The organism is Tannerella forsythia, from assembly GCF_003860135.1.
GTDB classification, from domain to species: domain Bacteria; phylum Bacteroidota; class Bacteroidia; order Bacteroidales; family Tannerellaceae; genus Tannerella; species Tannerella forsythia_A.
The window spans coordinates 1-53,413 of the sequence record NZ_RQYN01000017.1; the positions used below are offsets into that span (position 1 = coordinate 1).

Consider the following 53,413-nt stretch of genomic DNA (forward strand, 5'->3'; position numbering starts at 1 on the left):
TGACGTAATCATTGTCGTATATTCGTACGTCCATGATTAATGGTAAATGCCGAACAGTGTATCGCGTAATTTGGGGTAAAGAATTCAGCTAAGATTACCGGTTTAAAAACAAACAAACCTACGAATGCAAGCGCTCCCTTCTGCGTCAAAATGGTGTTCAGGCATCCTCATTCAATACTCTAATTGGCAAACACAAAAACATACTAACAACCCCTATTTCTCAATACCGTTATAACAAAGTCAGGCAACAGTCAGCGACAATAAATAGCTTTACACGGGGTAGTTTCGAAAGTCAATCATTTATCGCCCTCGGTTCTTTTTTAACACTTAAATATTGTTATCTTCTTAGGGATTGTTTATTTTTGACGCCGGTTTATCATGTATAAAAATACCATGAATGAAGGTTATGAGGAAGAAATAGCGACTTTACTTTAGTATACAGATAATTGTTAAATCTTTTTGCCTATGCACATGGAATAAATGCAATTCTCTTCGGACTCTGCCAGTCGTGGCCGCAGAGAAAAAAACGGCCTGCAAACAGAACAATAATTACAACCTTATAAGAAGGAAAACATGAAAAAGATTTTTAAGAAACAAACTAAATTTTATCGAAGCAAGCGCTTCACAGCTTTCGGGGCGATATTACTCATCCTGTTATGTTCGTCTACCGCTGTGTTTGCACAAGTTGCGATCAGGGGAACCGTGACGGATATCAATGGCGATCCGCTGATCGGTGTCAACGTCTCCATCAAGGGAACGACCATCGGAAATATCACGGACATGGAAGGTAACTATACGATGGAAGCGCCAAACAAGAATTCGGTTGTCGTATTCTCTTTTATCGGCTTCCGATCGCAAGAGATTACGATCGGGAATCAGTCCGTTATCAACGTTCAGTTAATAGAAGATACGCAAAAACTCGAAGAAGTTGTTGTCGTAGGGTACGGAACGCAGAAGAAGGTGACGGTTACCGGTGCCGTAGCCAGTGTGACGGGCGAAGAGCTCCGAACTTCACCGACGACGAACCTTTCCAACGGTATGCTCGGACGTATGCCCGGAGTGATCGGCTTTCAGCGATCGGACGAGCCCGGAGGCGGAGCGACGACGATCCGTATCCGCGGAACCAACTCAATCGGAAACAAAGAACCGCTCGTTGTAATCGACGGTATCCCCGACCGTTCGGGAGGACTGAACCGCATCAATCCCGATGAGATTGAAAGCATGTCCGTTTTGAAAGACGCCGCAGGAGCGATTTACGGTTCGCGGTCGGCCAACGGAGTCATCCTGATCACCACCAAACGAGGCAAAGAAGGCAAGCCGATCGTCACGTTCAACGGGAGCTACGGCTACTCCTCCCCCACGCAACTTCCGCAAATGTGTAACGCATTCGAATATGCCACGATGTTGAACGAAATTACCGCCGGAACGTATTCCGACGACGAGCTGCGCAAATTCAAAGACGGAAGCGATCCGTGGGGATTCCCGAATACCGACTGGTACAAAACGGTGATCAAATCCGTTTCGCCGATCTACCGAAGCGATGTTGGCATCAGCGGCGGCACAGACAAGGTGAAGTATTATGTCAATTTCGCTGCCAACGGCGAAGACGGCATTTACAAACACTCGGCCAACCGTTACGACCAGTTTAGTATCCGCGCCAACCTCGATTTCAAACTGAGCAAATACGTTTCTTTAACGTATGGAAACACCTCGCGTTACGAATACACGCAATATCCCGCCAAATCGGCCGGAAGTATCTTCTCGGCTATCCGCCGAAGCAAACCGACGCTGAACGCCTACTGGCCCAGCGGGGAGATTGGCCCCGATATCGAATATGGTGACAATCCCGCCGCGACATCGACCGATGCTGCCGGATATAACCGACAGAAGAACTACTACATTCAGAACAACGCGACGCTGACCATTCAGTTTCCGTGGGTCGAAGGGCTGAAACTGACGGCTTCCGGCGCTTACGACAAACATTTCTACAGCGAAAAGAATTTCCGCAAACCGGTGCGCCTCTATTCGTGGGACGGGGTGACTAAAAGCAGCGAAGGCCTGAAACCGTACAACGCGTGGATCAGCGACCCGCAGCTCAATCAGATTCACCGGGATTACACCGACTGGCTGACGAACGCGGTATTGAGCTACGACCGCACGTTCGGCGATCATACGATCGGTCTGACCGTCGGTGTGGAAGGACAAAGCAAAGAGATGGATCAGCTACGGGCTTACCGGAGGTACTTCTTGTCTACTACGCTCGAAGAAATCAATGCCGGCAGTGTAAAGGATCAGGAAACGGAAGGGTTTTCGTGGAAAGAGACTCGTCTGAATTATTTCGGACGTGTGTCGTACAATTATCTGGAACGTTACCTGTTCGAGTTCGTTTGGCGGTATGACGGCTCATACCGTTTCCCTAAGGACAAACGCTACGGGTTTTTCCCCGGTGCCATGGTGGCTTGGCGCATCTCCGAAGAGCCTTGGTGGAAAGAGCGGGTCACATTTATGGATTACCTCAAGCTCCGCGCTTCCGTCTCGCAGACAGGGAACGATGTCCTGACCGACAATGACGGTAATACCGACCGGTCCATCCAATACCTTAACTCGTTCGGATTTCAGGGTAGCGGCGTTATCTTCGACGGAAACGAAGAGCGACAGCTCTATCCCATCCGCACGCCCAACAAGAATATTACTTGGGAACGCGGTACGACGTGGGACATCGGAGCTGAAATGAAGTTCCTGAACAACCGTCTGAGTATCGAAGGCGACTTGTTCTACCACAAACGCACCGATATGTTGATTCCCCGTAACGCGTCGCTGCCCGAAACGGCCGGCATCACCTTGCCGCTCGAGAATCTTGGCGAAATGGAGAACAAAGGATTCGACGCTTTGATCAGTTGGAACGATAAAATCGGCGAAGTGGAATACGAACTGGGGCTGAACATGTCGTACGCCCGCAACAAAATCCTTTTCTGGGACGAGACACCGGGCATTCCCGAATACCAGAAATCGACCGGGAAACCTGTACCCACCAGCGGGACATTAGCCAACCTGATCGATCGTGCCGGATTGTATTACAAGACCGACGGCGTATTCAACACGCAAGAAGAACTCGATAATTACCCGCATTGGGCCGGAGCGCAAGTGGGAGACCTCAAATTCGTCGATTACAATCGAGACGGTAAAATCAACGCCGACGACCGCGTCCGTTCCGATAAGAATCAGACGCCGCGTTTGGTGACCGGTTTCAACGTCGGACTGAATTGGAACCATTTCGATTTGACGATGCTCTTTCAGGCCGCCTTCGGTGCCGAGACCTATGTACAAACCTGGTCGGGGACAGTCGGGAACTTCCTCAAAGAATATTATGATCAACGATGGACTCCCGAAAACTCGACTTCCGAACATCCGCGTACCTACGAACGCGAACGGCAGTACTGGATTTCGAACGCGAACGATTACTTCCTTCGTTCGAGCGATTACCTTCGTCTGAAAAACATGGAGATCGGATATACCATCCCCACGGATATGAGGCGTTACGGCATCTCGAAGATCCGCATCTTCGCCAACGGACAAAATCTCTTTACCATCGACGGACTGCCCGGAGACCCGGAAAACACAAGGTCCAGTTTTGATTACTATCCGCAGCGAAAGTATTTCAACTGCGGCATTTCTGCAACTTTTTAAAACATGATTATTTATGAAGACAAGAAAGAATATCATCCTTATCATCGCTGCATCGGCGTTATTCGCGCTGCCTTCATGCTCCGATTTTATGGACCTCAAACCGACCACGGAGTATCTGGAAGAGCAGGTATTCGAAGACGCGGCAACGACGCAGTCGCTGATCAATACGATTTATGACTACGTGATCGACGCAGCCAGAGAGCATACGACCAACGGCTTGACGGACGATGCTTATTTTACGCATAACTACGGACAAATCGCGGTGAACGAGGCGACATGCTCCGCCAGCGATCTGCAATGGTACGGCAGAAGCAATTGTCCGTTCAATTGGTCACAGACGTACAAGGGCATTTATTACGCCAACCTCGTGTTGGAGAATATCGACAAAGTTCCGGAGAAGCCGGGTTTCGATCTGAAGCAAATGAAAGGCGAGACGCGTTTCCTGCGCGCATACATGTACACGAACCTCGTACGGGGGATAGGCGGAGTGCCGATTGTCGATAAAACCGTCGGCGATTACACGAAGACGGAAGAGATGCAGATAGCCCGCAGCAGCGTCGGCGATTGCCTCGACTTTATCCTCAAAGACTTGGACGAAGCCATTGCGTCGCTGCCGGCTACGGCTCCGCTCGGACGCGCCACGAAATGGGCGGCGGTCGGTCTCAAAGCGCGCGTCTGCCTCCATATCGCCAGCCCACTCTACGCCGACCGCGTCATCAACAAGCTTGACGTGAACCGGTATCACGGAGATCGAGAAGCGCTCTACCGGAAGGCGCTGGAAGCAGCGAAAAAGGTGATAGACAGCAAAGCGTTCAAACTAATCGACTGTAACGCCCCGACTGTAGCCGAGATCGCGAACAAATATCACAAAATAGCGACGACAAATAACGACGAGTTGATTTTCACGAAACAATTCGCTTCGTCGAAAATAACAAATCAAGTGAATTTACAACACGGTCCTAACGGTTATCATAACTGGTCGGGGACAACACCGACGCAGGATTTCGTGATGCATTTCGAGATGGAAGACGGATCGCTTAATAACGCGCTGACGAAGGTGGGCGACCATCAGACAGGCAATCCGTACAACGGACGCGAACCGCGCTTCTATGCCTGCATCGGGTACGACGGAGCCGTTTGGGGACGAAAGCGCGCGGCCGATGGCTACGCCCTCGATCCCACGCCTCTGGGAAATCTGCAATGCGGAACGTACGAGCTAAGCGACGGCACAGACGTTACGGTCAACCTGCCCGACGGAAAAGAAGTGAAGTTCAAAGGAATCTACGGCTGTGACACGCGTCAGGGACCGATCGAAGACTGGAACGGATCGTGGACGTCGTATTACGAAAAGAAAATGATCGATACTTCGATCGATGCCGCCAACTATCCGCAGCTCTGTCCTTATCCCTACATTCGTCTGGCCGAGATGTATCTCATTGCCGCCGAAGCCTGCGTCGAGCTGAACAAACTCGACGAAGCGGCCGCCTTCCTCGACGTGCTCCGCGCCCGTATAGGACGCCCCGACACCAAAGCGACGCTTAACGTACGCAAAAAAGCCTTCGATCAAGCAGCCATGCGCGAGTTTGTGCGCCACGAACGACGCACGGAGCTTTTCATGGAAGACTCGCGATACTATGATATCCGTCGCTGGATGATCGGCGAAGAGTGCGGCAACAAAACCTTGTGCGGCATGATCGTGTTCGCGCGTCTGAAAGACGGCCAAACGGCCAAGCGCCCGTATATCTACAACGAAAATACGTGGGATTACCACTATTACGTGCGCGATCTCTCGTTCCGCGAGAAACGCAAATGGGATAACAAGATGTATTTCGCTCCCATCAAACGAGACGAAATAAACCGAAACACCAAGCTGGTGCAAAACCCCGGACAAGGGTAACTCTCTGACTGAAACGCACGTTCTTCTTCCTTCCACGCGAGGGGGAGACGTGCGTTTCTCCTATCAAATAATAAAAGGGCGTAAATTCAAATAGCAATTGCTTGCAGATGCAAAAAAAATCACTATCTTTGCAGCGCATTTTAAACATGCAATACAAATGGTGAATGTAGCTCAGCTGGTTAGAGCATCGGATTGTGGTTCCGGGGGTCGTGGGTTCGAGTCCCATCTTTCACCCATCAAGAAATAAAAAAGAGGTTTTCGGAAAATCCGAAAATCTCTTTTTTTGTTTGTAATGCCTTTCGTTAAATATATCCACGCCCTCAAAACTTTGATCCAATCCCACTAAAACATAAAAAAGAAGTATCCAATCGTCTTCCATCCCTTAGGATTTAATTCTCCGCTACTTGCAGTAAGAAGTAAAAACTATTCCTCTATATACTCCAATGGTCTGCGGCGTAGATATTCATTATCGTCTCTTTATAGAATTCATCACGGTGGGGCGAAATAGACTCATAGGCTGTTTCTTTCAAAAATGAACGTTATTCCAACACGTTCTCCGGATGGGTAGCATAAGAGTCACATTTTTTGTGTAAGTTTGCAGGCCTATTGAAGGTGTCCGACGATGGAAGATGAGTTTGACATACATAAGGCCGGAAATAAAGTACCGGAGACAGAGCGTGAGTACGAGAACGCTCTGCGTCCGCTGTCGTTCGAGAGTTTCAGCGGTCAGCCCGAAGTAGTCGAGAACTTAAAGGTTTTCGTAGCGGCTGCCCGTATGCGTCAGGAGGCGCTGGATCATGTACTGTTACACGGCCCCCCCGGATTAGGTAAAACGACGCTGTCGAATATCATCTCCAACGAGCTGGATGTAGGTTTTAAAGTAACATCCGGCCCGGTACTCGACAAGCCGGGCGATTTGGCCGGCCTTCTTACTTCCCTCGAAAAAAACGATGTGCTTTTCATTGACGAGATTCACCGGCTCAGCCCTATCGTAGAGGAATATCTTTATTCAGCGATGGAAGATTACCGGATTGATATCTTGATCGACAAAGGGCCAAGCGCCCGCTCGATTCAGATCGACCTTGCTCCGTTCACGCTTATCGGAGCAACGACACGCAGCGGTCTGCTGACAGGGCCGCTTCGCGCTCGTTTCGGCATTAATCTGCACCTCGAATATTACGATACAGAGACTCTCACAAAGATTATCCTTCGCAGTGCCAACATCCTGAACATCGGCTGTGCCGTTGATGCCGCACGGGAGATCGCGAGTCGCAGCCGCGGCACGCCTCGTATCGCCAATGCCTTGCTGCGACGCGTACGCGACTTTGCTCAGGTAAAAGGTACCGGAAAGATCGACAAAGCCATCGCGTGTTATGCCTTGGAAGCTTTGCATATCGACCGTTACGGACTTGATCAGATCGACAATAAAATACTCCACCTCCTGATCGAAAAGTTTCATGGTGGCCCGGTCGGTTTAACCACTATCGCTACGGCGTTGAGCGAAGATCCGGGCACACTCGAAGAAGTTTACGAACCATTCCTCATTCAGGAAGGATTCCTCAAACGTACGCCTCGGGGTCGCGAAGTGACGGCACTCGCCTACGAACATCTGGGAAAAACGATCGCCGGACGTTCCGGTGATTTATTTCAATAAACGGCATGGCGGGAGGGATGAAGCGTCTGGCGAAAGAAACCGCCATCTATGGGCTGAGCAGCATGATCGGAAGATTCCTGAACTGGATGCTTGTGCCCATGTACACGCGAGTATTGACCGACACGGGCGAATACGGCATCATCACGAATCTCTACGGATGGACTGCCCTGCTTCTCATCATCCTTACCGGAGGGATGGAAACAGGATTTTTTCGTTTCATCAATAAAGCCGACGAACGTGAGCCGATGCGTGTCTATGCATCGACGCTTAGTTTCGTCGGGCTCACGTCGCTCCTATTCGCTCTCGCCATGTGGGTGTTTTTGATGCCTGTAAGCGGTGCGCTGGGCTACTCCGCACATCCGGAATACATCGGTATGATGGCGGGAATCGTAGCCGTCGATGCTTTTTGCTGCATTCCGTTCGCCTACCTGCGTTACCGAAATAAAGCGATCCGGTTTGCAACGATCAAGCTGCTGAGTATCTTTCTGAACATTTTTCTGAATATCTTCTTCCTCGTCCTCTGTCCTCTTATCGACGTCTCGCATCCCGAATGGATCAGGTGGTTTTATCGTCCCGACTATGGGGTGGGTTACATCATCATCGCCAACGTTTTTACGACGTTTTTTACCTTTTTGATGCTGTGGCCCGATATGATGCCCGGCCTGCGTGCCAAGCCGGATATGCAACGCCTGAGGAAGATGATAGGCTATTCGTTTCCGATACTTATCCTCGGTATCGCGGGGATATTTAACCAGACCGCCGATAAAATTCTGTTTCCGTTCCTGTTCGATGACAAAGCCTACGCCGATTCACAGCTCGGTATTTACGGCGCATGTTTCCGGATAGCGGTAGTAATGGTTATGTTCATTCAAGCGTTTCGTTATGCTTACGAACCGTTTATTTTCGCGAAACACAAAGATGCCGATAACAAAAAATCGTATGTTGAGGCCATGAAATACTTTATCATCTTCGCACTCTTTATTTTCCTCGGAGTGATGTTCTACCTTGATTTACTGAAACATTTCGTGGATGCGAAGTACTACGACGGGCTTCGTGTCATTCCCATCGTGATGCTCGGCGAACTCTTCTTCGGTATCTATTTCAACCTCTCGATATGGTACAAACTTACCGACCGCACGCAGTGGGGGGCCGGCTTTTCTTTGACGGGCTGCGCAATGACAGTGGCCATCATCGTGCTGTTCGTTCCTCAATATGGATTTATGGCCTGCGCATGGGCTTCGTTCGCCAGTAATTTACTGATGATGTTACTTTCCTATGCGGTCGGACAGAAATATTATCCCGTCGCTTACGACCTTCGCTCGGCATTTACGTATGGAGCTATCGCGGCCGTATGTTATATCGTTGCCATGCTGCCACAGATCGATTCGGTCGTATTACGACTGGTGTATCGGACAGCATGGTTATTGATTTTTACAGGAATCATTATCAAAAGAGACTTGTCCTTAACGGAACTTCCTTATCTTAGTCGATATTTTAGTCACATAAAAAAAATCAAATAATGGAAAATACCTTATACCAACAGATCAAAACTTATCTGATTCGTCATTTCGATGTACGACAGGAAAAAGAAGATGAGATAGACACGATCGAGTCCCTGAAAAAAGGAGTCGAATTCCGAGGCACGAATCTATGGGTTTTAATTTTTGCCGTGTTTCTTGCTTCTTTGGGGCTAAACACCAACTCAACGGCCGTTATTATCGGTGCGATGCTTATCTCACCACTTATGGGGCCGATTATGGGATTCGGATTAGGGTTGGGTATCACCGACTTCGATCTGGTCAAGCGTTCGCTTCGTCATTACTTGACAGCTACGGCTTTCAGTGTCGCAACGTCGACGGTTTTCTTCCTGATTTCCCCTATCAGCGAAGCGCAAAGCGAATTGCTGGCACGTACTTCCCCGAGCATCTACGATGTGTTGATTGCGTTTTTCGGAGGGCTTGCCGGTATTGTAGCCAGCTCCACGAAATCGAAAGGCAACGTCATTCCCGGCGTAGCGATTGCAACGGCATTGATGCCCCCTCTTTGTACAGCAGGGTTCGGATTGGCCAGCGGCAACTTGAGTTATTTCTTCGGCGCCTTTTATCTCTATTTCATCAATACGGTTTTCATCAGCGTCGCTACGTATATTGTTGTGCGTGTGCTGAAATACCCTCGCAAGTCGTTTGTCGATAAGAAGCGGGAAAAAACCGTACGACGGTATATGACGATCATTGTCATTTGTACCATTGTGCCAAGTATCTACCTAAGCTATCGCGTGTTTGAAGCGACGTTCTTCGATCAGCAGGTCCGCAAGTTCATCAATGAAGAGTTGCACTTTCCCAACACGCAGATTCTAAACCGCACGGTGACCAATACGGGCGATAAAAAAGAAATTAAGGTTGTGCTGATCGGTCAAACCGTACCTGATATTATGATTTCGGCAGCTCAGTTAAAAATGCCCGCTTACGGATTGAAGGACATTGATCTTGTCGTACAGCAGGGATTCGGGAATGAGGAGATCAATATTCATGAACTCAAAAGCATGTTGATGCAAGATCTTTACACCAACAGCGAAGATTTGCTTCAGGCACAGGCTAAAGAAATCGATTCGCTGAAACATCATTTGGAACATTACAGAAAAGCATCGGATCTGGCACGTACCATCGTTCCGGAAATGCGAGTGCTTTATCCTCATATCGAAAGACTTTCGTGTACACGAACCTACATCGTGGAGACGAACAAGGCGAAGCAGGATACGGTACTGCTCGTTTACCTGAGAACCCAGAAGGATATCGGATCTGAGGAACAGAAGCAGTTGCGGCAATGGCTCGCGGCTCGCACCAAAGAGAAAAATATCAAACTTATAATCGATAATAAATGAAACGAACAAACAAAATTTGGGTGGCAGTCGTACTGCTACTGGCAACAGTCGGACAAGCTTTTGCCGACGAGGGAATGTGGGTATTGAAAGAGTTGAACAAGGAAAACTTGGCACGTATGCAGGAGCTGGGGCTTACGGTCCCCCTCGAAACGTTATACAGCGAAACGAATCCTTGTGTAGCCAACGCAGTCGTTATCTTCGGAGGTGGCTGTACGGGCATTACGGTTTCGGATCAAGGACTCGTCTTTACGAATCATCATTGCGGCTACGGCGCGATTCAGAAGTTGAGTAGTGTAACGCACGATTACCTCAAAAACGGGTTCGTCTCGCAGAGCCTACAAGAGGAATTGCCCGTCGAAGGATTGAAGGTGCAATACCTGAAAGAAACGGTCGATGTAAGCGAACGCATTTTATCGCATATCAAAGGGATAGACGATGAATTCAAGCGCATCACCAAGGCCGATTCAATCGGACAGGCGATCTGCGACTCGATCGGAAAAGGCAACTCATCGTTAAATGCCAGAGTGATTCCGTTTTATAGCCGGAATAAATATTATCTGGTTGTTTATAACGTTTTCCGCGACGTGCGTTTAGCTTTTGCGCCGCCGTCTTCGCTCGGTAAGTTCGGAGGCGATACGGATAACTGGATGTATCCGCGTCATACGTGCGACTTTTCCGCTTTCCGTGTCTACGCCGACGCCAACAATCAACCGGCCGAATACAGCGCGAGCAACCGCCCTTACAAGCCGGATTATGTGGCTGAGGTCTCGTTGCAAGGTTATGACGAGAAAGATTATGCCATGACGATCGGTTTCCCCGGTCGCACCAATCGTTACCTTTGTTCATGGGGCGTACGGCAGCGTATCGAAGACAGCAACATGCCCCGTATCGAAGTGAGAGGCATCAAGCAAGATATTTGGAAGAAAGCCATGCTGGCCAGTGACGCCGTACGTATCAAATATGCCTCGAAATATGCGGGCAGCTCGAACTACTGGAAAAACTCGATCGGGATGAATCGCGGATTAGCCCGTCTCAATGTAATTGATCGCAAAAAGGCAGAGGAAGCTGCTTTTACGGCATGGGTGAATCAGACCCCGGAGCGCAAAGCGAAATACGGAGATGTACTCAGCCTATTGGAAAAAGGTTATACATCGTCGGCTGAATCTCAGAAATATGCGACGTATTTAATGGAAGCGTTTGCCGGAGGTACGGAAATTATTCGTCTGGCACGGATTATCAACAGTGTGGATGTGGAAAAGAGTACTCCCGAAGAAATCGAAGAACGATTGAATGACGATATCCGAGCATTCTATAAAGACTACGAACCAACACTTGACCAACACGTGTTGGCCGCCATGATGAAGATCGTGAAAGAGCGTGTACCCGCATCATTGCTGCCGGACATTTACCGGAAGGTAGATAAGAAATATAAGGGAGATTATGAGAAATATGCCGCCGATGTTTTCGGAAATACGGTATTGACTTCATTTGATAAAGTCTCCGCTTTGCTGAAGAACAAGAAGCTGTATGAAAAGACAATGAAAAAGGACCCGGCGGCCGAACTGTCTCTGTCGGCCACGCTTGCGATTTATGATGTGCAACAGCAACTGGCTGCGTGGGATAACGATATCGACAAAGGCGAACGTCTCTACCTGGCCGGATTGCAGGAGATGTATCCCGATAAAAGCTTCTACTCCGATGCGAATTTTACCATGCGTATGAGCTACGGTTCGATCGGTGGATATCAGCCGTATGATGCGGGGTGGTATAATTTCTATACGACCGATAAGGGAATCCTCGAAAAAGAAGACCCGAAAAGCAATGAATTCTGGGTACAACCTGAAATCTTAAATATGGTCAAAGCACGTGACTTTGGTCCGTACGCAAACGAACAAGGCGAATTACAATTATGCTTCATCTCGAACAACGACATTACCGGAGGCAACTCGGGAAGTCCCGTTTTCGACAAAAACGCGCGTGTTATCGGACTGGCTTTCGATGGCAACTGGGAAGCCATGAGTGGCGACATCGCTTTCGAGCCTGCTTTACAGCGCACCATTTGCGTCGATATCCGTTATATGCTCTGGATGATCGATAAATGGGGAAAATGCCCTCGCCTAATCGAAGAACTGAAATTAGTCAAATAACAGACGAACGGAATACATGTTTTTTTCGATCATTGTTCCTATATACAACCGCCCGGATGAAGCTCGGGAACTGCTGGAAAGCCTCGCCGAACAGACGTGCAACGACTTCGAACTGGTCTTGGTCGAAGACGGGTCTACTCGGCCCTGCACGGCCGAAGTCGAGGCTTTCCGGTCGAAACTGAGCATCAACTATATCGTCAAGGAAAACTCCGGACGTAGCGATACCCGCAATGTCGGGATGAGGCATGCGAAAGGCGATTATTTCATCTTTTTTGACTCGGACTGCATCATTCCTCCGGATTACTTCGAGACGGTTAAAAGTAACCTGACCGAAGATTATGCCGACTGTTTCGGCGGACCGGACAGGGAGCATCCGTCATTTACAACCACGCAGAAAGCGATCAGCTACGCCATGACTTCTTTCTGGACGACCGGCGGCATACGCGGCGGAAAAACGAATATGGAGAAATTCAAGCCGCGTACGTTCAACATGGGATTTTCGAGGGCAGTTTATGAAAAGGTCGGCGGTTTCAAGGATATGTATGGGGAAGACATCGACCTCAGCATACGTATTCACAAAGCCGGCTTCGTCACGAAGCTCTATCGTAACGCGTTTGTGTATCATAAACGTCGCGGCGATTTGAAGAAGTTCTACAAACAGGTGCATATCTTCGGACAGGCACGCATCAACCTCTACAAGTTATATCCCGATTCGCTCAAGCCGGTGCATACGTTGCCGGCGCTGTTCGTTATCGGGAGTATCATTCTTCTGCTGCTGGCCGTTTTTGTTTCGCCATGGCTCCTGTTGTTTCCCGCGGCTTACCTCGTGCTGCTATTTGCCGATGCGCTGCTAAAAACGAAAACTCTCGACATCGCGGGACTGTCGGTTGCCGCTTCGTTCATTCAGATATTCGGTTACGGACTCGGATTTATCCGGTCCTTTGTCGATAAGATTATACTAAAGCACGGACTGGAAGATTTGGAAACGTTGAAAAGGGTTTACAAATAAAACAGAGTATAAGGTAGAATCGCTCTTCCGAAAGCGCATATCCCATGAATGCAAAATCGTCATAAGAACTTCTGCTCTTATGACGATTTTTATCTTTCATCGGCTTCTGATATTATGAACCAAGACTCACATCCTTCATATTAATCACTTGCCTGTATATTTACTGGAAACAACAATCAACTTCATATGTTCCTCATCAATCGGGATTTTTATCCCCGAAAGCATTAGGTAATTATGGATTGCTCTGGTATAGTAGCCCGTTGGATTTCCGTATGAGTTGACTGTGGCTGCCACGTCTCTTTCCACGGGGACAACCAGAAGACGAAGATCTTCATCCGGTTTTTCTTTAATGTGTACATTCAGCAAGTTGATGATGTTCCGAAAATGATACGTCCGGGTAGTTGCGTTATAACCAAACTCTGTACTTTGATGTATATTGTCGGTCGAAAGAAATGTCGTCACATTATTTTCGAGGTTTCGATTTTCAAAGAAAGTCCGTAGGGAGTCTTCCGGCATAAGCATCAAATAGGGCGGGGGAGAGATGGCATACTTCCAGTTTTCCTGAGGCTCATACTTTAAGCTGAACATCAAACTGTTCGTGAAACGGTCTTTTATGATTTGGGCAATTTTCCGGCTCGGAATCACCAAGCGGGGATAAATGCCGGCAGGCGTTTTAATAAACGCGTATTGGTCGTTAGGCGCCAACAATTTTTCTTCATCCGTATTCTGGAAGCGGGTATGCTGTATCACTTCTTTCGTAACCTGAAACATCACGGAATCACGAACCAGCGTGTCGTTCTTACTGCTTTTCGGACGCTGGTAATAGAGATACAGCTGTGTATTAGATATATCTAAAATGTTGCCACTTCCGTAATCGGTCGTGATGTATAATCCGGGGAAAAAGCGGTTGAATGCTTCTTGTGTAGCAAACGATGACGGGTTGTTGACTGTTTCGTTATAAAATTTGGTTCCTAATTCTTTCGGCAGCGTGATGTTTAACGAGTACCTTGGTATTTTAATCTCTTTACGCGTTTCCGGGTCCGATTGTCCCGTTGAAAAAGAATCGCTAAAACAACCGAATGCCGTATACACCCGCGTTCCCAAGGCATTTTGCATGTCGGAATAATCCGCAGGATTCAGATTAGTGTAATAACTCTTTTCCAACGGCTTGTTGATGGCATACACCCGTGCCCGCATCAGCGCGTGCCCGTCTCCTTTCCAAAAAAAGAAGCGAACCTTCAATTTGACCGAATCGATTACTCCTTGATGCGGTTTATGAGGGAATCGATAATTTTCAGCACAATAAAACTGACACAAATAGTCCGACTTCAAATGTCCGTACAGCGGATCGTAGATATCGCCCAATAAGCTTTTGGTTGTTTTGGCGTAGAGCGAATCCCGCTTCACGGTCGAGGCCGTCATCCGAAACGTATCGGTATAAACCGTATTACGGTCGCCCTGCGGTTGAATGGTCGATCCCACGAGTGTCAGGTCGTCGTTACATCCGTTTAAAACGGAAATTCCTCCCAAAGCGATGAGGGCTACTACATATTTTATCTTCATTTTATCTCTTTAAAATCGTATTGTAAAATTCGTTATACGCCTGAACATAATGCTCTGCGTCTTGATAAGGGAGGAAACGCTTTTTACTCTGCGTGATAAACTCTCCTAATTTTTTATCCATTTTCGAGCTGCCCTGTATCACTCCATCCGAAAACTGCACGGCTAATTTCGACAAGGAAAGAAAATCGTTTTTCTCAAGTATTTTCAAGTCTCTTGTTGCGGCGCCGTCTTGTTTCAGCTTTTTAGTCAAATCTTTGTTGAGGGTGGGCTTAAACGATTTATCGTAGATGGAGTATACGACTTTGGTACGTGCAAAACAAGGGTCGTCCGAATACATTCGTTTCAGATAAAGAGGAGCCAGGGCCGTAAACCATCCGTGACAATGAATGATATCGGGTATCCAGCGAAGTTTTTTGATGGTCTCGAAGACTCCACGCACATAAAAAATAGCACGTTCGTCGTTGTCCTTAAATCCGTAACCTTTCTCGTCGGAAACCGTCGCTTTGCGTTGAAAAAAATCTTCGTTGTCAATGAAATAGACCTGCATGCGCGCTGACTGTATCGAAGCGACCTTGATGATCAGCGGATGATCGGTATCGTCAATGATCAGGTTCATTCCTGATAACCGGATGACTTCGTGCAGTTGATTACGACGTTCGTTAATGCATCCGTATTTGGGCATGAAAGTTCTGATTTCGCATCCTTGCTCCTGTACCCCTTGAGGCAGATGGCGACACACATTCGCGATCTCTGACTCCGGAAGATAAGGTGAGATTTCCTGAGCGATAAACAATATTTTCTTAGCGTCCATTTTTTTGACAAAATAAAATCGAGTACAAAGGTAGTAAAAAAAACGGTTAAACAGTGCTTTCGTTTTCAGAATGAATCCTAAAATAAGTGTATTTGTAGGCGAAGATGCGGTGTTATGTTCAAGTTATTTTGTTGCTTTGCAGTCGATTTTTGAGAACGTATGGTTCTGCTTTTCGAAAGTGATTATAGCTATTTAGAAATGAAGATAATAAATTGTATTTCAGCATTAAGATCCGCTTTGGACGCTGAACGCAGCGCCGGGAAGCGTGTGGGGCTGGTGCCTACGATGGGCGCATTGCACGCAGGTCATTTGAGCCTGGTAGAACGTTGTGTGAAGGAGAATGACGTATGTGTGGCCAGTTTGTTCGTCAATCCCACCCAGTTCAATGATAAACGTGATCTGGAGACGTATCCCCGTACCTTGGACGAGGATTGTGCGTTGCTCGAGAAAGCCGGATGCGGGTATGTCTTTGCTCCTTCGGACGAGGAGATGTATCCCGAACCGGACACCCGTGTGTTCGACCTTGGAGCGGTGGCTACGGTGATGGAAGGCGCTTTTCGTCCGGGACACTTCAACGGGGTAGCCCAGATTGTCAGCAAACTATTCATGATTGTCGAACCGGAACGGGCGTATTTCGGCGAGAAAGACTTTCAGCAGATCGCCGTGATCCGATCGATGACCCGTTTGTTGAAGTTGCCCGTAGAGATTGTGCCCTGCCCGATCGTGCGCGAAGCAGACGGACTGGCACTGAGCAGCCGCAACGTGCGTCTGACGCCCGAACAGCGCTGGATTGCTCCGATAATTGCGCGCACGTTGAAAGAAAGTTGTATCTTTGCGGCCTCGAAAACGGTAGAGGAAACGAAAGCGTGGGTGACGAAAACGCTGAACGAACATCCGCCGTTGCGTGTCGAATATTTTGAGATCGTCGATGCGACGAGTTTGCAGCCGATTCGTTCATGGGACGAAACCGCCGGGTCCGTTGGATGCGTGGCTGTTTTCTGCGGTGAAGTCCGGCTGATTGACAATATCAAATATTAAGGGAGAAAAAGAAGTATGCTTATCGAGGTATTAAAATCGAAAATTCATCGGGTGACGGTCACGGATGCCAACCTGAACTACATCGGCAGCATCACGATCGACCGGTCGTTGATGGAGGCCGCCAATCTGATCGAGAACGAGAAAGTACAGATATTAAACAACAACAACGGCGAGCGTTTCGAAACATACGTGATTGCCGGCGAGCGCGATTCGGGAATTATTTGCCTGAACGGAGCGGCTGCCCGGAGGGTACAACCCGGCGATATCGTGATCATCCTGTCGTATGCTACGATGGATTTCGAGGAGGCGAAAGCCTTCAAACCGGCTGTCATTTTCCCCGATACGGCGACGAATAAACTGAAATAGGAACATGAGTGAGAGTGTGTCAAAACGCCATGTTGTGACACACCGCCTTTAAAAAAAAGGAGAGGTTTGCCGGCACAAGACGACAAACCTTTTTTATCGATGTATACGAACAGACATATCTGGAACATAAGCTATCCGATCTTTCTCAGTTTGCTGGCGCAAAATGTGATTAACGTAACGGATACGGCGTTTTTGGGGCGCGTGGGCGAAGTGGAATTAGGAGCTTCGGCCATGGGCGGCCTGTACTATATCTGCGCCTTTACGATTGCATTCGGGTTCAGTACAGGCTCTCAGATTGTGATCGGTCGTCGGAACGGAGAACGGAACTTCTCGGCCATCGGCCCGGTGGTGATTCAGGGCATTCTGTTTCTCTCGGCATTAGCGGGGCTGCTGTTTCTGGCTTCGCGGATGTGGGCAGGTAATCTGATGCGGCTGATGATCTCGTCCGAAGAGATATGGAGCGCGACGATGGAATATCTCGACTGGCGACTGTTCGGATTCTTCTTTTCGTTCGTGAATGTCATGTTCCGCGCCTTGTTCGTCGGGGTGACGAGAACGAAAGTCTTAACGCTTAGCGCGGTGGTGATGGCGGTTGTCAATGTCTTGCTGGATTATCTGCTGATTTTCGGTCACGCCGGACTGCCGAAGATGGGTATTCAGGGAGCCGCCATCGCGTCGGTGGCGGCCGAAGCGTTTGCCGTCGTCTTTTTTATCGTCTACACCTTTTTCACGGTCGACCGCCGGAAGTACGGCTTGAACCGTTTCCGTTCGTTCGACCTGAAACTGCTCCGTCAAGTACTGAGCATCTCGGTCTTTATGATGCTGCAATATTTCGTGTCGATGAGCACCTTCTTTCTGTTTTTCATTGTCGTGGAACGGCTCGGACAACGTGAATTGGCCATTGCCAACATCGTCCGAAGCATCTACATCGTGATGTTCATTCCGGTCAATTCGTTATCTACAACGACCAACACGATGGTCAGCAACCTGATGGGAGCAGGCAAGTTCCCGATGGTGCTCCCGCTGATTCGCCGCATCGCCGGAATCTCGATGGGCATCATGCTCCTGTTCTCGACCATTCTCTCTTTGTTCCCGGAAACGATCCTTTCGATCTATACGAACGACGTATCGCTGATCGCATCGTCCGTGCCATCGGTTTATGTCATCGCTCTGGCCACGTTGTGCTGCTCGGTGGCGAGCATCGCGTTCAGCGGTGTGTCGGGCACGGGAAATACGCGTTCGGCGTTCGGGCTTGAGATGATCGTTCTGGTCGTCTACACCCTGTTTATTTATGTTTCGGGTATTTGGCTTCGACAGCCCGTGCACATCTGTTTTGTCGCGGAGATCGTCTACTTTTCAGGCTTATTGATCGTCAGTGCCGCCTATTTGCGCTGGTCGGCGTGGGACAAAAAGAAAATATAGGCAAGGTTCGCTTTTCTGCCAAGGAGGGGTACGGAAACCGGATTTTTATATGTACGTTTGTCGGGGAAAAAATATCGGATAACATACCAAAGAAGAGAAACGATGGCTACTTATATTGGAATAGACCTGGGAGGTACTCAAATACGAGGCGGACGAATCGTTGACGATGCGCTGGTGGCACACACCCGCAGACAGACCCCTCGCGACACGAAAGACGAATATGCGGTAATCGACGCGATCAAAGAGGTCGTCGAGACGGTGACGGAAGGGCAGCCTGTCGAGGCGATCGGTATCGGTGTGCCCGGCATGGTGGACAGGGAACGGGGAATCGTCTATCATGTGATGAATATCCCGCATTGGGAGGAGAAAGTGGAACTCAAGAAAATCCTTGAAGCAACGTACCGGATTCCTGTATATATAGACAATGACGCGAACTGCTTCGCTTTGGGCGAACGCTATTTCGGAGCAGGACGGGATTTCGAGCACTTTGTCGGGCTGACGGTCGGAACGGGACTGGGCGGAGGGATCATCCAGCAGGGACGTCTGCTTTCGGATGCCAATTGCGGTTCGGGCGAGTTCGGGATGTTACCTTACAAGGATCAGGTGCTCGAATACTATGCCAGCGGCTCGTTCTTCCAAAACGTGTATGGAGTAGACGGGAAAGAAATGTATCGGCGCGCGTGCGACCGCGATGCCGAAGCGTTGCGAGCCTACCGGGAGCTTGGGAAGCATCTGGCCGAAGCCGTCATGATGGTCGTATTGACCATCGACCCGCAGATGATCGTTTTCGGCGGTTCCGTCGCGGAAGCGCACGAACTGTATGAGGTAGCGATGTACGCTCATCTGAAAACGTTTGCATACAGCCACTCGATGGAACGTTTGCAGCTGTTCTTTTCGGAACTCGAACATCCGGGCATCTTGGGAGCGGCCTCCCTTTGTTACTAAAAACACCGGATATAGGCTAACGAATAGCTGTCGTACAGATTGTCGTACATGCCGTGCTTAAAGCGTACGGAGATGATGTTCTTTTTGATCTCGTATTCGAACTTGGTGCGCAAAGTAACCGGATGATCGCCGTTGTTTTTATAGCCATAGAATCCCGAATAATCGGCCGAGAGCGATACGTGGTGTAATTTCGCGCTCATCCCGAAGCCGTAGAGCAAGGCGTCGTTCTGGCGATGCACGAGGTCGTTCGTCATCCAGCAATAGAAGCCGAGCAAGCCTTGCACGCGCAACGCTGCCGATCCGTCCGCATTTTGAAGCAGGTTGCGGCCCGCCGTCAGATCGAACCAGTACGACGCCGCGTCCGTATAACGGGCATCGGCCAGACGGCTCCCACTGGCCGTTTTCAGGTTGGCGCTCACCATCAAGTCGCACCAGCGATTGCTGCGAAGCACCTGATAGAACGAATGAATCAGCACGTCGCCATAACAGCGGAAAGGGGGCTTCGTTTCCGCGGCACGACGCTCGAATTTCGTAGCCTCCGTCGTCTCGTAATTTTCCGTGATGACGCCGGCTATTTCCACCCCCGCCTTGCCATGAGCAATCGGTATAAAGAGCCGGGCGAAGAGATCGCTCGTCTTATCGCCCGGATAGTAATGATACTCTCCTCTCAGTTCCAACTCCCAGCGCGTACCGATGCGACCGCTCCGCAACTCCGAAATCGGGAAGGCATTCGGCCCGAAATAACGCGGAGTATAAGTCAGCAACTTCATCCGCTCGCGCCAATCTTCGTCTTCGCCTTGCGCAAAGAGCAGGAAGGGAATAGAAGAAAGTAATATGATGACAAGTCCTTTCGTTCTTGAAGAAATATTCATTCGTTTACGTTTTTGGGGTGCAAACTTACAAAAAAATGTCTTTTATGGGCCCTGCGGACGCAAATTCCGCATTGGGCCGGTTACAGCGGTCGGTCGTCGTCGGTCAGCACGCGGTCGTTCGGATGTTTTGGGTTTGTCGATCAGTCGTCGGTCCACCATTCAACGATTCCCCACAGGTACGTATGCGCCTCTCACATAGGTACGTATGGGGCACCCCCATAGGCACGTATGCGGTATCCCCATAGGCACGTATGCGGTATCCGTATAAACACGTATGCGCCGGCTTATGACGTTCGGCACCCGTAACAACGTGAAAAACAACAGAGGCTGCCCCTCCTCGATAAACGAGTCGAAGCAGCCTCTGCTTTTTTCGATATTCCCTCGGCCGATTATCGCTCGGCCGGTTCGGCTCCCATGGTAAACTCCAGCACTCCGCCGGCCGTTATCGCGGCGAAGTCGATGTACGATTTATCATACGGAGCGCCGTTCAGCGTAACCGATCGGATGTATTTGTTCGCCGCGCTGTTGTTCTTGGCGACGATCCGGAACGTCTTGCCGTCGGCTACTTGCAGCGTGGCTTCGTTCACCACGGGGCTGCCGAAGTAGTAACGTCCGCCGGCAGGTTCCACCTGATACATGCCGAGCGCCGACAGGACGTACCAGGCCGACATCTGACCGACATCCTCGTTGCCGCAAAGCCCCGCGGGACGGTCGGAATAAAGACTGTCGAGCACAAAACGCACTTTCTCGGCCGTTTTTTCGGGCTTACCGATGCACGAATAAAGGTATAGCACGTGGTGGCTCGGCTCGTTGCCGTGCGCATACTGGCCGATCAGTCCGCTGATGTCGGGCGAGGCGTCCGCGCCCATATCGCCGGAGACGATGAAGAGCGAATCGAGCTTCTGCTCAAAGGCTTCGCGACTGCCGAACAGCGCGACCAGTCCTTCCACATCGTGCGGTACGAGCCACGTGTATTGCCATGCCGTTCCTTCGGTGTAATCGTTCTCGCGATGCACGGAATGGAACGGATCGAACGGCGTGCGGAAGTTTCCTTTCGAATCTTTCCCGCGCATAAACCCGGTCGACGGGTCGAAATAATGCGTATAAGCCTTGCTCAGCTTCGTGAAATACTCGGCATCTTCTTCCTTCCCCATCTGTTTGGCTACTTGCACCACGCTCCAGTTCGCAATCGCGTATTCCATCGTTTTGGCCACCGACTCCACTTCCTTATCGAAGGGGATGTAACCGTATTCTTTCATATAGCCCTGGCCTCTTTCATCGAGCATCGCCGAAGTCTTCATCGCCTCGAACGCCAGCTCCTTATCGAATCCGCCAAACCCTTTCAGCACGGCATCGGCCACCACGCAGATCCCCGGATTACCGACCATGCAATCCGTTTCGTTCGCCATCAGATGCCAGACGGGCAGTTTGCCCTGCTCCTGATAAATCGCCAGCATGGTGCGGACGATATCCGGCATTTTCTCGGGGTGAATCAGCGTCATCAGCGGATGTGCCGCACGGTATGTATCCCACAGCGAGAAGGTCGTATAGTTCGTAAATCCGGCCTGATGGTGCACGGTCTTGTCCGTCCCGAAATAATCCTTGTTGACATCGCAGAACTCCGACGGGGCAATCATCGTATGATAGAGCGCGGTGTAGAAGATGCGCTTCGTGCGTTCGTCGGCATCGACCACCACCTTGTTCAGCTCCTCGTTCCATGCTTTGTCGGCCTGAGCCACTGTCCCTTCGAAGTCCCAGCCCGGCAGCTCGGCCTGCAGGTTCATCTTCGCATTCTCGGCGCTCACGGGCGAGAGGGCTACTTTTACGTAGACCGTCTCGTTATCTTCCGTCTCGAAGAACGCCAGTCCGTAGGCCGCCGATGCACCCTCTTTCAACTCTTTCCGCTCCTGCCGGAAGCTTTTGATCGGCTTCGAGAACACGGCCGTGAAATAGATACGCTGGTCGTGAGCCCATCCCTGCGAGCAACGATAACCCGATACGGTCGTATCATTTTCTTGCATGACGACCCCATCGACCGGGCGATCCCACCCGATGCCGTGCTCAAGGTCGAAAATCACGTTGGCATCGGCCGCTTTCGGGAAGGTGAACTTATGAAACGCGACGCGCTTCGTGGCCGTCAGTTCCACATCGATGCCGAAGCGATCGAGACGCACGGCGTAATAACCGGGGCGCACCTTCTCCGTCGATCGGCTGAAGAGCGAATAAATCCCCGAAGCGGGATCGCTCAGGTCGCCGCGTGTCAGTTTTACCTCGCCGACGGCCGGCATCAACGAAATATCGCCGAGGTCGCCGATCCCCGTCCCGCTCAGGTGCATCTGTCCGAACCCGATGATCGTCGAGTCCGTGATATGATAACCGGAACACCAGTCCCACCCCTGACTGTAATTCGTCGGACCTACCTGTACGAGCCCGAACGGAACGTTAGCCCCGACGAACACATGCCCATGATCGCCCGTCCCGATGTACGGATCGACATACTGTGTGAGATTTTGTATGGATGAAGGCTGACCGCCCTCCTGTCCGCCGCTACGCTTGCAGGCCGTTGCCACGATGGCGAGCATCAGGAAGCCCCACGCGCCGGCCGCTTTCATTCTTTGCAGAATCTTTGTTTGTCTCATTTTAATCATTATTATTCTTAACTAATTCTTCCGTCTGTTCTTTCTTGATAAGTTCCCCATTTCTGAAAACGAAAAAAGTGCTTACCATGTGCTCATTCCGGTGCGCATAAAGACCTTCTTTGTAGCACAACACTTCAATCGTATCACCATCTTCCATGTACAGTTCTTCCTTAAAAGGCTTACCGTATTTTTCCAAAATAAACGCTTTGCTAACCCCCAGCTTGATGTCTTCGTTCCGGAATCGGGTCGAAGTCCTGAAATAAGTGGAACACCCCGACAGCATCAGGAAGAACAGCGCTGTCAGAGCCATCGTTTTCATCCGGCTGATGGTGCTGGCTGTAAAATTCATTTTCATATCAAACTATTTATAAATAAAACATTGCTATCTAATTCTACTCATTCTCCATCCCCAATTCAATCCCGATAGAGATCGTTCCACCATGAAGCGTCTCCCTTCAACCATTTCTCGAACCACGCAAAGATCGATTCGTTCCATTTCAGGCGTTTCTCGTAATCGAGGATCTGGTGATTCTCTCCTTCAACCTGAAGGAGTTCGGCCGGCTTGCCCAAAATCTTCAGGGCGGTGTACATCTGAATACTTTCTCCGGGCGGTACATTCGTATCGGCCGTGCCATGAACCAGCAAGATCGGTGTCTTGATCTTGTCGGCATGGAACAAGGGGCTCTGGTCGACGTACAACTCCCGGTTATTCCACGGATAACTGCCGGCGCTGGCTGCCGTGCTGTACGAATACCCCCAATAGCCTTCGCCCCAATAACTGCTGATGGAGCTGATACCCGCGTGCGATACGGCGGCGGCAAACATATCCGTACGCGTCTGGAGATACATCGTCATGAAACCTCCGTACGACGCGCCCATACATCCGATCTTCATGGAATCGACAAAAGGATGTTCGGCGATGAACTGCTTCGTCCCTTCGATGATATCGTCCGACGAGCGCCGTCCCCACGTATTGACGTGCAAGGCTGAGAACCGCTGGCCGAAACCGGTGGCGCCACTCGGTTGAAGCACGTACACGACATATCCCATCGCCGCGTAAACGTGCATCGGGTAACGGCTTTCGAAACGTCGCTCCACAGGCGAAGTGCCTCCGTAATAATAGACAATCATCGGATACTTCTTCGTGGCATCGAAACCGGGTGGCAGGTAGTAATATCCTTTGATTTCCGTGCCATCGGAATTGATGAAATCCCAGTCCTTTACTTCGCCCAACGTGAGTTGCGACAACTGCCGCCGGTAAGGATCGGCGATCCGGGTCGTTCTTCCCGTCCTTACATTATATATATAGGCACGTGTCGAGTTCGAAAGGCTTACTCCCGAATAGGCAAGCACGGGAGCATATTCCGCGACTTCGAACCCGTTCACCACCTCTTCTTCGGATGGCAGACGCGTATATCGTCTCGTATGCAGGTCGTATCTATACAGGCAAACCCTGTCTTCATCTTCTGCCTGGAAATAAATCGTCCGGCTGTCGGCGCTCCATTGCCCCCTCGTCACGCTCGGATTAAAATCTTTCGTGATCGGCTCGATCTTCTTCGTCGACAAATCCATCAAGAAGGCCTGCGTATCGTAGCTGTTGGCAATTTGCCCCTCGGCTACATTCAGTCCGATCCCGTCGAAAGACTCGGGAGCGCCCAGAATCAAGAGTTGCTTTCCGTCGGGCGAAAACCGTGCGTACGAAGCGAACCGGTCTTTCCACCACAACGTATCGGCCGTCATCGTCTTGAGATCGAGACGGAACAGGGACGATTGACGGAAAGGTCGTTCCGTGATCGTTTCTTCGGTAGTCGATAACAGGATATAGCGACCGTCCCGACTCACGTCGTTCAAGTGCGTGTAATGCGCCCCGAAGGTCAACTGGCGGGTCAGTCCCGTCGCTAAATCGTAACGATAAATAAAAGCCTGACGCGGTTTATGACCGGTGCGTTCCGTCAACGTATGCATGCGGAAAATAGTTCCCGGCTTGTCTTCCGTTTCATCGGCTTTTGTGTAGAACAGCGCTTTCTCGTCCGACGAGATCAGGAACGACTCGTCCGGGATATCTTCGGCCAGTATATTTTCTTCGAGCGTCTCCGGCCGGATAGCGACAAGATGAGTCCGTTCGCCTGCCTTCGAACGGAAAACGAGACGCTCGGTCTTCGGCATCCATCGCAGGCCGTGTTTCCGCCGGTCGGTATCGATCGTTATCCGTCGGCCGGTCGGGATGTGGTATAGCTCGGTCGAGTACGATGATCTCTTTCCATACGAATCGGTGTACGAAATCAACACATAATTCCCCTGCGGAGATACCGACGTTCCGCTCACACGTTTTCCCTTAATGATATCGTCCAGCACGATCCGGCGTTTCGAATCATGCGAGACCGACCATCCGGCCGAACTCTTCGCGTCGTTCTCGAGCGATATTTTCAAAGTCGTCCCCGCGCTTGTTGCCGACGGAGAGAATAACTTAACGACCACGCGGGCAGCCTGCGGATACGGGGCGAGGGTGGCGGATAACTCCTTCGCCTGAGCCTGTACCTCTTCGACCGTCGTCTTCGTCGAAACCGACTGACCGTTTACAAACAGCTCGGCCAACGCAGGAGTAATGACCTTCACTTTCACTTTTCCGTACGCTTTTCCGTGCACATAGAAAGAGAAAAGTTGTACAAACGGCTTTTCCGTTCCTGAAGTGAGGTGAAACAGTCCGGCCGTATCGGCCTCATACGTTCGAGTAAAGGCCGCTTGTTCCGGCATGGTGAGCTTCAGTTTCAATAACTTTTCATGATTAAACGAATTGCCTTTTCGATCGACCGAGTCGACGGCAAACGGTTGGTCTACTTCGAGCGGAGCGACTCCCCTCAGCGTCGTCAAAGTTTCGCTCTGTGCCGAGCCATAGACAAGCCCCAATACAAACAGCAGAGCGATCTGACATGTACGATTGATTTTATGTTTCATATAAGTTGTGTTTTATGCGATTCATTTTCAGAAACCGTCCTTTGCGCGCGGTGACAATCAGTACGGCGACTATGCCGGCAATGATATACAGATAGATAAATACGCCTTGAATGCTGTCGTTTTGTCCGTACGAATGCATACCGCTCAGGAAATAGTTCACCCCGAAATAAGTCATTAATACCGAAGCAAAGGCTACAACCGAGCACAGATTCAGCGACCAGAGGTTATACCATCGAGGCAATAAATGAAGATGGCTTACCATCGTATAAACGACGATCGTTATCAACGCCCAAGTCTCTTTCGGATCCCATCCCCAGTAGCGTCCCCATGATTCATTGGCCCATACGGCGCCCATAAACGTGCCGACCGTCATCAACATCAGTCCCGCAAGTAAGGCGATTTCGTTGATGATACCCAGTTCACGTAACGACTGGGCGTGATGTTTTAACCGCTCTTTTCCGAGTATGCTCATCATCGTCAGGCTCGTTATTCCGATCAGACAGGAGATACCGAAAAAACCGTAAGCCATCATGAGGATGGCTACGTGAAACATGAGCCACGGCGACTTCAAAACGGGCACCAACGGGTTGATCTGCGGATCCATCCAATTCAGTCCCGACACGAACAGAATCACTCCGGCGAACAGGGTAGCCAATGCAAAAGTCATCAGGTTGCGGCGCATAAATAAAAAGCCGGCCGAAACCGTGGCCCATGCCACATACACCATCGTCTCATACGAGTTGCTCCATGGAGCATACCCGCCGATAAACCAACGAAGTCCCATGCCCAAGATATGAAGCACAAAGACTATTCCCACACCGAAGGACAGCACCCCGAGCATACGGCGAATCCATCGGGCATCTTTAAAGAACAGGACGAACGAAAGCAGCAGCATCATCCCACCCAATGATAAATAACCGATCTTGCACCGACGGAACAGATCCAGTTTATTATACATCAATTCCAATCGGATGCGGGCCGCATCGATGTCGATCGTACGATTCTTTTCTTCCTGATAGTTTCTGATCCTTTGCAACGCATCGTCCGCCTTGCTCCAATCGCCCGACTTCAATGCCCGCCTCACCTCCGAAAGATACGTTACGAAGCTATGCGAAACGAACACCGAATCTTCTCCGGTATAGACCGATAAGTCCTCTCCCGGAGCATACCAGCGGCTGTTTGTATCCGTCTCATGCGGAAATATGCGGAGCATCTGTCCGTTTGTTACTTGATGAAAGATATTGACTTGCTCGTCCAGTTTGATGATATCTTTGTCCAAGCCCGATCGCTGGGTCGGTATCTTTCGGTAAGCCTCCTGAAGACGCGTCTGTAATTTATATGTCCCATCCGGATGAAACAGTTCGGCATAAGCGCACTCGCCTTTCGTCAAATCATAATATGCTGCGAGTTCGTTATCCGGTAATGCCATAAAAGGCACATGCATCCACATCTCCGGCATAGTCAACAGGCTCAACAGAAAATGATCGGCGCTTAGTCCGCCGATTGTATTGTTCTTATGTAATTTCCGCAAGATCTCGGACGAGAAGGTATTGACCGGAATCATGCGTCCGTTCATCGACTGTACCGGAAGCGATCCGAATCGCGCAAGATGCTCGTCCGAAATATGGATTTGCAAGACCGCCTTCTTCATCGCTGCCCGATCCGGCATCCCCCGAACAGCAGCAGGAAACATACAGAGAAGGAGGAGAAAAGCCGCTGTATAACTCTTCATCTGACCGATCAACCGCCGCAAACGACTGTTTCGCCCGACCACACACCCGACAAATCCGACCATGAGTAAAAGATAACCTGCATACGTCACATTACGCCCCGCCACATCTTTGTTGACAGAAAGAATCGTCCCGCCTTCATCGGGATCGAACGACGCCTGAAAGAATCGATAGCCTTTTAAATCGAGTACATTATTCATAAAGACACGCTCCCTGCGCACTTCTCCATCAACATAAACGAGCAAATCGCTCTCGTACGACGATGGGCTCACGGAGCCAGGGTAGCGGGTCAAGGTAAATCGTTCCAGCTCGATCTCGAACGGCAAAGGTTCCATCCGTTGTCCGTGATTGGATCGGATATGGATATGGTTATTCTTCTCTCCTTCTCTCAGATGGATCGTGCCTTCTACACCGAACAGATGTGAAATAAGAGCTCCTAACAGAATCACGGCCCATGAAATATGAACGAGCAACATGCTCCAATGCTTCTTCTGTATGAACCGACGCCGTCGTATAATACCCACGAAGTTGGCGATCAGTAGAAGCTGAAGAAGAAAGAATAAGGGAGAATAGTAGATCAGCACTTTGGCCAATGTCGAACCATGTGCTTTCTCGATGAAAGTGGCCGCCGATAGTCCCACGGCATAGAGCGCGAGTAACAGCAGCATGGTTCTATAAGAAGAAATTATCTTTTCAATCGGAGACATACGTTGTTTATACGGTTACAAAGCTACGAAAATATAAAGACAAAAAAAAGCCGATGGAAGAAATCCACCGGCCTTTTTTGTTATAGTCTTAAGATTGATTATTTATCATCTGTGTTCATGATAACCACACGGTTCCAAGCATTTTCAGCATACGGCTGAACTGTATCACCCATCCACTCGATAGAAATGTTGTCGGAAGAGATACCGTATTTGTCGATAAGCTGTTTCGCAACCGCTCTTGCACGTCTTTCAGAAATGCCTTTGTTGTAGTCCGGATTACCGGTCTTTCTGTCTGCGTAACCAACCAACTTGATCGGCAGGCTGTGTTTCTTCGCATATTCAGCTGTGTTGAAGATGCTCACTTCCTGATGTCTGTCGATTCTTGCGCTGTTCAGACGGAAGTAAACTACGTTTTGCAGATTTTCACGCGGCTCTTTCACTTCCGGGCACTTCGGACATTCCGGACAGAATTCCGGACGTTTGCTCAATTCTGCATTTTCAGCACGCAATGCGTTGATCTGAGAATTCAGGTCGTTCAGCAAGTCGTAATCCATCGGCTCAATTACCTCAAATTCTTTTCTTCCGAGGTTGAAGTTCAGACCCAACATAGCCTGTACCGGACGGTCGTAGCGGGGACGTGCGTGAGAATCCCAGTTCCAGTGCTCACCCAGTAACGTGTATTGTCCTTCGAGGAACAAATCTACGCGTTTGCCCAGACGGAACATGAATTGAACACCACCATTGATCGATGCAGACTCAGCTCTCGGGAAGCTGTTGCTGTTCTTGTCTGTATAGCCCGGACGCAAAGCGTAACCAAGACCTACAAACGGAATAAAGCGGAACACTTTCGTTTCTTTGTAAGGAGCCCAGAAGTTGGTCACGTCCCACATGATGTCTACATGCGGATTGATCCACCAGAAATCTTGTGCGTTATCGCTTTTATAATTGTTCTTCACATAGCTGTAATTTTTCATCTTACCGCCATTCACCTGCAAACGGAATGCCATGTACGGATTGTACCATTTACCGATAGAGATCGCTCCCGACGGGGCAATACGATCGGCAAAGTCGGCATTGCCATTCAAGTCTCCAAACAAGATGTTCGCACCTCCGGCCAACGAGATAAACATGTTGTCCGTAGCCTTGTTTTTCTTAAAGTTCGTTTTCGAACCGTTCTCCGTGCTGAAGCCTACCTGCGGCTGGTATTGCTGCGCAGAAACAGACAAAGCACCGAATAACATCGCTAAAAGTAATACCTTAGTCTTCATAATCTATTCATTTTTTATTAAACAATAACCTATTCTTCACTCTTAATTACATTTCATTTTCACACGTATGCTAACGTACATTTCGCAGCAAAGGTAATTCTTTTTTTCTTCTAAACAAATAAAATATGTATTTTGTTCTGAATTTTTTTCAATGCCTTCATTGCTCTTTCTCATGTTAACCGCCGATGGGATTTATGCATCCATCTTTCCGTTTTTCATACAAGCGCTTGACGCATCTTCTACAAACTGTTCTGACTCTCTATCCATAGTTTCATCAGATACTCTCCATACGGATTTTTCATCATTGGTTCTGCATTTCTTTTCAGCTGATCCGCACTGATCCAACCTTGCCGATAAGCAATTTCTTCCACACAAGCAATCTTCAGCCCTTGTCGCTGCTCAATCACCTCCACAAAGGTGGAAGCTTCGGTCAAAGAAGCATGCGTACCGGTGTCCAGCCATGCAAAGCCGCGTCCGAGAAGTTCGACTTTCAAACGACCGCGGTCCAAAAAAGCTTGATTTACTGAAGTAATCTCCAACTCTCCACGCGCCGACGGTTTAACGTTTCGGGCTATTTCTACGACTTGGTTCGGATAGAAATAAAGTCCGACAACGGCATAGTTCGACTGCGGATGTTCCGGCTTTTCTTCAATGCTCAAGACGTTCCCTTGCTTATCGAACGTCGCTACGCCATATCGCTCGGGATCGTTTACGTAATAACCGAAAACGGTTGCGTTTTGTTCTTCGGAAACGTTAAAAACTGCGGTTTTTAACGTTTGTGTAAAACTTTGTCCATAGAAAATGTTATCGCCTAAGATAAGGCAAACATCGTCTTTACCGATAAAGTCCGCCCCAATGATAAACGCCTGCGCTAATCCGTCGGGCGAAGGTTGTTCGGCATATTCGAAGCGAATCCCCCAGTCCGACCCGTCACCCAACAGCCGCCGGAAGCCGGGTAAGTCCTGAGGAGTGGAAATAATCAAGATATCCCGTATTCCGGCCAGCATAAGCACCGATATCGGATAATATATCATCGGCTTGTCGTATATCGGGATCATCTGTTTCGATATCCCTTTGGTAATGGGGTACAAGCGTGTCCCTGAGCCTCCGGCTAAAACAATTCCTTTCATCCTGCTATCCTTTTCTGATACGTATTTGAATGGCCTTTTCGATCGGCTGTTCACTGACGAGCACCAGATAGCCGCCACCACCCGCACCGCTTATTTTCCATCCCAATACACTCGATTTGCATGATTCCAATGTCGTTAATACTTCCGGTACAATCATGTTCGGGAACATGGCCACCTGCGCCTCGAAACTGTCTGAAGCAGCCCTTCCCCAAGCGATTACATCTTTTGCTTTCAACGCCTGCCAACATGCTTCGGCCGCCTGACTCAGGCGCTTCGCATCGGCTTCGTTGATGCGTGTGTTGGCAAGTACGTCGTATTCGGCGTGACGCGGAGACAGAGGGACAAGCCACAGACGTTCTTCGATCCATCCCAGCAGTTCACGATCGGTGATCGATTCGATCGATTCCGGCCAATAGTCCCCATTATAGTAGAGACGGTTCAATCCCGGCAGCACAATGCCCAGCGAATCTTGAGAGCCACTGACGTATTTCGTTCCCGGCGGATTCTCGAAGCAGAATAAAGTGCGTGCCAGTTTTTCCTTATCCCCTTCCGGAATATCCGTCTGCCATAATTCGATTGCTTTTTTGCGTGAGCTGGTAGACATCCCGCTACGATCGTTGAATTCGTAGTCCGGTTCGATGCTTATCGTCAGGACAGCTCCGGAAGAGTATTTACTGACATACGGCTGATCAAGCCATCCTCCGGCCAAATCGAGCCGATAAGGAATCAAGCATTCTTTGCGCAGCGCTGTTGTTGAACGAACGGGTAGGCCGCCGTGCGGAATCCGTCGACTGACGATGTATTGAATGCCCAGTTCTCTGCACAGCTGTTCTTTAGCCGGCGTATGTCCGTCGCTGTTGACAAAGAAAATATCGGGCTGCAAACGCTTCATATCTTCCACGAAATCGAGTACTCCGCTCCCGCTGTTCACCCATGCCTCTTTGACACTCTTCAAAGCTCTGACCATGTACAGACGTTCGTCTTCCGTGTGAATCGTTTTACGTGCTTTCAGTTCATGAACCGTTTTGTCCGAACCGATGCCGACATACAAGTCGCCATGCGTGGCCGCTTCTTCAAAGAAAGCGACGTGGCCGCTGTGTAGCATGTCATAACATCCGCTGACAAACACTTTTTTCTTCCCCATTTTTCCTGTCTATTACTAAATCTTTCATGAAATATACGCGACAAATGTATACATTTTTCTTGTTTCTTTGCCATCTGTTCAAAAAAACACACCCTGAGGCAGAGAAACGCATCGCAACAAGAAGTTGCTACAATACTCAGGAGCAACTATCGTTGCGATGCGCACGATTCTCAATATAAATGTTAAAGGGCGATTAAATCACTCGACCGGCTCGAAACGTACGCAGGCCGTAGGCGGCAATTACGACAAAACAAAGTAGCGGCAAAGCGAACGACAAATTAACCGCCGGAAAGCCTCCGAGGGTGCCCAGATCAATGATGGCGGCTTGCAGAGGCGGCAGCACCGATCCTCCGAGGATCGACATAATCAGCCCGGCTGCTCCGAACTTCGCATCTTCGCCAAGCCCTTTGAGCGCAATCCCGTAGATGGTCGGAAACATCAGCGACATACAGGCCGATACACCGACAAGGCAGTACAGCCCGTAGATATCACGGAATGCAATGACACCGAGCGTCAGCACTCCACCCGCAACGGCCAGGATCATCAACAGTTTTCCGGGGTTGAGATACCTCAACAGAAACGTGCAGATGAAACGACTGCAACAGAAAATCACCATCGCGGCGATGTTGTATTGCTGACTCAACACTTCGGCGTCTTTCTCAGCCATGCCCTGTTCCATAAAAATTCGTGTACCGTACTGAATGATAAACGTCCAGCACATGATCTGCACACCGACATAGAAGAACTGTGCAATCACCCCCTCACGATAACGGGGGATCGAGAAGATGCGTCGCAGGGTCGGAAAGAAATCGACGGCATGCGACTGATCGGCATTCTTCGGCATCTTTACGAAACTAATCAGGAGAAACATCGCGAGGATGACAACCCCGATGATAAGGTAAGGCGTGATCAACACCCCCAAGTCATACTGTTTGACAGCTTCGAACTGAGCGTCTTCGAGCATCGAGCGTTGCGCCGTATCCATCGGGTCTAATCGCGCCTGAATAAAAGTCATGGCCACGAACATCCCCATCAGCGAGCCGATCGGATTGAACGACTGGGCGAAGTTGAGCCGCTGCGTAGCCGTCTCCTCCGTGCCCATCGAAAGGATATACGGATTAGCGCTCGTTTCGAGGAACGAGAGTCCGCAGGTCAGGATGAAATAAGCGATTAGAAACGGGTAATAGCTTCCGGTCATCTTGGCTGGGAAAAAGAGGAATGCACCGGCAGCATACAACGCAAGCCCCATCAGGATACCCGCTTTGTACGAATATTTCCGGATGAAAATCGCTGCCGGAAAAGCCATCGCGAAGTAACCTCCGTAGAACGCGACTTGAACGAGCGCTCCTTCGGTCACGCTGGTGCGGAATATCTTCGAAAACGCCTTAACCATCGGATTAGTGATGTCGTTGGCAAAGCCCCACAAGGCGAAGCAGAACGTAATTAAAACGAACGGGATGACATAACTCACCCCGTCCTTATGTAAGATCGACTGTTTCTTCATGGCCTGATCTTCGTTCAATATTTCCCGTAGAGCGGACCGTAAGTGCTGCAAGCGCGATAGTCGGCTCCTTCCTTATCCATACCGAAGGCGTTCCATGAAGCCGGCCGGAAGATCTCGTCTTCTTCCACGTTGTGCATACAAACAGGAATCCGCAGCATCGAGGCCATCGTGATCAAGTCGGCACCGATATGTCCGTAACTGATCGCTCCGTGGTTAGCCCCCCAGCTGTTCATGACGGAATAGACGTCTTTGAACGGTCCTTTGCCGGTGAGCCGCGGTGCGAACCACGTCGTCGGCCAGCCCTTGTCGGTACGGTCGTCGAGGATTCGGAATGATTTTTCGTCGAGGTCTACCGTCCATCCTTCGGCCAGTTGCAACACGGGACCAACGCCTTTGACGATGTTCAGGCGCATCATCGTGCACGGCATTCCTCCTTTGGTCAGGAATTTCGAGGAATAACCTCCACCGCGGAAATATTCGCGATTAGCAGGCATCCAGGTCGTAGCGTCGAGGCAAGCCTGTGCTTCGTCTTTCGTGATCTCCCAGAACGGTTTCATCACCGGTTTTCCTTTCTTGTCGCTCTGCTGTCCGGAACCGTCGAGGGTCGCCGCTCCGGAATTGATCAGATGGATGATTCCTTGCGCCGCTTTGCCGGTCAGCTTTTTACCGGTTACACGCAGTACGGCGTCAGGGCTCCAATACGTTCTGACGTCGGCAAAGATTTGCGCCGTATTCGTCAGCAGATAGCCGAACAACATAGCTGCTCCGTTCAGTGAGTCGTTCTCGGTGGCCAGAATGAAAGGCGCGCGAATACCGCTCCAGTCGTATGACGAGTTGAGGATCGCCTCCGTAAAGTCGCCGTTCGGATAGAAGTCCGTCCATTGACGCTGTCCTTGAAAACCTGCGGCGATCGCGTTGTGTCCAAGGGCTTCTTCGCCGAATCCGAGCGCTTTGAGTTTTGGATTACCCACCATCAGGTCACGCACGATCAAGGTCATCTTCACAATAAACTCCCAATCTTTTTCGTGCTCGGCTTTCGTCTTTGCCAAGTCTTTGCGGTTGATGATGTCTTCGCCTTGCTTGCAATTTTTCTTTGCCCACGCCAACGCTTTCTTATATTCTTCTTTATCGTAAATACCGTTCTCCATGCGACGGATGATTTCAACCTCATCGACTCCTTCGCAACGCATACCGAGGTAATTCTCGAAGAAATTCGAATCGACGATCGAACCGGCAATGCCCATACATACAGCTCCGACCGACAGGTACGACTTGCCGCGCATCAGGGCGACGGCCATCGCCGCACGTGCAAAACGCAGCAATTTGTCGCGCACATCGGCAGGAATATCTTTCGCGTCGGCATCTTGCACTTCGTGTCCGTAAATACCGAAGGCAGGCAATCCTTTTTGCGCATGAGCCGCCAATACGGCCGCCAGATAAACGGCTCCCGGACGTTCGGTTCCGTTGAACCCCCAGACAGCTTTCACCGTGTGCGGATCCATGTCCATCGTTTCGCTGCCATAGCACCAGCAGGGTGTGACGGTAATCGTCACCGCTACGTTCTCACGCCTGAATTTTTCGGCGCATGCGGCACTTTCGGCCACCCGTCCGATAGTCGAATCGGCGATTACGCAAGCTACCGGTGTACCGTCAGGATATTGCAACGTTTTCGTCAATAGTTTGACAACGCTTTTGGCCATATCCATTGTTTGTTTTTCGAGTGACTCGCGCACTCCTCCCATTCGTCCGTCGATCGTCGGACGGATTCCGATCTTAGGCCATTCTCCTTGAAATCTGTGTACTTCCATGTCTGTTCAATATTTTTATGATATGTCTAATTATGCTCAAAAAAAGCGTCCAATATTACACACGTTTTCCGAATCCTGCAAATCTTTCTTCCTGATTTCAGTTCCATTCCCGAAATAATGTATTATCTTTGCCTTTGCAAAAAAACAAAAACAGCCTGAAATGGACGAATTGAACAACGAAAATCTGCCCATTCGACGCCTTGAAGAAACAGGATCGTACAGTAAATATTACGATGACAACCGTTTTTGGCGTAAAGTACGACGCATTGCCCAAAAAGCCGGTACGAGTGTGCTACGTCCGGTTCTTCTGCTGTATTACATGATGAAAAGCGAGCATGTCCCCTTGCGCGACAAGGCTTACATTGTGGGGGCGTTAGGCTATTTCATTCTGCCGATCGACCTCGTTCCCGATCTCATTGCCGGATTGGGCTATACGGACGATTTGGCCGTGATTGCCATCCTGATGAAACATCTGAAAGATAATATTACCCCCGAAATTGAACTGCGGGCCGACGCCAAAATACGTGATTTGCTGGAGTAGACTGTTCAGAAGTCGAGCACGAAGAGTGGTGAAGGCGTCATGCGTTTGAGCGTATTCAGATGTACGTCTTTCCCTACCCGTATCCCTTCCGCCGCAAGACGCAAATCGACTGTTTTATAGGCCAGGTCCGGGTGGTTGTTTTCGCGGCTCAGGTGGCAAAGCCAGATGTTTTTTAAAGCCGGCGTATAATGAGTGGCCAGAAATTCGGCCGTCTGACGATTACTCAGATGCCCTGTCGGACTAGCCACCCGTTCCTTAAGAAACTCCGGATAATTTCCATAGCGCAGCATTTCTTCGTCGTAATTGGCCTCCAAGACCAGATGATTAGCCATGCCTACATATTTGCTGATCGTATCTGTAATATGCCCTACGTCGGTCGCAATCGTCAAGCGATGATTGCCGTAAGTAATCAGATAACCGACGTTATCGCTGCTGTCGTGCGGAACTTCGAAAGCTTCAATCCGGAAGTCACGGATCATGAACGGCACTTCTTTCTCGATCACACGGCGCGAGCGAAGCAACACTTCCTCCACATACCGGCTACGGGCAATGCCCTCATGCACGGCTTCGGTGGCATAGACGGGGATGTGACAGCGTTCGCCCAGACAACCGATCGTCTTGATATGGTCGGCATGGTCGTGCGTGACGAGTACTCCCATGATCTTTTCAAATTCCACGCCCCGTTCTTTGAGCACTTTTTTGATGGTTCGGATGCCGATGCCGGCATCGATCAGGATACCGTAATCGGATGTACCCACATAATAACAGTTTCCGCTGCTCCCGCTGGCCAGGCTCAAAAAAAATAGCTTCATCTTTTCTCTTCCCGACACAGATATTTACATCTGCATCCCATTTTTTTGGCCGCAAAAGTACGTATTATTTCCCGACGTGCGAAATCTCCGCTTCCTCATGTACCACTCGTAACGAAGCGTGTCCATTGACTTTCAGTGAGGTTTTTCACCGCATGAGACCGTCGTTTTTTTTCGTCGATGATCTGTCGGCCACATTTGGAAGATCGGAAAATTGCCTGTATTTTTGTTTATGTTTTTTTTTGATTGACGAAAAGAAATGAAACGACTTCTATGCATGCTAACAGCATGTTTATGCTTCATGGAGCCTCAGGTAAAAGCGATCGGAATATCAAAGGATTCACTGCCTGCATCCGAGATTTCCGCACCGGATACGATTCCGCTTGTCAGACGAAGGCCGGTTCTGGCAGCCGGCGAAGTGTTCGGGCTGAATATGCTGGTGTGGGGATTCAACCATTTTATCATGAACGAAGACTTTGCACGGATTAACGCGCGCTCCATCAAAACGAATCTTAGCACCCTGCCGGTTTGGGATACCGATCAGTTTTCGACCAACCTGATCGCGCATCCCTATCACGGATCGCTCTATTTTAACTCCGCCCGATCGAACGGGATGGGATTCTGGGAGTCCGTTCCGTTTACCTTCGGAGGAAGCCTGATGTGGGAATATTTCATGGAGAACGAGCTGCCATCGGTTAACGATTTGTTTTGCACCACACTGGGCGGAATAGAACTGGGCGAGATCACGTTTCGGCTCTCCGATTTGATTCTTGACAGTCGCCTTTCGGGCTTTCCGCGTGTAGTGAGTGAGGTGGTGGGAGGACTCGCTTCGCCTATGCGGGCTTTCAACCGCTTGCTTTCGGGCGAGGCATGGCGCATACGGCCTTACCGGGGAAATCTCTTCACGCCTGTCGACGTCGATCTGAGTCTCTACACCGGCATGCGCTTTCTTTCCGAAGAGGAGCGTTCGCGATACGGAGAACTTAGCATGAACCTCGGGCTGCTTCTTGCTTATGGCGAACTCTTCGATGACGATTACTATTCGCCTTACGAATATTTCCGCTTCCATGCCTCGTTCGATTTGTTCTCGCATCAGCCGATTCTTACGCAGGTGAATGCCATCGCGGCTGTCTGGGGTAAACAGGTCTGGCGATCGGGGCCACGTTCGTTATCGGCCGGAGTATTTCAGCATTTCGATTACTACAATTCGCAGATTAAAGCTCGCGACGGACGGCTCGTTGCCCCGTACCGGATCGCCGAGGCCGCGACGCTCGGAGGAGGACTGATCTATCAGAAAAAAGCCTTACCGGACCATTATTTCGATCTCCGACATGAGTTCTACCTGAACGGTATCGCTCTCGGAGCTAGTCTGACCGACTATTTCTTCGTCGATAATCGCGATTACAATCTCGGAAGCGGTTACAGCGTGAAAACGTATACCGGACTGACGTTTAAAAAGCGTATCGAGCTGATGATAAACATGGAACACTACCATATTTATACGTGGAAAGGATACGATCCGGAGCTGGACTTATCGACGGTCAACGTGCGAGACGTCAACGTGCAGGGCGATGCCGGGCACGCTCGACTCGGCGTCTTCTCGCTGAAACTGTCGTACTACTCCTCTCAGAAGTGGAACGTCAGCCTCTCGAACAGTTACTATTCGCGCCGGACGCACTACAAATATCGCGAGGATGTGGAATTTGCCACGTCCGACGCTTTACTGACAGTGGGTTATACGTTCTAACCTCCGCCTACGCGGAAATCGTCGTTTAAAGAAAAGTGAGGTATCACGGTGTGAAACCTATGCCGTGTCATCCAACCACTTCCAGGCGACACGATCGAGCGATACAGATGCTTCTTCCGGTGTCGGGCTTTCGGCCAGCCGGGACAGTGCCTCCATCAGCGTTAAACCGATGGTGTCCTCAAGAGAGGGGAGTAATGTTTCGATCACCCGGCGTTTCCATGCCGTGTCGGATTGCGCCGGCGCCAAGACAGCGACCAGATGTGTTTCCACTTCGGTTTGATGCGCTGACAGTAAGACGAGCATGTTTTGAACGATCGGACAGTCTTCGTACCGAAACCATTGGAGTAGACGAGGCCAAAGAGGAGCCAGTTCGTCGTTCGAAAGGCCGGTCAGTTGCTCCACAGCGGCATAATCCCGCCCATGCTTGGGTAACAGGCGATACGAGGGAAACGTGTCCGGCTGCCCCAGATCTATCACGACACGGCCGTTCTGGCTGATCCTTCCGGGCATGTGATGGCGGTCGACCTCAACGGTCCGATCGTTCTCCCGGTCGAAAAATACGAAAGAGATATCGGGATCGGAAGTTTTCTCGTCAGGCTTCATCCGAACAGTCTGATACCGGGCATTCACTATGCGACCGTCGCCGTAGACAAGCCGATAACCTCGTTTCGGATGCTGATGCACATAGTGATACAGCACCTTCATTGCATCGGACGGTGTTTCGTGGGGGGGCATCGTTACGGACACGTCGTGAGCGGATTCCAGCACAGCCATTCGTTTTGTACCCACCCGACGAAGGCTTTTCCCTCGGGCGAAACGTATTTGACTTTAGACCATCCGACGCGGACGTCGACAAACGTGACCTGCTCCTCCTGCTCAATCGTAAATGCCACCGGACTGTTCGTGTCGGGACGGGTATAGAAGGTCAGTTGCGCGTTCTCTCCATAGTTGCGCGTGTCGTTGGCCAGCAGCGATCCGTGAATCCACGCCTCTTTTCCGTCCAACACAATCATTTCTTCTTCGGCCGTCAACTCTTCGATTTGGGGAGCGATACGAAACCAACCGTTCCACGATTCAAGCACTTCTACGCCATACGCTTTGAAATCTTCTTCCTCGAAGCGGATCGTTTGAATCACCTCTCCGCCCGGTATGCGGCGTATGTTCGTGCCACTGCTGTCGGGGTCGGCAATATAAGCAAAAATACGCATCTCGTTTGTCGGGTTGGTGTTTTTGTATGTTGCCTTGAACTTTTGGGCGGTGGTCAACTGTGCCGTCGCCCATAAGGTGGTCGTCAACAGGACAGCTGTCATAAAAATAAAGCGGTTCATTATTCTACGTTTTAATATATTTTGTTTTTCTAATACAAAAATACATCGAATTTTGATAACTGCAATAAAACAGAAAGGCGGTGTATGATGTACTCTTCAAGAGAGGTGTTTCTTTTAGCTTTGCTTTCGCCGTCGTAAAGGGCAAAAATCGAGTAGTCGGTGTTCAAATAGCATTTTTTGCCCCGTTGTTGCACAACAATGACCCTTAAACAGCATTTTTTGCCTCGTTGTTGTACAACAATGACCTTCAAACAGCATTTTTTGCCCCGTTGTTGTACAACAATGACCTTCAAACAGCATTTTTGCCCCGTTGTTGCACAACAATGACCCTTAAACAGCATTTTTTGCTCCGTTGTTGTACAACAATGGCATGAAACGGAGCTTTCTGTCGCACTCCCGGCTGATTTCCGTTTTACAAAAAGTCTCTGTTGAGGAATTTAGGCTTAAATCTTTTCCATATTTTCTCTATCTTTGTCGCGTTATAGATTCAATAATTTAAATCATACATCATGAATAACAGGCGAATATTTCTTATTACAGGCATTACGGTTATTTCAGTTATCGTTTACTATTTTGTGAATAAACTCTTTTTATCCATGAACTTTATTCATGAGCTTCAATTCAGTAATACGGCAGCTTATGTACTAAGTACGATGACAACCGTTATTATCGGTATTATTTTGGGAAGATTAATTCTTTTCGTACTGAAGAAAAAAGATTGTGTTTAATTTCAGCAGATGTATCATTCGCTACATTCTTACAGCAATAACCACATCACTTTTTACGGTCGTTGGCTCTTTATTTTGGAAAGGACGCTATGTCTTGTTCCATTATCCAACATGTAAAAACGGCACGTTATCCAATCACACATAGCAAACAAGGTAAAACCATGTCGAATAGCAGGCTTGAAAAAGTTTTGTTTTTGCTATCGACTTGCCTTATCTTTGTCGTCATAAACGATATGGAATGAAGGATTTTTTTCGTGTACTCAAGCGATTCGTACCGCCGTATAAGCGATATATGGTACTTAACATTGTGTTTAACGTACTTTCGGCCATTCTGAATGTATTCTCTTTCGCATTGATTATCCCGATTCTGAAAATCCTCTTTAAGATGGACGACCGTATCTATTCGTTCATGGAGTGGACTTTCCGCCCTTCGTCGTGGGAGTCGTGGAAGACATTACCCGAAGCGGCGCAAAACAACTTTTACTGGTATGTCAACCGACTGATCGAAGTTTACGGCAGCTCGTCCGCGCTCATCATGCTGGGAGTCGCACTCATCGTGATGACGTTGCTTAAGGTACTGGCCATGTACATGGCATTTTACACCATGATCCCCATCCGTACGGGAGTGGTGCGCGACGTACGAAATCAGATCAATCAGAAAATTACGGAGCTACCGCTCGGCTTCTTTTCCGAAGAACGCAAGGGCGATATCATCGCCCGTGTATCGGGTGATGTGAACGAAATAGAGACCTCGATCATGAGTTCGCTCGATATGCTGTTCAAAAACCCGATTCTGATTCTGATCTACCTCTCGGCCATGCTGATCATCAGCTGGCAGCTCACGGCATTTGTCTTTATCCTGCTGCCTGTTGCGGGCTATGTGATGGGACAGGTCGGGAAAAAGCTGAAAAAGAAATCCTTGCTCGGCCAGTCGCAATGGGGCGCGTTGATGAGTCAGATCGAAGAAACGCTCAGCGGATTACGCATCATCAAGGCGTTTAATGCGGAGAAAAAAATACAGCGACGCTTCGAGGCACAAAACGAAACGTATCGACGCACGACGAACCGGATCTATCGCCGTCAACAACTGGCCCATCCGATGAGCGAGTTTCTCGGTACAGCCACGATCGTCGTGATTCTTTGGTACGGAGGAACTCTGATTCTCGGCAACAACAGTCCCATCGATGCGCCTACCTTTATTTATTATTTAGTGATTTTTTACAGCATTATCAATCCCGCCAAAGACCTGAGCAAATCGGCTTACGCCATACAGAAAGGGCTTGCCTCGGTAGAACGCGTCGACAAGATACTGAAAGCGGAATCGAATATCGTCTCGCCGGCCGTAACGAAACCGGTCACCCTCAACGATGCCATCGAATATCGCGATGTCTGGTTTCGATACCAGCACGATTGGGTATTGAAAGGAATCAATCTGCGGATCGAGAAAGGCAAAACGATCGCTCTCGTGGGACAGTCGGGATCAGGCAAGAGTACGCTCGTCGATTTGCTGCCCCGCTTTTACGACGTCGATCAGGGAGCCATTACCATCGACGGAACCGATATTCGAGAGGCTTCACTCGTCGATCTGCGCGGATTGATGGGTAACGTGAATCAGGAGGCGATTCTGTTCAACGACAGTTTCTTTAACAACATCGCCTTCGGGGTGGAATCGGCTACCCGCGAAGAGGTGGAAGAAGCGGCACGGATCGCCAATGCGCACGACTTTATCATGGCTTCGGAAGAAGGGTACGAAACGAACATCGGCGACCGTGGCGGAAAACTTTCCGGCGGACAACGGCAGCGCATCAGCATCGCACGTGCGATTCTGAAAAATCCGCCGGTGCTGATTCTCGACGAAGCGACCTCGGCGCTCGACACGGAATCAGAAAGGCTGGTGCAGGAAGCGCTCGAAAACCTGATGCGTAACCGTACGACCATCGTAATCGCTCATCGCTTGTCGACCATCCGTAAAGCCGACGAGATCTGCGTAATGCACGAAGGAGCGATCGTCGAACGAGGGCGGCATGACGAACTGATTGCCACGGACGGCTATTATAAAAGGCTTTGCGATATGCAAAAATTCTGAGCCGAAGAGGCCTTCCGGAAGCCATTCTTTTTCGGAACATGAAAACAATATAAACCATTTCATAAAGATAACATGAAAATCGTAAAACTCTTATTCGTTGGCGCCATTCTCATGGCTTGCGACCGTTTACCGGATGTCCGTTCGAATGGCCGCATGGCTTATCATTTCGATGAACCGGCCACCCTTTGGGAAGAGTCTTTTCCGCTTGGCAACGGCCGTATCGGACTCATGCCCAACGGAGGCATTGAAAAAGAAAACATCGTCTTGAACGAAATCTCGATGTGGTCCGGCAGTAAACAGCAGACCGACAATCCCGCAGCACAGAAGTCGCTGGGCCGAATCCGCGAGTTGCTGTTTGCCGGACGTAACGATGAAGCGCAGGAGCTTATGTACGACACATTTGTCTGCTACGGCGAAGGTAGCGGACAGGGAAGAGGCGCGAATAAGCCCTACGGTAGCTATCAGTTGCTGGGTAATCTCGTGCTGGACTTCACGTACGATGCCGCAGACGATGCACAAGTTTCCGACTACCGACGTGAGTTAGACTTGGAGCAGGCAATAACGACCCAGTCGTTCCGTAGAGGGAAAACGGAATACTCGCGCGAAATGTTCACCTCGTTCGCAGACGATGTGGCCGTCATCCGGTTGAAAGTAAACAACGGGCGCAAGCTGCAATGCGAAATCGGAATGAATCGACCGGAGCGTTATGCCGTAAAGGCCGGAAATAACGAGCTTGAAATGCGCGGGAGACTTTACGAAGGAGATACGTATAAGACGAAAGAACAACTCGAACGAGAAGAAGCGAGGCGAAACCGCACCAAGGAGACAGACAGCATCCCCGCGGCAAAACAGAAGACGGTGCCGGGCGCCGAAGACGGTCAAGGTATCCGTTATGCTTCACGCGTACAGGTAGTGTTTCCCAACGGAGGTGAAGTGAAAGCCTTCAACGATACGACGCTCGTTGTCGAAGAAGCATCCGAAATCATCCTCTTGGTAGGAATGGCCACCGACTATTTCGGGAAATCGGTCGATGCACAGATCGATTCGTTGCTCAGGGCTGCCGCAAGCAAAAGTTATGAAACGCTGAAAGAAGAACATGTCCGTGCCTATCAGGAACTTTATCATCGGGTAGCCGTCCATTTCGGACGCAATGCGCAGAAAGAGGACTTACCGATGAATAAACGTCTGGAAGCATTTCAGAACGACAAGAACGACCCCTCGTTGCTGGCTTTGTATTATCAGTTCGGCCGCTATCTGCTGATCTCGTCGACACGCCCGGGACTGTTGCCGCCGAACTTGCAAGGGCTTTGGTGCAATACGATCCATACCCCATGGAACGGAGACTATCATCTCAATATCAACTTGCAGATGAACCTCTGGCCGGCTGAAACAGGGAATCTGTCGGAACTTCATCTGCCGCTGATCGAATGGACGAAGCTGCAGGTCGAGAGCGGACGACAGACGGCGAAATCTTTTTATAACGCTCGCGGTTGGGTGACGCATATCTTAGGTAACGTATGGGAATTTACGGCTCCGGGCGAGCATCCTTCGTGGGGTGCAACAAATACTTCGGCGGCATGGCTTTGCGAGCATCTGTACACGCACTATCTGTTTACACTCGATACGGCTTATCTGCGAGACGTATATCCGGTGATGCGTGAATCGGCTCTTTTCTTCGTCGATATGCTGGTCGAAGATCCTCGCAGTCACTACTTAGTTACAGCCCCGACCACTTCGCCCGAAAATGCCTACGTAATGCCTAACGGAAAAAAAGTGAGTGTTTGTGCGGGCTCGACGATGGACAATCAGATTCTCCGCGAGTTATTCTCCAACACCATTCAGGCTGCCCGACTGCTCAACACGGACGAAGAGTTTTCTCAAACGCTGGCCGATTACCAAGCGCGCTTAATGCCTACGACGATCGGCCCCGACGGACGTATCATGGAATGGTTGGAGCCTTATGAGGAAGCAGAACCGCATCATCGCCACGTTTCCCATTTGTACGGCTTGTATCCGGCCAATGAAATTTCGCCGGAGCGAACTCCCGATCTGGCCGCAGCCGCACGCAAAACACTCGAAGCACGAGGGGATGAAAGTACCGGTTGGTCGATGGGATGGAAAGTGAATTTCTGGGCACGATTGCACGATGGGGAACATGCTTATAAGCTCTTGGCCGATCTGCTCAGGCCTTCTCTCCGGAAAGACATAGAAATGAAGCACGGAGGCGGCACCTATCCCAACCTGTTCTGTGCGCATCCGCCGTTCCAGATTGACGGAAACTTCGGAGGATGTGCAGGGATTGCCGAGATGCTGGTACAGAGCCAGAACGGATATATCGAATTTCTCCCGGCGCTGCCTTCAGTCTGGAAAAACGGTGAATTCAAAGGTTTATGTGTGCAAGGGGCAGGCGAAGTACATGCTCAATGGAATGACGGCGAGTGGCTCCATGCCGGATTGAAAGCAAAAAAAGGAGGTACATTTCGGATTAAGATACGGGAGGATATGCCTCTTCTGGAAGTAAAAATAAACGGCAAACCGATCTCGTGCCCCGTCATTGACGGGATGATTATGATGGAATTGCGTCCTTCCGATGAACTTGCAGTAAATATGAGAAAAAATAGCTAAAAAGATTCAGAAAGGAATGTTTTGTGTTCATTTTGCCTGTTAAAATATATTCCTTATGTTTTACTTTTGTATCTTTGCACCCCCAAAATTAAAGAAAATGAAACAGTTTGTTTTTATATGGATGGCGGTTGCTCTGCCTTTTTGTGCCACAGCACAGGAAGTGCTGACGCTGGAACAGTGCCGTCAGCTGGCGATTGCGAACAACAAAGAGTTGAAAGTGGCCGGTAAATTGGTCGACAAGGCTAAGGAAGAGCGGAATGCGGCACGTACGAAATATTTTCCGCAAGTTTCGGCCGTGGGAACATATATACGAAACAGTAAAGATATTGAGCTTGTTGACTATAGTAAATTTTCGTCTTTGTCGTCCATTACGGCTCCGATGCTTCAAAAGTTTCCGGAACTGGGACTTATCCTTCCGCAGGTCATGGAAAAGATGAAGGATGCCACGCATCTCGATATCCGCAATGTCTGGATCGGTGATGTATCTTTGGTACAGCCGGTTTTTATGGGTGGAAAAATTGTGTCTTACAATCAGATTACGAGTTACGCTCGTCAGCTGGCCGAGTCGATGCACGACACAAAATTGCAGGATGTGATTTATCGAACCGATGAAACCTACTGGCAGGTGATCTCGCTGGCGAACAAAAAGAAGCTGGCCGATGCGTATGTCGACCTGCTTCGGAAGATGGATAACGATATCACCGCGATGATTGAAGAAGGGGTGGCCACGAAAGCAGACGGTTTGACGGTGAAGGTGAAGCTGAACGAAGCGGAGATGGCACAGAGTAAAGTCGATAACGGTTTGGCACTGTCACGTATGCTGCTGGCTCAAGTCTGTGGGCTCGAGATGGGAAGCCCCATGACTTTGGCTGATGAAAATATCGATCAGCTCACAGTGCAGCCGGCATCAGCCCAAGCCCATGTAGAGGAGGCCTTTAGTAATCGTCCTGAGTTGAAAAGTCTTGAGCTGGCCACAAAAATTTATCGAAAGAAAGAGCAGATCGCATTGGCCGAGATGCTTCCTAATGTCGCATTGACAGCTAATTACCTGATCACAAATCCGAACTCGCACAACGGTTTTAAGAATGAATTTTCCGGTATGTACAATGTCGGTGTGATGGTAAAAGTCCCTTTGTCCGGTTGGTGGGAAGGAACGCACAGACGTAACTCGGCCAAAGCTGAAACAGTGATTAAGAAATTAGAAATGGAAGAAGTGCGTGAAAAAATCGAGTTGCAGGTGAATCAGTCTGTATATAAAGTTAACGAGGCAGGCAAACAGTTGATTGCCTCGACGAAAAATATGGAAAAAGCGGAAGAAAATCTTCGCTATGCCAATTTGGGCTTTGAGGAAGGTGTGATTCCCGCGTTGAATCTGATGGAAGCACAGACGGCCTGGGTTTCGGCTCGTTCGCAACTGATCGATGCGCAAATAGAGGTCAAGTTGACGGAAGTTTACCTTAGCAAGGCCTTGGGTAAACTGACTCAATAATCAAAGAATCTGAGTGATGACAAACATTTATACATTATAATTTATTACACACGATGAGCGAGAAAAAATATTCGATCAACAACATGGTATTGGCGTTTATTGCCGTACTCATAGTCATAGGATTAGTTGCATTAGCCGGCTTTTTCCTATTGTCCCCCCCCGACGAAATCATTATGGGCCAAGCCGAAGCGACCCAAGTACGTATTTCGGGCAAAGTACCCGGACGTATCGAATCGTATCGCTTTGGCGAGGGGGACAATGTACGTGCAGGTGACACGTTGGTCTTCCTTGACACCCCGGAGATTATGGCTAAGCTGCAACAAGCCGAAGCCGTCCGTCAGGCTGCTGAGGCACAGAATACCAAAGCTATGGCCGGCGCCCGTTCGCAGGAAGTAACCGGTGCTTATGAGTTATGGCAGAAGGCAAAAGCCGGACTCGATATTGCCCGGAAATCGTACGATCGCGTACAGCGTCTCTACGAACAGGGCGTGATGTCTGCTCAAAAACGCGATGAAGTCGAAGCCAATTATCATGCGATGGTCGCGACCGAAAAGGCGGCTCGTTCACAGTATGAGATGGCGAAAGAAGGAGCGCGCCGTGAAGACAAGATGGCAGCTTCGGCACTCGTCCAGCAAGCGAAAGGTGCGGTAGCCGAGGTGCAATCGTACATCGGTGAACGGGCTTTGGTCTCGCCTATCGACGGTGAGATTGTAGAGCGCTTCCCTCAGGTAGGAGAACTGGTCGGAACAGGTGCCCCGATCATGAACATCGCAGATCTGAACGACTTGTGGATCACATTCAGTGTACGGGAAGATTTATTGAGTGAGATCAAAGTCGGAACAGAGGTCAAAGGTTTTATTCCGGCACTCAACAATCAGGAAGTGACGATGAAGGTGTATTATATGAAAGCGATGGGTACGTATGCCGCATGGAAGGCTACGAAAGCAACAGGCCAGTTCGACGCAAAAACGTTCGAAGTGCGTGCACGTCCCATTGAGAAAATAGCGGATCTGCGTCCCGGAATGTCTGTCATCATCAAGCGTTAAAGGGAGAATGATGACCATTCGGGAAGGCATACGAAGTTTGAAGCGGATATCCGTACGAGAAATCCGTAGACTCTGTTCGAATCCGTTGTATTTCTTTTGTATGATTGTCGCACCGATTGGCAGTCTGTTCTTTCTCATGACACTGATGCAAGGCGGACTGCCGACGAATCTTCCGGTGGCCGTCGTCGATTTGGACAACACGCCCACATCGCGCCGGCTCATTCGTCAGTTAGATGCTTTTGAGCAGACGGCTGTAACGATGAAGTGTGCTTCGTTCGAGGAGGCGCGCAGAGAAATGCAAAAAGGGAACATTTACGGGATCTATCATATCCCGAAAGGTCTTCAGCGTGAAGCGTCATCAGGTAAACGACCGAAACTGTCGTTTTATACGAACGGCTCGTTTCTGATCGCCGGATCACTGATGTTCCGGGATATGAAAACGACTTCGGTATTGGCCGGTGGAGCCGTTGGTCTTCAGATAGGAGAAGCCAAAGGATATACGACAGACCAGATCATGGCGCAAATACAGCCGATTGTCATCGATACACACGCGATCGGCAATCCCTGGCTTAATTATTCGATCTACCTGAACAACGCGATTTTGCCCGGACTATTACAGTTATTGATCTTTATCGTAACGGTTTTTTCGATCGGGACGGAGATCAAAGACAGAACCTCTCGCGACTGGCTTAATATGGGGCATGGTTCTATTACAATTAGTGTGCTTGGGAAGTTATTCCCTCATACGTTGATATTTACGTGTATCGGTTGGTTGATGTGCGCGATTCTTTACGGATATAACGCTTTCCCGCTTCATTCGGGTTGGATGCCGATGCTCGTTGCCATGTTTCTGCTGGTAATCGCCTCACAGGCACTCGGAGTCTTTATGATCAGCGTACTGCCTACGGTGCGGCTGGGACTTAGTCTGGCCTCTCTTTTCGGTATGTTAGGGTTCTCGATTTGCGGACTTTCTTACCCTGTATCGGCCATGTATCCCGAGTTTCATGCCGTATCCTACCTCTATCCGCTCCGTCATTACCTGTTGATCTACATCGATCAGGCGTTGAACGGACGTGAGCTTATTTACACTTGGGCAGAATATGTTTGGCTTGCAGGTTTTATCGTGCTACCCGTCATTATGCGTAAGTATTTGAAGAACGCCATGCTCTATTTTCATTACATTCCGTAAAATACGAACGATGAAAAGAGAAAAAAAATTATTCGACGTCATAGCCGAAGGCATCCGGGACCTGTTTTATATCTGGAGAGAAGAATTCAAAGCCATCTTCAAAGATAGTGGCGTAATGATCTTTTTCTTTCTGGTACCATTGGCCTATCCGCTGATTTATTCGCTGATCTATCATCCCGAAACGGTACATGATGTCAAGGTCGTTGTGGTCGACCAGAGCCAATCGTTTTACAGTCGAGAGTTTGTACGCCGTGTAGATGCTACGCCGGACGTGCAGATCGTTCGTTCTTGTATCTCGATGGACGAGGCACAAACGATGCTGAATAAAAAAGAAGCGTACGGTATCTTGTTGTTTCCGAACGAGTTCAGTAAAAACCTGCATGCGGGACGGCAGGCCACAGTTTCCCTCTATTGTGATATGAGTTTGTTGCTTTATTATAAAGCGATGTTACTTTCCACGACGGAAGTATCGCTCGAAATGGGAGGCGAGATACACGCGCAGAACCGGCCGCAATCGACCGAACAACTCAAAAAAATAGAGATTGAACCCATACCATACGAATCAACGACTCTGTTTAATCCCGCGAACGGTTTTGCGAGCTTTCTTCTGCCGGCGGTACTGATCCTGATCATCCAGCAAACGCTGGTGTTGGGTATCGGCATGTTGGGCGGTACGGCGCGTGAACGCAACAAATTTCATCATCTCGTACCGATCGACCGGCATTTTAAGGGAACGCTGCGTGTCGTATTGGGCAAATCGTTTGCTTACGTCGTGATTTATATTCCGGTATGTATCTGGACTCTGATCGTGGTACCCAAGATTTTCTCATTCCCAAGTGTCGGAAATCCGTGGGATATCCTGCTATTTCTGTTGCCTTACCTGCTCGCGTGTATCTGTATGGCTCTTACGCTTTCCGGTTTTATGCGCACTCGTGAATCGCCGATGATGATCTTCGTCTTTATGTCCGTGATTCTGCTCTTCATTTCGGGCATCTCATGGCCGACAGAGGCATTCCCCGTTTATTGGAAAATCTTGGGTGACGTGTTTCCTTCCACTCCTGCCATACGCGGCTTCGTACTGATCAAAAGTTGCGGAGCTTCATTGCATGATGTGGCACGCGAATACCGTTTACTTTGGATACAATCCGGCGTATATTTTATCATGGCAGCGCTTGTTTACAGGAGGCAGATTATTCGTGTACGCAGAAAGATGATCCGACAATACAAAGAAGCAAAGCTCCGGAGGGGATAAATCTCCTCCTCCGTTGTCTTTCCATGGGTTTAATCCCCTTCTTCCAACATGAAAATTTCGTTCACATTCTTACCGAAAACGGCGGCGAGTTTTAAGGCTAATACCGTAGAAGGTATGTATTTGCCGGCCTCAATGGCATGAATCGTTTGCCGACTGACTTGAATCTTCTCGGCCAGCTGCTGTTGCGTAAGACGTTGCACTGCTCGTTCGATGCGAATCGTATTAATCATTTCCGGTCTTTCTTAAACGGTGTAAATCGATTCTGTATTTAAGAATGAAAAGAATCAAAATGAGATACAGATTGATGAATACAAAATACAGATAAGCCAGATTATATACAAGCAGAGTCACAACGATGGTGACGATGCCGCTTATCAGCATAGCCCAACGCATGGAGCGCGAACGCAGGTACTCCATGTATTCATCTTCTTCTTTCTCTCGTGAGAAGGCAATGAGCAACAAAGATATCGTAAACAACACGATCGATATTTGTCTCATCGCATCTGTCTCAACCATTGTAAACCATTCTATCGATGAGAACAGCTCGAAAGAAAGTACTGAAAACATGCGGCAAGGCAGCAAGTCGCCATCTGCAAAAAACAAATAGTAGCCGCATAAGAGCGCCGAAGGGATCGCGAGTATCTGTCCGATCCGCCTGTAACTGTTTGGGAAAAGATACGTATTTTTCATCGGGTTATTTTTTTAATTGAACTTCGCTACAAATGTAATGTATATTTTACATATAGACAAGTTTGCTTTACAAAAATAAAAACGAAGATGATTTTAAAGAGGGAAATACTTACCTTTGCTACCCGAATGAAACCGAACAAATGTAAAGCATGGATACAGGCGGCACGCCCACAAACACTGGCTGCATCAGCCAGCCCTGTATTGGTAGCTTGCGCGTTGGCCTACCGAAACGATGCCTTTCAGTGGATACCTGCAGTATGGTGCATGGCCGTTGCCGTGCTGGCACAAATAGCTGCCAACTTCTTCAACGACTATTTCGACTTTAAAAAGGGAGCTGATACCGAACAACGTCTGGGTCAGCAACGGGCAGTCGCTTCGGGATGGATTACTCCCAAGACGATGCTGATTGGGGCTTTCGTCACGTTATCCGCAGCCTCTCTTTGCGGCTTTGCGTTGCTGCTCTTCAGCGACTGGTGGCTGATCTTTGTCGGACTCGCTATAGCCCTTTGTGTGCTGGCTTATACGGCCGGACCTTACCCGCTGGCTTATCATGGGCTGGGCGATCTGGCCGTATTGCTGTTCTACGGTGTTATTCCCGTATGTTTTACTTATTATGTACAAGCGCAAGAGTTTACTTGGACGGCTGGTTGGCTTTCGATAGCCATGGGACTACTTTCCGTAAATATCCTGCTGGTAAATAATGTGCGCGACAGAGAACAAGACGCCCAAGCCGGTAAACGCACGACAGTCGTCATGTTCGGACGACGTTTTGGAACGACACTTTATCTGATCAACGCACTATTGGCCGTAGCTTGTTCCTGGCCGGTCTATCTCTATCGTAGCCGAAGCATTTGGATCTTGTTTATTTTCTTTCTGATGATCGTATTACTTACATGGCAGGATCTATCTCGTCAGCATGGCACCGCCCTCAACCGTACACTCGGAATAACAGCCCGCAATGTCCTGCTGTATGCCTTTCTGCTGATTTATGTATTGGTTTTGTAAGGTTTGCCCCTGTATCTTATTACATCAGGCTTTCAGCCCTCCGCCGAGATGCGATGCCTTTTTCCCCAACGCTTCGCATTGGGCTGAATTAGTACGCCCTTTCAGGGCTTTTACAGCCTTCAGTCTTCAGTCTTCAGTGTTCAGTGTTCGTAATTTGTCATTCGTAATTGTTCGCTAGCGTTCAGTGTTCAGCCAACAAATCAACACCTCAACAAACAAACACCTCAACACCCGCAGGGCGTAACCATTAACAATTATAATTCAGGCTTTCAGCCCTCCGCCGGGAAGGATGCCTTTCCCCAACGCTTCGCATTGGGCTGAATTAAGGCGCCCTTTCAGGGCTTTTACAGTGTTCAGCGTTCAGTGTTCGGTGTTCGTAATTTGTCATTCGTAATTGTTCGCTAGCGTTCAGCGTTCAGCCGGCCAACAACTCAACAAATAAACATTTCAACAACTCAACGCTCGCAGGGCATACAAGGGCTGAAAGCCTGAATGAATTCGTCAGCATGGCGTCGCCCTCAACCGTACACTCGGAATACCAGCCTGTATTGGTTTTGTAAGGTTTGCCCTCGAGCAAACTATTTGCATTTCCCCAAGAAAAGTTTATTTTTGCAAATGGTAGCAATATACGCTACTTATAAAGAAAATAAAATATTTCGATATGACAGAAAAAGGATTCTCCTATACCGATTTTATTCGACAAGTGCTGACCATGGGACGGATTTCGTTTACTATTGAGGAAGTAATGCAACAAAGCGGATATGGCAGAAAGATCGCACAGGTTTCTCTTTCCCGTTTGGCCAACAAAGGAGAAATCGCTCTTATCAGGCGGGGTTTTTACGTCATCATCACGCCGGAGTTTTCCTTGCAAAAGAATGTGCCACCTATCATGTATATCGATGATTTAATGAAATATGTGAAAAGAGAATACTACGTTTCACTTCTGTCTGCAGCAGCCCTTCACGGTGCCGGCCACCAACAGCCGATGCAGTATTTCGTTACCATTGGTATACCTCCCGTTAGATCCATAGAAAGAGGCAGGTTACATATATCTTTCAATGTGAGAAAAGAATGGGATAATTCTTGTGTTACACAGATGAAAACTCGTACAGGATATGTGAATGTCTCTACATCGGAAGCGACCATGCTCGACCTTTTGGAGAACCAACGCGTATTCGGGTTAGGCAGAGTGATTAGCGTAATCGATGAACTTTCCGAACACATCAACAAGTTATCTTTGCGACGTGCCATTGTCTCTTATCCGACGGCTATTATACAGCGGTTGGGGTACATCCTTGAAAATCTGCTTGGAAAGGAAGACCTGACAAAAGGACTGTTCGCTGTTCTTGTCAAACGGGCTGTATATCCCCAATACCTTTCCCTGTCTGCAGAAAAGCGTGGAGTATTGAACAACAAGTGGAAAATCATTGTGAATGATGAAATAGAAACAGATATGCTATGATACCTCAAGGATACATTCTCGAATGGAAAACCGTTGCTCCGTGGATAAACGAAGCACAAGTGGAACAAGACTTGGTAATCAGCCGCGCGTTGGTGGAGATGTTTTCTTCGCCATTTATCAGGGAAACGTTGGCGTTTCGTGGAGGAACCGCTCTGCACAAACTTTATATAGTTGCTCCTTAAAATATATTCATTAAACTGTTTGTCAATAAAATAAATGGAATAATTATTGGATATTCT

General features: G+C 49.2%; 38 protein-coding genes, 1 tRNA gene and 1 pseudogene. 23 read left to right on the plus strand and 17 right to left on the minus strand.

What is annotated here, in order from left to right:
* Positions 1-573 precede the first annotated feature (573 nt).
* From EII41_RS05950 to EII41_RS05985, 8 genes are all read left to right on the plus strand, one after another.
* Positions 574-3,687, plus strand: coding sequence for a SusC/RagA family TonB-linked outer membrane protein (locus EII41_RS05950; RefSeq protein WP_185711845.1), 3,114 nt, complete (start codon positions 574-576; stop codon positions 3,685-3,687).
* 13 nt (positions 3,688-3,700) lie between these two features.
* A complete protein-coding gene (locus EII41_RS05955) occupies positions 3,701-5,584 on the plus strand; it encodes a RagB/SusD family nutrient uptake outer membrane protein (RefSeq protein WP_124789832.1) in 1,884 nt (627 codons plus the stop codon).
* 159 nt (positions 5,585-5,743) lie between these two features.
* Positions 5,744-5,819, plus strand: a tRNA-His gene (locus EII41_RS05960).
* A gap of 387 nt (positions 5,820-6,206) precedes the next feature.
* Entirely contained in the window at positions 6,207-7,238 is a 1,032-nt protein-coding gene (ruvB, locus tag EII41_RS05965; protein ID WP_124789833.1) for a Holliday junction branch migration DNA helicase RuvB, read from the plus strand.
* Positions 7,239-7,243: 5 nt separating this feature from the next.
* Entirely contained in the window at positions 7,244-8,758 is a 1,515-nt protein-coding gene (locus EII41_RS05970) for a lipopolysaccharide biosynthesis protein (RefSeq protein ID WP_124789834.1), read from the plus strand.
* Positions 8,758-10,119 (plus strand): TIGR00341 family protein, encoded by a 1,362-nt coding sequence (locus EII41_RS05975; protein WP_124789835.1) that lies wholly within the window; start codon positions 8,758-8,760, stop codon positions 10,117-10,119. Before EII41_RS05970 ends, EII41_RS05975 begins: the two co-directional genes overlap by 1 nt.
* A complete protein-coding gene (locus tag EII41_RS05980; RefSeq protein ID WP_124789836.1) occupies positions 10,116-12,266 on the plus strand; it encodes a S46 family peptidase in 2,151 nt (716 codons plus the stop codon). The genes EII41_RS05975 and EII41_RS05980 overlap by 4 nt, the downstream gene beginning before the upstream one ends.
* Before the next feature lie 16 nt (positions 12,267-12,282).
* Positions 12,283-13,275 carry a glycosyltransferase gene (locus tag EII41_RS05985; protein ID WP_124789837.1) on the plus strand — a complete coding sequence of 331 codons (993 nt, stop codon included), beginning with the start codon at positions 12,283-12,285 and terminating at the stop codon, positions 13,273-13,275.
* A 144-nt stretch (positions 13,276-13,419) separates the two neighbouring features.
* Here the strand turns inward: EII41_RS05985 and EII41_RS05990 are convergent, their stop codons facing one another.
* The gene (locus tag EII41_RS05990) at positions 13,420-14,838 is read right to left on the minus strand and encodes a DUF4270 domain-containing protein (RefSeq protein WP_124789838.1); all 1,419 of its coding nucleotides are present in this window, start codon (positions 14,836-14,838) and stop codon (positions 13,420-13,422) included.
* A gap of 1 nt (position 14,839) precedes the next feature.
* Entirely contained in the window at positions 14,840-15,649 is an 810-nt protein-coding gene (locus tag EII41_RS05995; RefSeq protein WP_124750347.1) for a glycogen/starch synthase, read from the minus strand.
* Between the two features lie 198 nt (positions 15,650-15,847).
* Here EII41_RS05995 and panC point away from each other — a divergent pair, with 198 nt between their 5' ends.
* The 4 genes from panC to EII41_RS06015 all read left to right on the plus strand — a co-directional run bounded on the left by panC (position 15,848) and on the right by EII41_RS06015 (position 19,420).
* Positions 15,848-16,687: a pantoate--beta-alanine ligase gene (gene panC, locus EII41_RS06000; RefSeq protein WP_124789839.1), complete on the plus strand. Its 840-nt coding sequence runs from the start codon at positions 15,848-15,850 to the stop codon at positions 16,685-16,687.
* Positions 16,688-16,702: 15 nt separating this feature from the next.
* On the plus strand, positions 16,703-17,053 hold the full coding sequence (panD, locus tag EII41_RS06005) for an aspartate 1-decarboxylase (RefSeq protein ID WP_124750349.1): 351 nt from the start codon (positions 16,703-16,705) through the stop codon (positions 17,051-17,053).
* A gap of 99 nt (positions 17,054-17,152) precedes the next feature.
* Positions 17,153-18,475: an MATE family efflux transporter gene (locus EII41_RS06010; RefSeq protein ID WP_124750350.1), complete on the plus strand. Its 1,323-nt coding sequence runs from the start codon at positions 17,153-17,155 to the stop codon at positions 18,473-18,475.
* Positions 18,476-18,577: 102 nt separating this feature from the next.
* On the plus strand, positions 18,578-19,420 hold the full coding sequence (locus tag EII41_RS06015) for an ROK family protein (RefSeq protein ID WP_124789840.1): 843 nt from the start codon (positions 18,578-18,580) through the stop codon (positions 19,418-19,420).
* Here the strand turns inward: EII41_RS06015 and EII41_RS06020 are convergent.
* From EII41_RS06020 to EII41_RS06065, 10 genes are all read right to left on the minus strand, one after another.
* Positions 19,417-20,292 (minus strand): hypothetical protein, encoded by an 876-nt coding sequence (locus EII41_RS06020; RefSeq protein ID WP_124789841.1) that lies wholly within the window; start codon positions 20,290-20,292, stop codon positions 19,417-19,419. The genes EII41_RS06015 and EII41_RS06020 overlap by 4 nt on opposite strands.
* Positions 20,293-20,681: 389 nt before the next feature.
* Positions 20,682-22,931, minus strand: a complete 2,250-nt coding sequence (locus EII41_RS06025; RefSeq protein ID WP_411292583.1) for a GH92 family glycosyl hydrolase — start codon at positions 22,929-22,931, stop codon at positions 20,682-20,684.
* Position 22,932: 1 nt separating this feature from the next.
* Positions 22,933-23,286, minus strand: coding sequence for a hypothetical protein (locus tag EII41_RS06030; RefSeq protein WP_124789843.1), 354 nt, complete (start codon positions 23,284-23,286; stop codon positions 22,933-22,935).
* Positions 23,287-23,345: 59 nt separating this feature from the next.
* The gene (locus EII41_RS06035; protein WP_124789844.1) at positions 23,346-25,886 is read right to left on the minus strand and encodes a S9 family peptidase; all 2,541 of its coding nucleotides are present in this window, start codon (positions 25,884-25,886) and stop codon (positions 23,346-23,348) included.
* On the minus strand, positions 25,876-28,323 hold the full coding sequence (ccsA, locus tag EII41_RS06040) for a cytochrome c biogenesis protein CcsA (protein WP_124789845.1): 2,448 nt from the start codon (positions 28,321-28,323) through the stop codon (positions 25,876-25,878). The genes EII41_RS06035 and ccsA overlap by 11 nt, the downstream gene beginning before the upstream one ends.
* Before the next feature lie 98 nt (positions 28,324-28,421).
* On the minus strand, positions 28,422-29,591 hold the full coding sequence (locus EII41_RS06045; protein ID WP_124750357.1) for an OmpA family protein: 1,170 nt from the start codon (positions 29,589-29,591) through the stop codon (positions 28,422-28,424).
* A 239-nt stretch (positions 29,592-29,830) separates the two neighbouring features.
* Positions 29,831-30,721: a glucose-1-phosphate thymidylyltransferase RfbA gene (rfbA, locus tag EII41_RS06050; RefSeq protein WP_124789846.1), complete on the minus strand. Its 891-nt coding sequence runs from the start codon at positions 30,719-30,721 to the stop codon at positions 29,831-29,833.
* A 4-nt stretch (positions 30,722-30,725) separates the two neighbouring features.
* Positions 30,726-31,865 (minus strand): adenylyltransferase/cytidyltransferase family protein, encoded by a 1,140-nt coding sequence (locus EII41_RS06055; RefSeq protein ID WP_124789847.1) that lies wholly within the window; start codon positions 31,863-31,865, stop codon positions 30,726-30,728.
* A 193-nt stretch (positions 31,866-32,058) separates the two neighbouring features.
* Complete coding sequence (gene fucP, locus EII41_RS06060) at positions 32,059-33,369, minus strand: L-fucose:H+ symporter permease (protein ID WP_124789860.1); 1,311 nt, start codon at positions 33,367-33,369, stop codon at positions 32,059-32,061.
* Between the two features lie 14 nt (positions 33,370-33,383).
* Positions 33,384-35,177, minus strand: a complete 1,794-nt coding sequence (locus EII41_RS06065) for an L-fucose isomerase (protein WP_124789848.1) — start codon at positions 35,175-35,177, stop codon at positions 33,384-33,386.
* Between the two features lie 160 nt (positions 35,178-35,337).
* On the opposite strand from EII41_RS06065, the gene EII41_RS06070 reads away from it, so the two are divergent.
* Positions 35,338-35,718, plus strand: a complete 381-nt coding sequence (locus EII41_RS06070) for a YkvA family protein (protein WP_124750362.1) — start codon at positions 35,338-35,340, stop codon at positions 35,716-35,718.
* Between the two features lie 5 nt (positions 35,719-35,723).
* Here the strand turns inward: EII41_RS06070 and EII41_RS06075 are convergent, their stop codons facing one another.
* A complete protein-coding gene (locus tag EII41_RS06075) occupies positions 35,724-36,530 on the minus strand; it encodes an MBL fold metallo-hydrolase (protein WP_124750363.1) in 807 nt (268 codons plus the stop codon).
* 256 nt (positions 36,531-36,786) lie between these two features.
* Here EII41_RS06075 and EII41_RS06080 point away from each other — a divergent pair, with 256 nt between their 5' ends.
* Positions 36,787-38,274 carry a DUF3943 domain-containing protein gene (locus EII41_RS06080; protein WP_124789849.1) on the plus strand — a complete coding sequence of 496 codons (1,488 nt, stop codon included), beginning with the start codon at positions 36,787-36,789 and terminating at the stop codon, positions 38,272-38,274.
* A 57-nt stretch (positions 38,275-38,331) separates the two neighbouring features.
* Here EII41_RS06080 and EII41_RS06085 read toward each other — a convergent pair whose 3' ends face one another.
* Entirely contained in the window at positions 38,332-39,048 is a 717-nt protein-coding gene (locus EII41_RS06085) for a DUF5071 domain-containing protein (RefSeq protein WP_124789850.1), read from the minus strand.
* Complete coding sequence (locus EII41_RS06090) at positions 39,012-39,602, minus strand: SH3 domain-containing protein (RefSeq protein WP_124789851.1); 591 nt, start codon at positions 39,600-39,602, stop codon at positions 39,012-39,014. The genes EII41_RS06085 and EII41_RS06090 overlap by 37 nt, the downstream gene beginning before the upstream one ends.
* A 966-nt stretch (positions 39,603-40,568) precedes the next feature.
* On the opposite strand from EII41_RS06090, the gene EII41_RS06095 reads away from it, so the two are divergent.
* The 6 genes from EII41_RS06095 to EII41_RS06120 all read left to right on the plus strand — a co-directional run bounded on the left by EII41_RS06095 (position 40,569) and on the right by EII41_RS06120 (position 50,017).
* Positions 40,569-42,416, plus strand: a complete 1,848-nt coding sequence (locus EII41_RS06095) for an ABC transporter ATP-binding protein (RefSeq protein WP_124789852.1) — start codon at positions 40,569-40,571, stop codon at positions 42,414-42,416.
* A gap of 72 nt (positions 42,417-42,488) precedes the next feature.
* Positions 42,489-45,041 carry a glycoside hydrolase family 95 protein gene (locus EII41_RS06100; RefSeq protein ID WP_260425500.1) on the plus strand — a complete coding sequence of 851 codons (2,553 nt, stop codon included), beginning with the start codon at positions 42,489-42,491 and terminating at the stop codon, positions 45,039-45,041.
* Positions 45,042-45,138: 97 nt separating this feature from the next.
* Positions 45,139-46,530, plus strand: coding sequence for a TolC family protein (locus EII41_RS06105; RefSeq protein ID WP_124789853.1), 1,392 nt, complete (start codon positions 45,139-45,141; stop codon positions 46,528-46,530).
* A 53-nt stretch (positions 46,531-46,583) separates the two neighbouring features.
* A complete protein-coding gene (locus EII41_RS06110) occupies positions 46,584-47,576 on the plus strand; it encodes an HlyD family secretion protein (protein WP_124789854.1) in 993 nt (330 codons plus the stop codon).
* A gap of 10 nt (positions 47,577-47,586) precedes the next feature.
* Complete coding sequence (locus EII41_RS06115; protein ID WP_124789862.1) at positions 47,587-48,765, plus strand: ABC transporter permease; 1,179 nt, start codon at positions 47,587-47,589, stop codon at positions 48,763-48,765.
* A gap of 10 nt (positions 48,766-48,775) precedes the next feature.
* The gene (locus EII41_RS06120) at positions 48,776-50,017 is read left to right on the plus strand and encodes an ABC transporter permease (RefSeq protein WP_124789855.1); all 1,242 of its coding nucleotides are present in this window, start codon (positions 48,776-48,778) and stop codon (positions 50,015-50,017) included.
* A 29-nt stretch (positions 50,018-50,046) separates the two neighbouring features.
* On the opposite strand, the gene EII41_RS06125 is transcribed toward EII41_RS06120, so the two are convergent.
* On the minus strand, positions 50,047-50,247 hold the full coding sequence (locus tag EII41_RS06125; RefSeq protein WP_124789856.1) for a helix-turn-helix transcriptional regulator: 201 nt from the start codon (positions 50,245-50,247) through the stop codon (positions 50,047-50,049).
* Positions 50,240-50,707, minus strand: coding sequence for a hypothetical protein (locus tag EII41_RS06130; protein WP_124789857.1), 468 nt, complete (start codon positions 50,705-50,707; stop codon positions 50,240-50,242). The genes EII41_RS06125 and EII41_RS06130 overlap by 8 nt, the downstream gene beginning before the upstream one ends.
* 87 nt (positions 50,708-50,794) lie before the next feature.
* On the opposite strand from EII41_RS06130, the gene EII41_RS06135 reads away from it, so the two are divergent.
* From EII41_RS06135 to EII41_RS06145, 3 genes and pseudogenes are all read left to right on the plus strand, one after another.
* Entirely contained in the window at positions 50,795-51,712 is a 918-nt protein-coding gene (locus EII41_RS06135; RefSeq protein ID WP_411292584.1) for a 1,4-dihydroxy-2-naphthoate polyprenyltransferase, read from the plus strand.
* Positions 51,713-52,373: 661 nt separating this feature from the next.
* Positions 52,374-53,174, plus strand: a complete 801-nt coding sequence (locus tag EII41_RS06140; protein ID WP_124789858.1) for a type IV toxin-antitoxin system AbiEi family antitoxin — start codon at positions 52,374-52,376, stop codon at positions 53,172-53,174.
* Positions 53,171-53,344, plus strand: a pseudogene (locus EII41_RS06145) (nucleotidyl transferase AbiEii/AbiGii toxin family protein); the annotation flags it as partial. The gene EII41_RS06140 and the pseudogene EII41_RS06145, both read left to right, overlap by 4 nt.
* Between the last annotated feature and the right edge of the window lie 69 nt (positions 53,345-53,413).

Coding starts and splice junctions, on each gene's coding strand:
- EII41_RS05950 (WP_185711845.1), top strand. CDS start 574: ATGAAAAAGATTTTTAAGAAACAAACTAAATTTTATCGAAGCAAGCGC.
- EII41_RS05955 (WP_124789832.1), top strand. CDS start 3,701: ATGAAGACAAGAAAGAATATCATCCTTATCATCGCTGCATCGGCGTTA.
- ruvB (WP_124789833.1), top strand. CDS start 6,207: ATGGAAGATGAGTTTGACATACATAAGGCCGGAAATAAAGTACCGGAG.
- EII41_RS05970 (WP_124789834.1), top strand. CDS start 7,244: ATGGCGGGAGGGATGAAGCGTCTGGCGAAAGAAACCGCCATCTATGGG.
- EII41_RS05975 (WP_124789835.1), top strand. CDS start 8,758: ATGGAAAATACCTTATACCAACAGATCAAAACTTATCTGATTCGTCAT.
- EII41_RS05980 (WP_124789836.1), top strand. CDS start 10,116: ATGAAACGAACAAACAAAATTTGGGTGGCAGTCGTACTGCTACTGGCA.
- EII41_RS05985 (WP_124789837.1), top strand. CDS start 12,283: ATGTTTTTTTCGATCATTGTTCCTATATACAACCGCCCGGATGAAGCT.
- EII41_RS05990 (WP_124789838.1), bottom strand. CDS start 14,838: ATGAAGATAAAATATGTAGTAGCCCTCATCGCTTTGGGAGGAATTTCC.
- EII41_RS05995 (WP_124750347.1), bottom strand. CDS start 15,649: ATGGACGCTAAGAAAATATTGTTTATCGCTCAGGAAATCTCACCTTAT.
- panC (WP_124789839.1), top strand. CDS start 15,848: ATGAAGATAATAAATTGTATTTCAGCATTAAGATCCGCTTTGGACGCT.
- panD (WP_124750349.1), top strand. CDS start 16,703: ATGCTTATCGAGGTATTAAAATCGAAAATTCATCGGGTGACGGTCACG.
- EII41_RS06010 (WP_124750350.1), top strand. CDS start 17,153: ATGTATACGAACAGACATATCTGGAACATAAGCTATCCGATCTTTCTC.
- EII41_RS06015 (WP_124789840.1), top strand. CDS start 18,578: ATGGCTACTTATATTGGAATAGACCTGGGAGGTACTCAAATACGAGGC.
- EII41_RS06020 (WP_124789841.1), bottom strand. CDS start 20,292: ATGAATATTTCTTCAAGAACGAAAGGACTTGTCATCATATTACTTTCT.
- EII41_RS06025 (WP_411292583.1), bottom strand. CDS start 22,931: ATGAGACAAACAAAGATTCTGCAAAGAATGAAAGCGGCCGGCGCGTGG.
- EII41_RS06030 (WP_124789843.1), bottom strand. CDS start 23,286: ATGAAAATGAATTTTACAGCCAGCACCATCAGCCGGATGAAAACGATG.
- EII41_RS06035 (WP_124789844.1), bottom strand. CDS start 25,886: ATGAAACATAAAATCAATCGTACATGTCAGATCGCTCTGCTGTTTGTA.
- ccsA (WP_124789845.1), bottom strand. CDS start 28,323: ATGTCTCCGATTGAAAAGATAATTTCTTCTTATAGAACCATGCTGCTG.
- EII41_RS06045 (WP_124750357.1), bottom strand. CDS start 29,591: ATGAAGACTAAGGTATTACTTTTAGCGATGTTATTCGGTGCTTTGTCT.
- rfbA (WP_124789846.1), bottom strand. CDS start 30,721: ATGAAAGGAATTGTTTTAGCCGGAGGCTCAGGGACACGCTTGTACCCC.
- EII41_RS06055 (WP_124789847.1), bottom strand. CDS start 31,865: ATGGGGAAGAAAAAAGTGTTTGTCAGCGGATGTTATGACATGCTACAC.
- fucP (WP_124789860.1), bottom strand. CDS start 33,369: ATGAAGAAACAGTCGATCTTACATAAGGACGGGGTGAGTTATGTCATC.
- EII41_RS06065 (WP_124789848.1), bottom strand. CDS start 35,177: ATGGAAGTACACAGATTTCAAGGAGAATGGCCTAAGATCGGAATCCGT.
- EII41_RS06070 (WP_124750362.1), top strand. CDS start 35,338: ATGGACGAATTGAACAACGAAAATCTGCCCATTCGACGCCTTGAAGAA.
- EII41_RS06075 (WP_124750363.1), bottom strand. CDS start 36,530: ATGAAGCTATTTTTTTTGAGCCTGGCCAGCGGGAGCAGCGGAAACTGT.
- EII41_RS06080 (WP_124789849.1), top strand. CDS start 36,787: ATGAAACGACTTCTATGCATGCTAACAGCATGTTTATGCTTCATGGAG.
- EII41_RS06085 (WP_124789850.1), bottom strand. CDS start 39,048: ATGGCTGTGCTGGAATCCGCTCACGACGTGTCCGTAACGATGCCCCCC.
- EII41_RS06090 (WP_124789851.1), bottom strand. CDS start 39,602: ATGAACCGCTTTATTTTTATGACAGCTGTCCTGTTGACGACCACCTTA.
- EII41_RS06095 (WP_124789852.1), top strand. CDS start 40,569: ATGAAGGATTTTTTTCGTGTACTCAAGCGATTCGTACCGCCGTATAAG.
- EII41_RS06100 (WP_260425500.1), top strand. CDS start 42,489: ATGAAAATCGTAAAACTCTTATTCGTTGGCGCCATTCTCATGGCTTGC.
- EII41_RS06105 (WP_124789853.1), top strand. CDS start 45,139: ATGAAACAGTTTGTTTTTATATGGATGGCGGTTGCTCTGCCTTTTTGT.
- EII41_RS06110 (WP_124789854.1), top strand. CDS start 46,584: ATGAGCGAGAAAAAATATTCGATCAACAACATGGTATTGGCGTTTATT.
- EII41_RS06115 (WP_124789862.1), top strand. CDS start 47,587: ATGACCATTCGGGAAGGCATACGAAGTTTGAAGCGGATATCCGTACGA.
- EII41_RS06120 (WP_124789855.1), top strand. CDS start 48,776: ATGAAAAGAGAAAAAAAATTATTCGACGTCATAGCCGAAGGCATCCGG.
- EII41_RS06125 (WP_124789856.1), bottom strand. CDS start 50,247: ATGATTAATACGATTCGCATCGAACGAGCAGTGCAACGTCTTACGCAA.
- EII41_RS06130 (WP_124789857.1), bottom strand. CDS start 50,707: ATGAAAAATACGTATCTTTTCCCAAACAGTTACAGGCGGATCGGACAG.
- EII41_RS06135 (WP_411292584.1), top strand. CDS start 50,795: ATGATTTTAAAGAGGGAAATACTTACCTTTGCTACCCGAATGAAACCG.
- EII41_RS06140 (WP_124789858.1), top strand. CDS start 52,374: ATGACAGAAAAAGGATTCTCCTATACCGATTTTATTCGACAAGTGCTG.